Below are 57,671 nucleotides of genomic sequence, written 5' to 3'. Positions count from 1 at the left end.
CTACGCCCACCAGCATCAGCGGAGCCGTTTCCCCCGCCGCTCGCGCCACGGCAAGAATCAGACCGGTCAGCATCGCGGGCACAGCCAGCGGTAACACCACGCGCCACAGCGTTTCCGCCTGGGTGGCACCCAGCGCCAATGAGCCCTGACGCAGATTATCCGGGATGCGTGACAGCCCCTCTTCGGTAGCAACAATCACCACGGGCAATGTCAGCAGTGCCAGCGTCAACGCCGCCCACAGCAGACCGGGCGTGCCAAAAGTGGGATTGGGCAGCGAGCGCGAGAAGAGCAACTGGTCGAGGGTGCCGCCAATGAGCCAGACAAAGAAGCCCAGACCAAACACGCCATACACAATCGACGGCACACCGGCGAGGTTCACCACCGCGATGCGCACCAGCCGCGTTAACGCATGACGTCCGGCATATTCGTGCAGCCACACCGCCGCCACCACCCCCAGCGGCATCACGATGATCGACATCAGCAACACCATCAGCACGGTGCCAAAAATCGCCGGGAACGCCCCGCTCTCGCCGCCGCCTGATGTTGGGGAATCGCTGACAAACTGCCAGATCTGACTGAAGAAGTGCTGCAACTTCTGCCTAAACGACATCGCATTTGGATACCAGGCATCCACCACCTGCGCCAGCGGAATGATATGATCCTGCCCCTGCACATCGCGCAGCACCAACGTGTCGCGTTCGCTCTCATGTTGCAGATGGGTCAGTTGTTGCGCTAGTGCGCTAAAGCGCCGTTGCAGCGCCACGCTGTTGGCATCGAATTCTGATTGATCCTGCAGGGTGAACGTGCCGCGCTGACGTTGCTCATCAGCTTGCTGCTGCAGGCTTTCCAGCTGTGCATTGAGGCGCGCCATTTGCACACGACGAATGTGGCTGGCCTGACGTAGCTGCTCATGGACTTGCGCCAACCGCTGATGCAGCAGCGCATCACGATCGCGCGCGGTCAGCACTTCATTGTCTTCCCGCAGTTCAATCAGCCAACCGTAAGCGTTGCCGCCGCTGCGGCGCTGTAAAACCACCGCATCTGCCGGGCGACGCGTTTTCGCCGCGCCCTGGCTATACAGCACACGGAAATCCGGTGCGGCAAAATCGCGATTGCCCGTTTTCACCACATAGCGCCACTGCTCGCCCTGCGGCTGTTTGTGCAGCGTTTCGCCCAGCACCATCACCGCCGAGCCTTCCGGCGGCTGAAACAGATATTGATCCACCGGTTGTGGCCAGAAGGCGCGCATGCCCTGCCATCCCAGCAGGCCAATCAGCAAGGTAAACGCCAGTAAACACACGGCCACCGCACCAGCAGTCAGCCAGCGCCAGCGATCGTTTTGACGCATCGCTTTCATCCCTGTCCCTCATGCTGGCTGTAGCGCTGGCGCAGACGCTGACGAATCAATTCCGCGACGGTGTTGATCACTAAAGTGAATATCAGTAACAACAGCGCACTCAGGAACAGAATTCGGTAATGCGCACTACCCGCTGCCGCTTCAGGCATCTCAATGGCGATGTTAGCCGAAAGTGCACGTAATCCGGCAAACAAGCCGCCTTCGCTGACCGGCGTGTTGCCGGTGGCCATCAGCACAATCATGGTTTCCCCTACCGCGCGGCCAAAACCGATCATCAGGGCAGCAAAAATGCCTGCTGATGCGCCAGGCAGAACCACACGCGTCAGGGTTTGCCACGGCGTGGCACCCAGCGCCAGTGAACCTTGCCCCAGCGCGCCGGGCACGCTGAATAAAGCATCTTCTGACAAGGTGAAAATCAACGGCACCAATGCAAAGCCCATCGCCAGCGCCGCGACCAATAAGTTGCGTTGTTCATAATGCGCCAACCGCTCGCCGATATCCGGCCACAACTGCGTGGGCAGCCAAAGCGTCAGGAGTGTGACGGCCAGCAATACCGGCAGCAGCAGAATCACCTCGAAACCTGGGCGTCGCCAACGCGCTGGCAAATGCGGACTGAGCACGCCGCACAGCAATAAAGTCACCGCCAGCACCAGCGGTAGCAGCAACACGCCGACCAGCGCAGTACTCACGTGCGGTGCCAGCCAGACGCCGGCAATCAAGCCAATCACCACGCTTGGCAACGCACCCATCATTTCAATGCCCGGCTTCACCCAGCGGCGTAATCCCGGCGACATAAACCATGCGGTGTACATTGCCGCCGCCAGAGCCAGCGGCGTGGCAAACAGCAGCGCCAGCGAGGCGGCTTTGAGTGTACCCTGCACCATCGGTATCAGACTGAATTTGGCCTGATAGCTGTCGCCAGCCGCAGTGGATTGCCATACCCAATCCGGCTGCGGATAGTTTTCGTACCAGATTTTTTGCCACAGATTGCGCCAGGTGAAATCGGGCCACGGATTATCCAGCGCAAACTGTTGCCACTGCCCTTCCCGTTCGATAATCAGCGCATCGCCGCGGGGTGAAAAGGCAAGCGCCTGGATGCCCGGTGCCAGCTGACGCGTCAAAATCGGTCCCTGCTGCTTGCTGGCGAACAGTTTGACCTCACCCGCTGCATTAAAGGTGGCAAACACACGACGCTGCGCCTCAGGCACAACCTTCAGCGCATCCTGGCTGTGATCAAAGGTATGAATTTCCTGCAACCGCGGCCCTTTATCGCCTGCGGTGGCAAACCATTGCTTGACCCCCTGGGTATCCTGAATCAGCAGCGTGCGCCCCCCGGTGAGGATATGCAGGCTTTGCGGACGCTGGTTAAGGGTCTGCGTTTCGCGCAGCTGAGCGCCTTCTGGCGTGATTTGCCATACACGCAGCAAACGCCCTTCGCTGGCGTACAGCAATGTGCCATCGGGGGATAACAGCAAATGCTCGGCTTGCTGCTGTGGCAGCAAAATCTGATTAACGGTTTGCTGGTTCTCCAGCGTCATTACGCTGATGCCTGCCGGCGTTTGTGCGGCAATGCGCCACTGGTGATCGCTTAGCGAGGTGAGCGCCATGGTGGTGACAGCACCCTGCGCCAGACGCAGCGGACGATCGCCAAACGGGAAGAACCATTGACCGTGATTTTCGTGGATCAGCGGTTGCATCAGCAGCAGTGCGCCCTGCATATTGAGCAACACGCTATTGCTATTGCTGCTGTTGACCGCCGCATCAGGGTGCTGTTGCAGCACCAGCGCCTGAGCGGCGGGCTGTCCATCAAGCGGAATAAAACGCGCCTCGTTGCGGCTGATGCGCCAGCCGAGATGCCCATCGCTGCCCATCGCCAGTACCTGGGCTTTATCCCAAAGTTGGATATTGGTGGTGGCTTGCATGCCCGGCGCGCTGAAAAGGGGTAACACCACCCAGATCAGCCAGAAGAAAAGCAGCAGCATCAGCAGCAAAATGCCCACGCCGCAGCCTGTCACCACGCGACGAACAAACTGATCGACAGCGCGGCGACGGCGGTCGCTGAAATGGACAGGGATACGATTTATGCTCATGCAGGCCAGGTTACAGGTGAAAACACGTCGCTATGTTGCCCGTAGCTGATTGATAAGACAACCTTTGGCGTTGGACAAGCTTGCCATACTCTCGCCATAATGGTGACGGACACTGAGCGGAGGCGCATTTTTGCGATTTTCCCGCCGGACAATCCGTCCAGCAACAGCATCACGGAGTCAGAATGGGTCAGGAAAAGCTGTATATAGAAAAAGAAATAAGCTGGTTAAGCTTCAACGAACGTGTATTACAGGAAGCAGCGGACAAGACTAACCCGCTGATTGAGCGCATGCGCTTCCTGGGTATCTATTCCAACAATCTCGAAGAGTTCTATAAAGTGCGCTTCGCCGATCTGAAACGTCGCATTCTGATTGGTGAAGAACAGGGCACCCCGACGACCCTTCGTCATATCTTGAAAAAAATTCAGCTGCGGGTGCAGAAATCGGATCAGGAATTCGATGCGCTGTACAATGACCTGCTGCTGGAGATGGCACGTAATCAGATCTTCCTGATTAACGAACGCCAGCTGTCGCCGAATCAGCAAGAGTGGCTGCGCTATTACTTCAAACATCAATTACGCCAGCACGTCACGCCGATTCTGATCAATCACGACACCGATCTGATTGAGTTCCTCAAAGACGATTACACCTATCTGGCGGTCGAGATCATTCGCGGCGACGATATTCGTTACGCGCTGCTGGAAATCCCGTCCGACAAAGTTCCCCGTTTCGTCAACTTACCGGCTGAATCACCGCGTCGTCGCAAGCCGATGATTCTGCTGGATAACATCTTGCGCTATTGCCTGGATGAAATCTTCAAAGGCTTCTTCGATTACGATGCGCTGAATGCCTATTCGATGAAGATGACGCGCGATGCCGAGTATGACCTCGTTACCGAGATGGAATCGAGCCTGCTGGAACTGATGTCCTCCAGCCTGAAGCAGCGTCTCAACGCAGAACCGGTGCGCTTTGTGTATCAGCGTGATATGCCGGATGCGATGGTGGAAATGCTGCGTCATAAGCTGTCGATTTCGAACTACGATTCGATTGTGCCGGGCGGCCGTTACCACAACTTTAAAGACTTTATTGGCTTCCCGAACGTCGGCAAAGCCAATCTGGAAAACCGTCCGCTGCCGCAAATCCGTCACATCGGCTTTGATGGCTTCCGTAACGGTTTCGATGCCATCCGTAATCGCGATGTGCTGCTCTACTATCCGTATCACACCTTTGAGCACGTGCTGGAGCTGTTGCGTCAGGCATCGTTCGACCCAAGCGTGCTGGCGATTAAGATCAACATTTATCGTGTCGCTAAAAACTCACGCATCATGGATGCGATGATCCACGCGGCGTACAACGGTAAAAAAGTGACTGTGGTGGTTGAGCTGCAGGCGCGTTTTGATGAAGAAGCCAACATTCGTTGGGCAAAACGCCTGACCGAAGCCGGTGTGCACGTGATCTTCTCCGCGCCGGGTCTGAAAATTCACGCCAAACTGTTCCTGATTTCACGTCGTGAAGGCGATGAGATTGTGCGTTATGCGCATATCGGCACCGGTAACTTCAACGAAAAAACCGCACGCATTTATACTGACTATTCATTGCTGACCGCCGATGCGCGCATCACCAATGAAGTGCGCCGCGTGTTCAACTTTATTGAGAACCCGTATCGTCCGGTGACGTTCGAACACTTACTGGTGTCGCCGCAGAACTCGCGCGACATGCTGTATAAGTTGATCGATGCCGAGATCGCCAATGCCCAGCAGAAAAAACCGGCGGGCATTACGCTGAAAATCAACAACCTCGTCGATAATGGCCTGGTGGATCGCCTCTATGCCGCGTCATCTGCGGGCGTGAAGATCAATTTACTGGTGCGCGGCATGTGTTCTCTGATCCCTGATTTACCGGGCATCAGTGAAAATATTCGCATTACCAGCATCGTTGACCGTTATCTTGAGCACGACCGCGTCTATATTTTTGAGAGCGGCGGCGAGAAAAAGGTTTATCTCTCTTCCGCAGACTGGATGACGCGTAATATCGATCACCGTATTGAGGTGGCCGTGGCGATCCTTGATCCCCGCGTGAAGCAGCGCATTCTGGATATCATTGCCATTCTGTTGAGTGATACCGTGAAAGCGCGCATCGTGGACAAAGAACTGAGTAACCGTTATGTTCCGCGCGGCAATCGCAAGAAGGTGCGCTCGCAGCTGGCGATTTACGATTACATCAAGAAACTGGAACAACCCGAATAACGCCTATGCCAATTTCCCATAAAAGTACGCCGAAACCGCAGGAATTTGCTGCCATCGATCTGGGCTCAAACAGTTTCCACATGGTCATTGCCCGTGTGGTCGATGGCGCCATGCAAGTGTTGGGGCGTTTGAAACAGCGCGTGCATCTGGCCGATGGGTTAGATGCGCAAAATCGCCTGAGCGATGAGGCGATGGAGCGTGGCCTGAGCTGCCTGGCGCTGTTTGCGGAGCGTTTACAGGGGTTCAGCCCGGCAAACGTCACTATCGTCGGTACGCACACGCTGCGTATCGCCACCAATGCCGAAGAGTTCCTGCAGCGCGCCGCAGAGGTGATCCCCTATCCGATCGAGATCATCTCTGGCAATGAAGAAGCCCGTTTGATTTTCATGGGCGTGGAGCATACGCAGCCGGAAAAAGGCCGCAAGCTGGTGATCGATATCGGCGGCGGTTCAACCGAACTGGTGATCGGTGAGGATTTTGAACCGCAGCTGGTGGAAAGCCGCCGCATGGGTTGCGTCAGCTTTGCCAATCTCTATTTCCCGAAAGGGGAAATTTCGCCTGAACACTTCCGTCGCGCGCGTTTGTCCGCAGCGCAGAAGCTGGAAACCATGGCCTGGCAGTATCGTCTGCACGGCTGGCAGTATGCGCTCGGCGCTTCAGGCTCGATCAAAGCGGCCTGCGAAGTGTTGATGGCAATGGGTGAGAAAGAGAAGCTGATCACGCCGGAAACGCTGGAAATGCTGGTCTCTGAGGTGCTGAAGCACAAGTCGTTTAATGCGTTGAGCCTGCCGGGCTTATCGGAAGAGCGTAAAGCGGTGTTTGTGCCAGGGTTAGCGATTCTGTGTGGCGTATTTGATGCGCTGGCAATTCGCGAACTGCGCCTGTCTGACGGCGCGCTGCGTGAAGGTGTGCTGTATGAGATGGAAGGTCGCTTCCGCCATCAGGATATCCGCAGCCGCACCGCGCAAAGTCTGGCTAACCACTACGCTATCGATAGCGATCAGGCACGCCGCGTGCTGGAAACAACCGAGCAGCTTTATCTGCAGTGGCTGGACCAAAATCCCAAACTGGCGAATCCACAGCTCTCGGCGTTACTGAAATGGGCTGCGCTGCTGCATGAAGTCGGATTGACCATCAATCACAGCGGCATGCAGCGCCATTCAGCTTACATCCTGCAGAACTCCAACATGCCTGGTTTTAATCAGGATCAACAGATGCTGTTGGCCATGCTGGTACGCTACCACCGTAAAGCGGTGAAGCAGGATGAGATGCCGCGTTTCACCTTGTTCAAAAAGAAACAGTTCCTGCCGATGGTGTTCCTGTTGCGTCTGGGTACGCTGCTGAATAATCAGCGCCAGGCCACCACCAAGCCGGACTCGCTCAAACTCAACGCAGATGACAGCAACTGGACGTTGACTTTCCCGCGTGGCTATCTGAGCCAGAATACGCTGGTACAGTTGGATCTGGAGCGTGAGCAAGCCTACTGGAATGATGTCACCGGCTGGAAACTGACGCTGGAAGAGGAGTAATGCGGGCTGCTGGCCCGCTGTATCACTATGACAACACGTCCCGATAACTATTTCGCGGAAAAATACGGTCTGACGCCGCCCCACTCCGAAGTGCTGGCTGCACTGCCAAAACTGGAAGTGGGCAAAGCGTTAGATCTCGGCTGCGGCCAGGGCCGTAACAGTCTGTTCCTGAATCAGCACGGTTTTGACGTGACGGCCTGGGACAGCAATCCGGTCAGCCTTGAGCGCCTGAATAGCATTATTCAGGAAGAGAATCTGGAGAACATTCGCACGGAATTGTGCGATCTCAACCAGGTGCGTTTCAACGGCGGCTATCAGTTCGTGCTCTCCACAGTGGTGATGATGTTCCTGCAACCGGAATCCATCCCACAGCTGATTGCCGATATGCAGGCCAGTACGCTGAAATATGGCTATAACCTGATTGTGGCGGCGATGAGCACGGATGATTATCCCAACTCGCAGAACTTCCCGTTCACCTTCAAATCCGGTGAGCTGAGCCATTACTATCGCAACTGGCACATCGTGAAGTACAACGAGGATATCGGTGAACTGCATCGTCGCGATGAAAACGGCGATCGCATCAAATACCGTTTCGCCACGCTACTGGCGCAAAAAGCCAGCTATTGATGACGAGGCCGCGGAGTGCGGCCTCATCTGATTTTGATTAACGCACCCTTAACCGTTACTGCTCATTTTTCACACAGCGATTGACCTGACAATCTAACTGTGACTAAATGTTGCCATCGCCCAGCCGGGCATTTACAGGAACCACCCTGCGTGAACAGCGCCATCCCTGCACGAAGACGTCCCAAAACCGGTACCATGACTCGCATTATTTTGCTGATCAGTTTCTTCATTTTGGTTGGCCGTCTGATTTTCATTATCCCCGGTGCGATTGAGCATCATCAGCAAAAAAAAGCCGCACCTGAGCCGGTCACCACACTGAGCACCAGCGATTCGCGCTAAGGAACTTGCGGGTCATCGTTGCTTGCCGCTTCACATTGCCCGATTGTGACAATGCTGCTTAATGCGCCCTGATTACCCGCAACGCGCTACACTTTGACCTGACTTTACAGACACAAGGGACGCGTTATGTCTGCTCCGTATGCACAACAATTAACTGAAATCCGCCAGCGCATCTTGCATCTGCTCCTCAGCGAGGACGATCTCGTTGATGTGCTGCTGGATAAATCTATCGATCTCAATGCCGCCGAGTTGCGGGAGATCACCGACTGGCGCCATCAGCTGGAAGAAGAGCTGCATCAACTGCACGCAGCTGACTTAGCGGATATCCTCGAAGCGCTACCTGAACAAGAGCGTCTGGCATTATGGCGCCTTGTGCCCTCCGAACAGCGCGGTCGCGTGCTGGTCGAAGCCTCTGAAACCGTCTGGGCCAGCCTGACGGAAGGTATGACTGATCGCGAGATTCTGCACGCTATTGAGCCGCTGGACATCGACGATCAGGTATATCTGGCACGCTATCTGCCGCGCGATTTAACCGGACGTTTACTCACCACGCTGGAGCCAAACCTGCGTGCACGCCTGCTGGAAGTGATCGAGCTTGATCGCGACCGCGTGGGCCAGGTGATGGATTTCAATATTCTGACCGTCCGATCTGACGTGACCCTCGCCACCGTGCAGCGCTTTCTGCGCAAGCGCAAAAGCATGCCGGATGGTACCGATAAAATCTTTATTACTGACGAACAGAATCAGTTGCTGGGTGAGTTAACACTCACCGACATTTTACTCAACAAGCCAAAGACGCTGGTTTCTGACGTGATGAATGCGCGCCCGACCACCTTTCAGCTCGACGACAAAGCCGAAGATGCAGCCAGTGCCTTTGAGCGTTATAACCTGATCTCTGCCGCCGTTATTGATGCGAAAGGCAAGTTGATTGGCCGTATCACCGTGGAAGACGTGATCGATCTGGTTAACGAAGAGAACGAAAGTAACATTCGTAAGATGGGCGGTATTAGCCAGGGTGAGGACGTGTTCGCGCCGGTGCGCAAAGCGGTGGGTAAACGCTGGGCGTGGCTCGCCATCAATCTGTGTACCGCATTTATCGCTTCTCGCGTAATTGGCTTTTTTGAAGAGACCATTTCTCAACTGGTGGCGCTGGCGGCGCTGATGCCTATCGTCGCCGGGATTGGCGGTAACACCGGTAACCAAACCATCACCATGATTGTGCGTGCGCTGGCGCTGCATCAGGTGGAACCCGGTAACTTCTCCTTCCTGGTGGTACGTGAACTCGGCGTTGCCCTGATTAACGGGCTGTTCTGGGGCGGAATCATGGGCAGCATCACCTGGTTGATGTACGACAATATGCAACTCGGTGGCGTGATGATGCTGGCGATGGTGCTTAACCTGCTGCTGGCGGCGCTCATGGGTGTACTGATTCCGTTGATCATGACCAAGATGAAACGCGACCCGGCAGTAGGCTCCAGCGTGCTGATCACCGCTATCACCGACACCGGCGGTTTCTTTATTTTCCTCGGTCTGGCAACGGTGTTTTTGCTGCACCATTAAATCAAAGACAGTGCGCGTAACGTTGCAGCGCTTGCTGCAAATTGAGTTGCAACGTTGCGTGCGCCAGTTCGCTGATGCCTGGTGTTACGCGCGATGAGCCGCGTTGATTTAACCACTCGACCACATCGATAAGGTGCCACAGCGCGGTTTTACCATCATGAATTGGACGTGGAAACTGCGGGCTGTGAGTGAGCATTAACTTCCGCATATTTTGGCGCGATACGCCGATCAACTCGGCGATATCCGTAAGGCCGACCAGATCGGGGGCCGCTTCAATCAGTTCGGCATCGGGTAAAGCCTGAATGACTTCGGCTAAAGCATCGCGAATCGCTTGCTGCGCACTCTCCGCTTCCCGGCAGTACATCAGACTCAATTTACCGGCTACGCCAGTACCCACCAGCGCATCAGTGCAACCGGCAGCACCGAGTCGCTCCAGGGCTTCGTCATCAGAAACAGCGTCACTCAACTGAAAACGTAACGTGAATTCAAATTCCATTTTTACATCCTTATCGTTTCACTCTTGAGCAGTTATCCACCACTCGCTTTAACATCCTGGCATGATTTTCAGGGCTCTTAGGCGTGCTCCAAATGCAGGTAATACAGAAATCACCGCATCGACACTCTGCTGAATTCTCCGGGCAATACATTTTTCCCCACGCATGATGCCCACCCTGCACAATTTTCCATCCCTGAACTTCTGCATAACGTAAAACGCTTTCAATCTCTTTGTGTGGGTGTCGCTTCCTTTCTGACATTGCATGCCACCTTATACTTTGAATATCAGGTTGTCAACTGACAACCACCTTCAGTTTTCAGATGCTATGTCATCAGCATTTAAGGCGTGAGAGAACAAGAAGTGTCCTGTGATCCCGGATTTAATTTGAGGTTGGATACCAGCGCACAAAATCGAGCGCGCATGAGTTCAAGCGCATATACACTTAGCGCTATCACTGACCTGAGGGAGAAACAGCATGTTTAAAGTTGATGATTTTGTGCAGTCGAAGACCGGTGGCCCAAAGATGCAGGTCACACGGGTTGAAGGTGAGTTGTTATGGTGCGCGCGTATTGACGATCCCATCAAACGTGAGATCGAAGTCAGGGCAGATAGCGTGAATTTGTATCACGAAGAAGGCGATTTCGGCGTGTGCTGATTCTTCCGTTGCGCGATAAATAGCGCCGCTACAAATCGTGCGATTTGGATTAGACAATCTCAGAGCGCACAGAGCCGTAGCGGCGCAATTTATTGCTCGAAAGGGTCAATCACGGATTGTCCTTCTGCAAATTGTCTCGTCCAATCCCGCCAATAAATGGCAAACGCAACTTGAGTGGCGTGAAATCTAGCCCAAGATTCAGCCCAAGCACATTCACTTCCAGGCCCTCTTCTGCGCCAACCGTCACGCCCAGTACACCTAAAATAGACACCTGTACACCGCGCCCCGACGGCGGTAAACCAATCGGATGCAGCAGAGAGCGATAATCTTTGCCTAACGCATTGGCAGGCAAATCCAGCTTCAACGCAGGCACTTCACGGCCAATGTGCGCCATAAAGGTGTTGCTGTTCGGCCCCGGCCACGCGTGATAGGTCGTTGGCCACGGGTAGGATTTTATCGCCGCTTCGATCTGCGGAATCATTGCTTCTGCTTCCTTGCCGCGATGCTCCACCAGTAAACGCGGTTTCGCGCCGTACCAGTATCCGTCCGGCAGGTTTGCGTTGCGACGCACCTTATCGCCGCTGCCCCAGCTGATCACTTCGTAGCGGTTGTACTGCGTCTCCCCTGCACGCTTAAAAATGATCCACGGATGCACCGCGACAGCGCCCTTCCAGCCATATGTGGGCGCAGCATAAACCTGCACGATGGCCAGATTGGCATATTGGTGTGGGTCCGGCGCTATACCGGCCGAATCCCGTCGCGCCGTCGCCCAGCCACCGCGCTCACTGGTTAACTCACCGGTGCGCGTGGCCTGCGCCAGACTGGCTGCCAGCGAGAGCAGCACAATACAGAGGAAAGAGATGAGAAAGGCTTTCAGTGGCAGCATCGACGGCATCCTGATGATTAACAATTCACCAGCCATCATGCATTGGGAGAGGTGAGTTTGTATTCACTAACTATGCGATAGGGCAAATCGTTCTGAAAACCGATGTTGGTTGGCCACAAAAGAATGGAGTGTATCTCGCAGATGCACACTCTTCGCTGGCCCTTGCGTTGCATCAATGTCGCTTATAAAAGACAATTTTTGCTGGATTGAATGCTTGCGAGGACGCTATGCAACACACTGAGGTAACAACATGACTATCATCACTCAATCTGTATCAAAGAAAAAAGCAGTCAGTCACGACGATGCGATGGTAGCAGAGCTGCGAGAAAACCCCGATTACGCTGAAATCTACCTGCAAACGGCATTGGAAGATATCTACGAAGAAGGCGGGATAGCTGCCTTTCTGATCGCCCTTCGCCGGGTAGTTGAAGCCCGGGGTGGCATTAGCGAAATCTCTCGCAAATCAGGGTTGTCGCGCCAGCAGTTGTACAAAACGCTCTCCGAAAAAGGAAATCCAACGCTCACTACCCTTACAGAGATTACTCGTGCGGCGGGCGTTAGACTGATTCCACAGCCCTAAGAAAAAGCCCGCATTTAAGCGGGCTTGATAGGCGATTCAATCAGCGGAAATTATTCCCACTCAATCGTGGCCGGTGGCTTACCTGAGATATCGTAAACCACGCGAGAAATGCCGTTCACTTCGTTGATGATGCGGTTGGAGACGCGGCCGAGGAAATCGTACGGCAGGTGCGCCCAGTGCGCGGTCATGAAGTCGATGGTCTCTACTGCGCGCAGTGACACAACCCAATCATATTTACGACCGTCGCCCATTACGCCGACAGAGCGTACTGGCAGGAACACGGTGAAGGCCTGGCTGACTTTGTTGTACAGGTCAGCTTTATGCAGTTCTTCGATGAAGATTGCATCGGCACGACGCAGCAGGTCGCAATACTCTTTCTTCACTTCGCCCAGTACACGCACGCCCAAACCTGGGCCTGGGAACGGATGGCGATACAGCATGGCGTATGGCAGGCCCAGTTCCAGACCGATCTTACGCACTTCATCTTTGAACAGCTCTTTCAGCGGCTCAACCAGGCCCATCTTCATCTCTTTCGGCAGACCGCCCACGTTGTGGTGCGATTTGATCACGTGTGCCTTGCCGGTAGCAGAAGCAGCAGACTCGATCACGTCTGGATAGATGGTGCCCTGCGCCAGCCATTTCACGTCAGTCAACTTCAGCGCTTCTTCGTCGAACACTTCAACGAATACGCGGCCGATGATCTTACGTTTGGCTTCTGGATCGTTCTCGCCCGCCAGTGCGTCAAGGAAACGATTCTCAGCGGCAACGTGAACGATGTTCAGACCAAAGTGGTCGCCAAACATTTCCATCACCTGCTCGGCTTCGTTCAGACGCAGCAGGCCGTTGTCCACGAACACACAGGTCAGACGATCGCCGATAGCGCGGTGCAGCAGCATCGCGGTGACAGAGGAATCCACACCACCTGACAGGCCGAGGATCACTTTATCTTCGCCGACCTGCTCACGAATACGCTCTACCGCATCTTCGATGATCTTGGCTGGCGTCCACAGTGCTTCACAGCCGCAGATATCACGGATGAAACGCTCCAGCATGCGCAGGCCCTGACGGGTGTGCGTCACTTCTGGATGGAACTGTACGCCGTAGAATTTCTTCTCTTCGTTAGCCATGATGGCAAACGGACAGGTTTCGGTGCTGGCAACGGTTTCAAAGCCAGCCGGGATGGCGGTCACTTTGTCACCGTGGCTCATCCACACGTCCAGCAGCGGTTTGCCGGCAGCGCTAATGGCATCTTCGATGTCACGCACCAGCGCGCTCTGGGTCAGCACTTCAACCTGCGCATAACCAAATTCACGCTCGTTGGAACCTTCAACCTTGCCGCCCAACTGCATCGCCATGGTCTGCATGCCGTAGCACACGCCCAGCACCGGCACGCCAGCGTTGAACACGTATTCTGGTGCACGTGGGCTGTTCAGCTCAGTGGTGCTTTCCGGGCCACCTGACAGGATGATGCCGTTTGGATTGAAGCTACGAATCTGCTCTTCGGTGACATCCCACGCCCAGAGTTCGCAGTAGACGCCCAGCTCACGCACGCGGCGCGCGACCAGCTGCGTATACTGAGAACCAAAATCGAGGATCAAAATGCGATGTTTATGAATATTTTCAGTCGTCATTGAGGCGTTTCCATTGGGATGGACTTAATAATAAAAGCGCCCGGCAGGTGCCGGGCGTTGAATCTTACGGGATTATGAACCCATGCGGTAGTTCGGTGACTCTTTGGTGATGGTCACATCATGCACGTGGCTTTCGTTGATACCTGCGCCACTGATGCGCACGAACTCGGCTTTAGTACGCAGATCGTTGATGGTTGGGCAACCGGTCAGGCCCATGCAAGAGCGCAGACCGCCCATTTGCTGGTGCACGATCTCTTTCAGACGGCCTTTGTAAGCGACGCGGCCTTCGATACCTTCTGGCACCAGTTTGTCAGCCGCGTTATCGGTCTGGAAGTAACGGTCAGATGAGCCTTTAGACATCGCGCCCAGTGAACCCATACCACGGTAAGATTTGAACGAACGGCCCTGATACAGCTCGATTTCGCCTGGAGATTCTTCAGTACCCGCCAGCATAGAACCGACCATCACAGCGGCCGCGCCTGCGGCGATCGCTTTGGCGATGTCACCGGAGAAACGGATACCACCATCAGCCACAACCGGGATACCGGTGCCTTCCAGCGCAGCAACCGCATCAGAAACAGCGGTGATCTGTGGTACACCTACGCCGGTTACGATACGCGTGGTGCAGATTGAACCAGGACCGATACCCACTTTCACCGCGCTCACGCCCGCTTCGGCCAGTGCCAATGCACCTGCACCGGTCGCCACGTTGCCACCGATGATGTCCAGGTCTGGGTACTTCGCACGGGTTTCACGGATACGTTGCAGAACGCCTTCAGAGTGACCGTGAGAAGAGTCGATCAGCAGAACGTCAACGCCCGCAGCAACCAGCGCGTCAACACGCTCTTCGTTACCGGCGCCCGCACCAACCGCAGCACCCACACGCAGACGGCCTTCCGCATCTTTACAGGCGTTAGGTTTACGCTCTGCTTTCTGGAAATCTTTAACAGTAATCATGCCCAGCAGGTGGAAGCTGTCATCCACAACCAGCGCTTTCTCAACACGTTTTTCGTGCATTTTCTGCAGTACGATGTCGCGCGCTTCACCCTCTTTAACGGTGACCAGACGCTCTTTCGGCGTCATCACAGCGGAAACTGGCAGGCTCAGGTCCGTCACAAAACGCACGTCACGACCGGTGATGATGCCGACCAGTTCGTTGTCTGTGTTCACAACCGGATAACCCGCAAAGCCGTTGCGCTCGGTCAGCTCTTGCACTGCCGCCAGCGTGGTGGTTGGCAGAACAGTTTGCGGATCGGTCACTACGCCACTTTCGTGTTTTTTCACTTTGCGAACTTCATCCGCCTGGCGCTCAATCGACATGTTTTTGTGGATAAAGCCCAGACCGCCTTCCTGCGCCAGTGCAATTGCCAGACCGGCTTCGGTCACGGTGTCCATAGCAGCAGACAGCATAGGGATGTTCAGACGGATGTTTTTCGTCAGTTGGGTGCTGAGATCAGCGGTGTTCGGTAAGACAGTGGAGTGAGCTGGAACGAGCAGAACGTCGTCAAAAGTGAGGGCTTCTTTAGTGATTCTTAGCATTGCAATATCTCCACCTGGGGGCGATTAAAACAGATAAAATATTGCCGCGGCATTATACAGGCCGAAATCGATTGCCTCCAGTGTTTTTTAGGAAAAAGTCTTGATCCTTCGGGTGAGCAATGTAGTATCGGTTGATTAACCCTCTGATTTAAAATTTGATCTACATCACATGTCGCTACCGCCAACCGCCAATATTTTTACTGTCAGCCGCCTGAATACCACGGTGCGCCAACTGCTGGAAAATGAGATGGGCCTGGTGTGGCTCAGCGCTGAGATCTCAAATTTTAGCCAGCCCTCTTCCGGTCACTGGTACTTCACCTTAAAGGATGATGGCGCACAAGTCCGCTGCGCGATGTTCCGTAATAGCAACCGCCGCGTCACATTCCGCCCTCAGCATGGTCAGCAGGTTTTGGTGCGCGCCAGCATTACGCTGTATGAACCGCGTGGCGACTATCAGCTGATTATCGAAAGCATGCATCCAGCGGGTGAAGGTCTGCTGCAGCAGCAGTTTGAGCAATTGAAAGCGAGACTGGCGGCCGAAGGGCTGTTCGATCAGCAGTTCAAACAGCCGCTGCCCGATCCGGCGCGCCAGGTCGGTGTGATCACCTCTGCCACCGGTGCCGCGTTGCATGATGTGCTGCGCGTACTGCATCGCCGCGATCCCTCGCTGCCGGTAATTATCTATCCCACGCCGGTGCAAGGTGTGGATGCACCGGCTGCGATTGTGCGTGCCATTGAACTGGCGAACCAGCGTGATGAGTGTGACGTGCTGATTGTCGGCCGTGGCGGCGGCTCGCTGGAGGATTTGTGGAGCTTTAACGATGAGCGCGTGGCGCGTGCTATTTTTGCCAGTCGCCTGCCCATCGTCAGTGCCGTCGGCCACGAGACAGACGTCACCATCGCCGACTTTGTCGCCGATCTGCGCGCCCCTACCCCATCTGCGGCGGCAGAAATCGTGAGCCGCAATCAGATCGAACTGCTGCGCCGTTTGCAGTCACAGCAGCAGCGTATGGAAATGGCGATGGATTTCTACATTGCAGAGCAGCAACGCCGTTTTACCCGCATACAACATCGTTTGCAGCAGCAACATCCACAGCTGCGTCTGGCACGCCAGCAAACCACACTGTTCCAGTTGCAGCGTCGCCTCGGCGAGGCAATGGATCAACGTCTGCGCGTGGCTAATCGCCAGCAGGATCGCGTGTTACAGCGCCTCAATCAGCAGCAGCCTCAGGGGCGCATTCTGCGTGCGCAGCAGCAGATGCAGCAGTGGCAGTATCGCCTGCAACAGGGTATGGAGAAGCAGCTGAATCACAATCGTCAGCGCTTTGGTAATCTGGCTGCGCAACTGGAGGGCGTCAGTCCGCTCGCCACACTGGCGCGTGGTTTTAGTGTGACAACGGATACGCAAGGCCAGCTGGTGAAGAAAACCCAGCAATTACATAAAGGCGACTTACTGCGCACCCGTCTGGATGACGGCTGGGTGGAAAGCCAGGTGACCGCCCTTGAACCGCAGAAATCGCGGAGCCGTAAAGCACGCTCCTAGCTGAAAAACTATACTTCTGGCATGTTCACTCACGGCCAGGAGTTACTATGACCCACAGCGTTATTCCTCCGTATATTCTTCGCAACATCATTGATCACTGCTCGGGTGCGCCGCAGGCGTCTGCTCGCCGCACCCTCACCCATGTTCAGCAACTGATGACTGAACACAATCATAAAGCGGCCAGCGCGGCCACCGCCCAGCCTGGCAGCGTGCTGCGTGCCATCTATGATGCGGAGAACACACAGAATCTACCCGGCACCTTAATCCGCGATGAAGGCCAGCCAGGTAATGGTGATGTAGCGGCCGAAGAGGCCTGGAATTATCTCGGCATCACCTACGATTTCTACTGGCAAATCTTCAAGCGCAATTCATTGGATAACAAAGGCCTAAAGCTCGACGGTACGGTTCATTATGGCAAAGAGTATCAGAACGCCTTCTGGAACGGTCAGCAGATGGTGTTTGGTGACGGCGATGGCGAGATTTTTAACCGCTTTACCATTGCGCTGGATGTGGTGGCACATGAACTCACCCACGGCGTGACCGAGAACGAGGCCGGGCTGGTTTATTTCCAGCAGTCTGGTGCATTGAATGAATCGATGTCTGATGTGTTCGGCTCGCTGGTGAAACAGTTCCATCTGCAGCAAACGGCCGATCAGGCTGACTGGTTGATTGGTGAGGGCTTGTTAGCATCCGGGATTAAAGGCCGTGGACTGCGCTCCATGTCCGCACCTGGCACCGCCTACGACGATCCGAAACTCGGCAAGGATCCGCAACCGGCGGATATGGATCATTACATCGAAACCCGCGATGACAACGGCGGTGTCCATCTCAATTCTGGCATTCCTAACCGTGCGTTTTACCTCGCCGCTAAAGCGTTAGGCGGCTTTGCCTGGGAGTTAGCGGGCCACGCCTGGTACGACACTCTCTGCGACAAGACGCTGCCGCAGGATGCCGATTTCAGCACCTTTGCCCGCTTTACTGTCGAACATGGTGGTAAGCGATTTAACCGTTCGGTGGCGGAGGCGATTCAATCCGCCTGGCAGCAGGTAGGCGTAAAATGAACATCCAACTCACTGATGACGCCATCATTGAACTGGCGCGTGAAGGCGGCATCGCCTTTATCCCCAATCTGCGTGGCGAACGCCGCTTTGCCCTGGCTCAACTTCCGGAGCCACAAAAGCAACGGGTGTGTAACGTTCTTGAGCAAGCGCTGCCATTGGGCGAACCGGAAGATCAGGCGGCGAATCTTGGCAGCGGCGATCAACGCTATTTTCGTATTCAAATCACCTATGCCACCCATCAAGAGGCGGGTTCCATCGTGATTTTGATTCCTGAAACAGCGGCATCGCCTGAATTAGAGGCCTTATGGCGTGACGGCCAGTAAGATTCTCAGAGATCTCCCAAAGCAGACTGTAACTTACTGACTATACTCATTAAGTGGCTAGCTAGTCCACATCGAAGAAAACACCCTTAGATGAGGTCTCTGCTATGACACAAAAGAAGCAACGAGGCGGTGCTGGGAACTTTGCAGAGGACCCAGAGCGTGCCAGGGAAGCCGGCAGTGCTGGCGGCAAAGTCAGTGGGGGCAATTTCAGAAACGATCCTGAAAGAGCCAGGGAAGCTGGAAGAAAAGGAGGTCAAAAAAGCCGTCGCCCCTCCAAGCAGCAGTAAATAAGGTACCTTAAGGGATGTCATATTCCACGGATGGTTAATAAAAAAAGGCCGACATCATGATGTCGGCCTTTCTTCTTTTTTACAGCAAATTACTTGCTGTCTGGCAGCGCGTAAGCAATCACGTAATCACCACGGTCTGGTGACTGACGTGCACCACCTGCAGAGATCAGGATGTACTGTTTGCCATTTTTTGGCGAAACATAGCTGATTGGGCCGCCCTGGCTACCGACTGGCAGACGAGCTTTCCATACTTCTTTACCGGTTGAGCTATCGAAGGCGCGCAGATAGTAATCCTGCGTACCGGCGATGAACACCAGGCCACCCTGAGTTGCCAAGGTGCCGCCCAGCGTTGGCATACCGATTGGCATTTGTGCATGCATCTTGATACCGAATGGACCGGTATCCTGCACGGTACCGACTGGCACCTGCCATACGATCTGACGGGTTTTCATGTCGATAGCTGACAGCGTACCGAATGGTGGTGCCTGGCACGGAATGCCCAGCGGAGACATGAAACGGTTTTTGTTAACAGCGTAAGGGGTGCCTTTCAGCGGAACGGCGCCCATGCCGGTGTTGATCGCTTCACCGCCGTTGCTGGCAGCAGACTTAGTGGTGTCCTGAGGAATCATCTGTACCCACAGGCCCAGACGCATGTCATTAACAAACATGTACTGGTTGTTCGGGTCAAACGAGATGCTGCCCCAGTTCATACCACCCAGTGAACCTGGGAAGCTGAGTGATTTGTCAGTGTCCGGAACAGTGAACAGTCCATCGTAACGCATACCTTTAAAGGCGATACGGCACACTAACTGGTCAAACGGCGTAGCACCCCACATGTCAGACTCGGTCAGCTTCTGGTTGCCGATGTTAGGCATTTCCACTGAGTGCGGCTGTGTTTTGGTGTACTGCTCGTTCGGGATATGGCCCTGCGGCATTGGCTGCTCTTCAACTTTCGTCAAAGGCTTGCCGGTCAGGCGATCCAACACCCAAATCATACCGGTTTTTGCACCGATAACGACGGCTGGCTTAGTGGTGCCATCCTTCATCGGGAAGTCGACCAGGCTCGGCTGCATCGGCAGGTCGAAATCCCACAGATCGTTATGTACGGTCTGATAAACCCATTTTTGCTTACCGGTAGTCGCATCCAGCGCCAGAATTGATGCGCCGTAGGTGTGATCCAGTTTGGTACGATTCGCACCCCACAGATCCACAGACGAGCTACCCATTGGCAGGAACACAGTGTTCATCGCCGGGTCGTATGACATCGGTGCCCATGAGTTCGGGGTACTACGGGTGTAGTCTTTGCCCGGCATCAGGATGGCATTCGGGTCATCGTTACCTGGGTCAAACGCCCAACGCATCTGACCGGTGATAACGTCAAAGCCGCGCAGTACGCCGCCAGGCATATCGGTCTGGACGTTATCCGCCACACGACCACCCACCACTACGGTGGTGCCGGCCAGCTGTGGTGCAGACGTCAGCTGATACTGTGGATCGGGCGCTTTACCCAGACCTTTTTTCAGGTCAACCACACCGTGGTCACCGAAGTCTTCACAGAATTCACCGTTGTCAGCATTGATGGCGATCAGACGCGCATCGATGGTGTTCATCAGAATGCGACGCTGACAGGTATCACCTGCCGCCAGCACTGGCGCAGGAACCGGTGTTGAGCCCGGCTGACTTGGCTGCTGCACAGGTTTGGTCGCATCGAAGTACGCCAGACCACGGCAGCGGTTCCACACTTCAGCCTGGGCGTTGATTTCACGCTTCCAGATCTGCTTGCCGGTATCCGCTGCAACCGCAATCACGTTGTTGTGCGGGGTGCAAAGGTACAGGGTGTTGCCAACCTGCAGTGGCGTTTCCTGATCTTCCGCACCGTTACCGGTTGGGCTGATTGGGGTATCGCCAGTGTGGAAGGTCCAGGCAACCTGCAGGTCTTTGACGTTATCACGGGTGATCTGGTCGATCGCCGCGAAACGGTCACCTTCAGGCGTGCGGCCGTAGCTGCTCCAGTCCTGCTGTGGCTTAGACTTGTCGACAGGAATCAGCGGCAGCTGTTTGCCGTCGAACGCGACGGTTGGGTGCGGCTGGAACATCTGCACGAAAGTTGCCACCATGCCAACAGCGATAATCGCTGAAAGGACATAGGAAACTTTCGCCAGAGAGCTTTTGCCTTCACGCTTACGCAGCGCTGGCCAGGTCAGGAACGCCAGCAGCATCAGGCCTGCAGGCACCATCAGGCGTGAAACCAGCTGCCAGAAGTGGAAGCCCGCATCAAACAGCGCCCAAATCAGGGTGCCAACGAAGACCAGAATGAATAAGGTCACGGCGGATGATTTGCGACGGAAGAACTGAACCGCCGACAGCAACATCACAATACCGGAAATGAGGAAGTACCAGCTGCCGCCCAGAGCGACCAACTTGCCACCGCCGATCGCGAAGAACAGACCGACAGCCAGCAGGACCAGCCCGAACAATACAGACCAGATACTCAACCCTTTGCAGGGACGAGCGGAATTTTCTGCCATAACAAAAACTCTCCTGAAAAAATAACGCGCTGGTGCCGGCTAACAAGCTGTAGCCAGTAGCAATGCTCCTGCCAACGATGGGGGACAGGAACCAAACCGTTACGCTTTATTTTATATCTATTGGTACGGGTGCAATGCCCGTAATTCGGCGCTTGTGAGCAAGGACACATCGCAGGTGAGAGTGATTCTCGCTACAAGGCGGCAGGATTGTACCACCTGGTTCATTAGAAAGTGAACATCCATAACGAAGGAGTTACTGGGCAATAGCATTTTTGCTACAAAACCAGTCATAAGTTATTAATAAATATGAGGCTGAATCAAAGTGTAATTTTTGATGTTAAGGCGATATGTCAGGGATGATGAGCTTATCGCGCGGCATCAGGGCGAAAAAAAAGGGCCCGTTTGGGCCCTCTTCACTTTAACGCTTATTCTTTTTCAGATGCGACATCAGTCGCTGGCGTTTGCGCTGCTGCGTCGGTGTCAGCAGGTTACGTTTGCCCGCGTACGGGTTGTCGCCTTCTTTAAACTGAATGCGAATCGGTGTGCCCATCACGTTGAGTGAGCGACGGAAGTAGTTCATCAGGTAACGTTTGTAGGAATCTGGCAGATCCTTCACCTGATTACCGTGAATCACCACGATCGGCGGGTTATAACCACCAGCATGGGCATACTTCAGCTTCACGCGGCGACCACGCACCAGCGGCGGCTGATGGTCGTCAGAAGCCATGGTCATGATGCGCGTCAGCATCGCGGTGCCGACACGTTTGGTTGAGCAGTCGTAAGCTTCGGTCACGGATTCGAACAGGTTACCTACGCCACTGCCGTGCAGCGCCGAAATAAAGTGAATGCGCGCGAAATCGATAAAGCCCAGACGGAAGTCCAGCATCTCTTTCACTTCGTCACGCGCTTCCTGCGTCATGCCATCCCACTTGTTGACCACGATCACCAATGAGCGACCGCTGTTCAGGATAAAGCCGAGCAGTGACAGATCCTGATCGGAAATGCCTTCACGTGCATCAATCACCAGCATCACCACGTTGGCATCTTCAATGGCCTGCAGCGTTTTGATGACAGAGAATTTTTCTACGGTTTCGGTGATTTTTCCGCGTTTACGCACACCGGCGGTATCAATCAACACATACTCGCGCTCATCACGTTCCATTGGAATGTAGATGCTGTCACGCGTGGTGCCGGGCATGTCGAAGACCACGACGCGGTCTTCACCCAGGATGCGGTTAGTCAGCGTTGACTTGCCGACGTTAGGACGGCCAACGATAGCCAGCTTGATCGGCAAGGTGGTAGGGTCGAAGTTTTCTTCTTCCTCTTCCGCCAACGCCTTCTCGTCCTCTTCTTCTTCTAACGCGGCCCAGTAAGCGGCGTTTTCTTCTTCTTCCGTCAACTCCACTTCTGGAACGGCTTCTTCCATCCATGGCAGCAACGCAGCTTCAAGCAGGTTGTTCACACCGCGACCGTGCGAGGCCGCAATCGGGTGAATGTCACCCAAGCCCAGCGCATAGAAATCCAGCACGGCAGCATCAGGATCGAGACCGTCAGTTTTGTTCGCGACCAGGAAGGTGGCTTTTTCGCGCGAACGTAGGTGATTGGCGATCTGTTGATCGGCCGGCATCACACCCGCACGCGCATCCACCAGGAACAGCACCACATCCGCTTCTTCAATCGCCAGCAGCGATTGTTCTGCCATGCGGTTTTCGACGCCTTCCTCGGTGCCATCAATACCGCCGGTATCAATAACAATGAATTCGCGCCCTTCCACTTCGGCGCGACCATATTTGCGATCGCGAGTCAGTCCAGGAAAATCCGCTACCAGCGCATCACGAGTGCGCGTTAAGCGGTTAAATAGCGTAGATTTTCCCACATTGGGACGCCCAACCAGCGCGACCACAGGTACCATAACACTTGCCTCAGTTTTAAAAATAAATCGCCCGAATGGCGTGATTATAACGACATTTGCCAGAAGGCGTCAGGCTGAAGGCGCTAAGAATACCATGCCTGACTAAAAACGAAACGGCCCCTGACGAATCAGGAGCCGTATTAGCGAGCAGGAAGCCAGTTCCTGCAAAGCCCAATCTTAACGAGTGATGGCGTAAACTTCGCCGCCCTTCGCCTGGATCAGCAGCTTGTCACCGGCAACCACCGGGTCAGTCTGGAAGCCATCGCTGTCCAGTTTCTGCTGCGCAACAAAGCGCCCGTCAAGGGTGTTAATCCAGTGCACATAACCTTCGCTATCGCCAACCACCAGATAACCGTTAAACAGCACTGGTGAAGTCAGGTTGCGATGCAGCAGATCGCTCTGGCGCCAGATGGCCACGCCACCGTCGGCATTAAGCGCAATCACGCGGTCATCCTGATCGACCAGGTAAATACGACCCGCATCAACCACCATGTCTTTCACGCCGCCGATTTCGCGTTTCCACAGAATCTGGCCTGAACGCAGTTCCAGCGCGGTCAGATTACCGTTGTAAGCCAGCGCATAGATCACACCGTTAACCACAACCGGCGTTGTATCCACATCGCTCAGACGATCAATCTCTGTGGCGCCACTTGGCTGCGAAATACGCTGCTGCCAAATCAACTGCCCCTGGTTCATGATCACTGCACTCACGCGGCCATTGTCACCACCGACAATCGCACCACCGAATGCCACAGTCGGCGCAGATTCACCGCGCAGTGACAGCGCAGGCATATCGAGGTTGACGCTCCACTTGATCGCGCCAGTACTCTGGTCCAGCCCCTGCAACATACCGTTGCTGGTGTGGATCAGTACCAGGCCATCACTCACAACTGGACGCGACATCGCTTCACCGGCGACTTTCGTCTGCCAGGCGATGCTGCCATCGCTATTGTTCAGTGCAAAGACCTGGCCGCGCTCGCTGCCGATATAAATGCGATCGCTGGTAGCGGTAATGCCGCCAGAGAGAAGAGCTGAGATGTTTTTCGAGAAGAAACCGGTTTTCTCAGAGAGATCGACTTTCCATTTCTCTTTACCGTTGCTGGCATCCAGGGCTTTCACTACGCCAAAGCGGTCGGCCGCATAGACGGTACCGTCCTGCCAGGCTGGATGCAGATTGGAATAGAAATCGCCAACGCCATCACCCACCGAGGTGCTCCAGGCCGTCTGTGGCGTAAACTGGTTTTCCACTTTCGGCAGCGGAGCCATTTTTACTACATCTTCTTCGCCGCTGAACAGCGAGCAACCGCTGAGCAGAGTGACTGAAATCAGCCCTGGCAGCAGGTATTTACGTAATTCCATGTGCGCTCTCTTGACTGGCTTAACTTAAGTTATTCATCTTCATCTGCAGCATTTGCTTCAACGCAGGAGAGGCCTGCGATTCAGCACCTTTGCTCCAGGCATCACGTGCGCCCTGCTTGTCGCCTTTGCTCAGCAGTGCTTCGCCACGAATGTCCGCAATAATGGCTGTCCAGCCATCACCCTTAACATTGTTAAGAGTTGAAAGTGCGGCATCGGCCTGATTTTGCTGCAGTTGAATGCGCGCCAGACGCAGGTTAATCACCGCCTGCAGGTTGGCATCTTTGGTATCTTTCAGCCCGCTCTGAAGCAGCGTAATGGCTTTATCTAACTGATTTGCTTCAACGTACTGTTTCGCTAAATCGAGCGAAGCCAGTGCGCCATAAGTGTTGTTATTTTCATTGGCAAAGGCGGCAACCGCTTCCAGCGTTTGCGGCTTATCCGCCTGCATCGCAGTGGTCAGTTGTTGATACTGTGCCGACGCAGCTTTATCCGCACCATCCTGATGACTGGTCCAGAAACGCCAGCCACCCAGTGCAGCAATGCCGATGATCACACCCACAGCCAGCGCTTTGCCGTTGTTCGCAAAGAACTGACGCAGTGCGTCAACCTGTTCGTTTTCGTTGCTGTAAACTTCCACGCAATCCCTCTCCTTTAAATGGCTGTTGCAGTGCTGCGTTTACTGCAGCAGCGTGCGCAATGTCGCAGCGGCTTCGCTTTGGGCAACGGTTTGTTGATCGCCTGTGCTCAGGTTTTTAATCACGACCTGGCCCGCTTTCACTTCGTCTTCACCCAGCACCAGCGCAATGCGTGCGCCCCACTTGTCTGCACGGCCAAACTGCTTCTTGAAGTTACCACCACCGAAGTTGGTCATCAGCTTCAGCGCCGGATCTGCATCACGCAGTTTTTCCGCCAATTGCATCGCAGCGGACTGAACGCCCTGCCCCGAAGCGATAACATAGACATCAACAATGCGCGTCGGTTCAAATTCTGGATTAACCGCCTGAACCAGCAATACCAAACGCTCAAGACCCATGGCAAAACCGACCGCTGGCGTAGCGCGACCACCCAACTGTTCAACCAGACCATCGTAGCGTCCACCGGCACACACGGTGCCCTGTGAACCTAAGCTGTTGGTCACCCACTCAAACACGGTGCGGTTGTAATAATCGAGGCCACGCACCAAACGCTGGTTCACGGTGTAAGCGATACCCGCGTCATCCAGCAGGCTGCACAGCCCGTCGAAGTGCGCGCGTGAGTCTTCATCGAGATATTCATTCAGCGTCGGCGCATCGTTCAGCAACAACTGGATGTCCGCGTTTTTGCTGTCGAGTACGCGCAGCGGATTGCTGTACATACGACGTTTGCAATCTTCATCCAGTTTGTCTTTGTGCTGCTCAAGGAAGGCCACCAGTGCGTCGCGGTAGTTCGCGCGCGCTTCCAGTGAGCCGATAGAGTTGAGTTCGAGACTCACGTGTTCAGCGATACCTAACGCTTTCCACCAGCGTGCGGTCATCATAATCAGTTCAGCATCGATGTCCGGGCCTTGCAGACCAAACACTTCCGCACCAATCTGATGGAACTGGCGGTAACGGCCTTTCTGCGGACGCTCATAGCGGAACATCGGACCGATGTACCACAGACGCTGTTCCTGATTGTACAGCAGACCATGCTCAATACCGGCGCGCACGCAGCCCGCGGTGCCTTCCGGACGCAGGGTCAGGCTTTCACCGTTGCGGTCGTCAAAGGTATACATCTCCTTTTCAACCACATCGGTGACTTCACCGATAGCGCGTTTAAATAGCGGGGTCTGCTCTACAATCGGCAAACGGATTTCGCTAAAGCCATAACTGGCCAGCACCTGCTTCAGGGTGCCCTCAATACGCTGCCAAATCGCAGTATCCGCCGGCAGGTAGTCGTTCATCCCACGGATCGCTTGAATATTCTTCGCCACGTTAGAATCTCTTAATACAAAAAAACCTGTCCGGCATCATACCTTATGAGGATGAAACCGCACAGGTTCAATCACAAACCGGCACGCGGCGGGCGCGCACCGTCCCTTATTTTTCCAGCTGCTGCACGTTAATGCGGCGGCTTTCATCCAGCATGCTGGCCTTGGCACGAATACGTGCTTCCAGCTGGTCGATCATGTTGTCGTTATCGAGGCGATCGCGCTGACGCACACCGTCCTCGTAGAAACCACTTTTACGGCTACCGCCCGTCACGCCCATGGTCGAAACCGTGGCTTCGCCAGGACCGTTCACCACACAACCGATAATCGAGATATCCATTGGCGTGATGATGTCTTCGAGACGTTCTTCTAACGCATTCACCGTCCCAATCACATCAAATTCCTGACGGGAACAGGTTGGGCAGGCAATAAAGTTGATGCCGCGTGAGCGGATGCGCAGCGATTTCAGGATGTCGTAACCGACTTTTACTTCTTCCACCGGGTCCGCCGCCAGCGAGATACGCAGCGTATCGCCGATCCCTTCCGCCAGCAGCAAGCCCAGACCAATCGCTGATTTTACTGAACCGGCACGTGCGCCACCCGCTTCGGTAATACCGAGGTGCAGTGGCTGATCGATGGCTTTTGCCAGCAGGCGATAGGATTCAACAGCCAGGAATACGTCAGAAGCTTTTACGCTCACTTTGAACTGATCAAAGTTGAGGCGATCGAGGTGATCAACATGGCGCATCGCCGATTCGAGCAGCGCCTGTGGCGTTGGCTCGCCGTATTTTTCCTGCAGATCTTTTTCCAGTGAACCGGCATTTACGCCGATACGGATAGGAATATTGTAATGACGGGCACAATCCACCACCTGGCGGATACGCTCGTTGTTGCCGATATTGCCGGGGTTGATACGCAGGCAGTCGACGCCATATTCGGCGACTTTCAGTGCGATACGGTAGTCAAAATGAATGTCCGCCACCAGCGGCACATTGACCTGTTGCTTAATCAGTTTGAACGCTTCCGCCGCATCCATGGTCGGAACAGAGACGCGCACGATATCGACACCGACACGCTCAAGCTGGCGAATCTGGTTAACCGTGGCGTCCACATCCGTGGTGCGGGTGTTGGTCATTGACTGAACGGCAATGGGCGCACCATCACCAACCGGCACCTTGCCGACGTAAATCCGTGTTGATTTGCGACGGATAATGGGTGCTTCGTTATGCATATTCTCTCTCCACAATTACCCGGAAAGCGCGCTGCGCGTTATTGCGCACCCAGCGTCAGACGGGCAACCTGGTTATTACGGATAAAACGACTTAAATCAACGGGCTGATTCTGATATTGCACATCAACCGCACTCGGAGCGCCAATTTTCAGACGATACGGAGCCGTTCCGGACAAGCTGAGCTTACCGCCGCTACGTTGCAATCCGCTGAACAGCTTCTTGCCAGTAGCGTCGGTGACTTCCAGCCAGCAGTCGGCTTTGAAATTCATCACCACCGCATTTGGGTCACCCGCTGTCTGGCTCACCGCCGCGTCGCTGGTCGGCATTTGACCTGCTGGTACACTGTTGGCAGGTGCCGGAGAGGTGGCTGCTGGCGGTGCGTTATCGATCGGTGCCTGGCTCGGTGAAACCACGGTGTTATCGCTGCTGGTCGCAGGCGCAGTGGTGTTGGCAGCCGAAGCCGCGTTGTTGCTGGTACTCGGTGTCGCAACCGCACCTGCACCGTTATCCACCGGCGTACCGGCGGCATTGGTATCACTGTCAGTCGCGCTGTCAGTGCTGTTTTCACCCAGCGGAATAGACTGACTGTTATCGCTGCTGCTGCCATTCTGGTCAGCCATTGAGACCAGATCGGCTTGCGAGGCTTTATGGTTTTGCCACCACCACGCGCCGGTCAGACCGATGACGACAAAAATCACCAACCAGGTGAAAATCATCAGCCAGCCATCACGCTTTTTACGGCGCTTACCTAACGAGAAGCTCTGCATTGGCTCAATTTTGGCCGCACGCACGGGAGCCTGCTTCGCCATCATCGGCAACAGGTCATCTTCCGGCACATGCACCAGACGAGCATAAGAACGAATGTAACCGCGCAAGAACGTCGAAGCTAAATCAGCTGGCGACTTATCCTCTTCAATGTCTCGTACGGTAGAAAGTTTCAGGCACAGGCGTTCAGCGACATTTTGCTGAGTCAGCCCCATCTGCTCACGGGCCAGACGCAGGCGTTCACCTGTGGAATGTACTGCAGAATTCTCTTGAGTGGCTTCAGTATTCATTAGCTAAATAACGCTGGTACTGTATCGATTGTGGAAAACTTCGCGCCAACCGGTCGCCATAACGTGTAACGTCAGCAGCGTTTCCCTGTTGCGCGGCGAAACGTATTTGTAACCACTGGCTCTCTGCCGTTGCGGGCAAACGCTGGTGGTACACTTCTAATAGCAGCGGAACCGCCATGCGATCCTGCTGTTCAAGCCGCCTTTCCACTTCCAAAAGCAGTTGACTGCCCTGCTCCGGTGCGGCAATCAGCGCGTTGCTCAAAGACTCGCGCGCTGAGGCACTCTCTCCAGCCTGCAGGTAACAATAGCCCGAAAACAGAAATGCATCCTGACGAGCTTCGATTTCCTGTGCAGCCATCGCCAGCTTAAACTGTTGATGCGCTTCGCCATACTGCCTTAAACCGCAAAGAAACGCACCGTAATTGTTAGCGATGTAGCCATTCGCTGGCGCTAACTGCTGGGCGCGTTGGTAGTGCCAATGGGTCTGCGCGCTATTCTGCTGCGCCTGTGCCAGCCGCGCAAGCGCCAAAGGCACACGATAATCTCGCGGTGCGGCCCGCTCAGCGCGTAATAAATTACGCTGTGCTGCAGCAAAATCTTTCACCGCCAGGTAGTGCAACCCTAGCTGTAGCCTGATATCCGCAGCGCCTTGTTGAACCGGTGGATTGACACAACCGGTTACAACAAAGCCCGCCAACAACACTGCCGATAATCCTTTGTGCATTTCAGTCTCTCCCTCTGACATCGAGAGAAGAGACTGGCACGGCTTACGCCCGGTGGGTATCACCGGGCGCCGTGTTTCAGAGCGCCTTCACAGAGATGGTTTCACCGGCCATTTTCTTACGTAAGGTGCGTTTGGTACGGTCGATAACGTCACCCGCTAACTGACCACAAGCCGCATCAATATCGTCGCCACGCGTTTTACGCACGATAGTGGTGAATCCGTAATCCATCAGTACTTTGGAGAAACGATCGATACGGCTGTTTGAGCTACGACCATATGGCGCGCCCGGGAACGGGTTCCATGGAATCAGGTTAATCTTGCACGGCGTCTCTTTCAGCAGTGCAGCCAGCTCGTGCGCATTGTCGGTGCTGTCATTGATGTGATCCAGCATCACATACTCAATGGTCACGCGGCCCTGATTGGCGTTCGATTTACCAATGTAGCGTTTAACCGCCGCGAGGAAGGTTTCGATGTTGTACTTTTTGTTGATCGGCACAATTTCGTCACGAATCGCATCGTTCGGTGCGTGCAGCGAAATCGCCAGTGCCACGTCGATCATATCGCCCAGCTTATCCAGTGCCGGCACGACACCCGAAGTTGACAGTGTCACGCGACGTTTTGACAGACCAAAACCGAAATCATCCAGCATGATGTCCATTGCTGGCACCACGTTGTTCAGGTTGAGCAAAGGCTCGCCCATGCCCATCATCACCACGTTGGTGATCGGACGCTGGCCGGTAATTTTCGCCGCGCCGATAATTTTCGCCGCGCGCCATACCTGACCAATGATTTCGGAAACGCGCAGGTTACGGTTGAAGCCCTGCTGCGCAGTCGAACAGAATTTGCACTCCAGTGCACAGCCTACCTGCGAGGAGACACACAGCGTTGCACGGTCAGCTTCCGGGATATACACGGTTTCGACCAGCTGATCGCCCACGCGAATCGCCCACTTGATGGTGCCATCGCTGGAACGCATCTCTTCCGCTACTTCCGGCGCACGGATTTCAGCGCGTTGCATCAATTTGCCACGCAACACTTTGTTGATGTCAGTCATCTGCTCGAAATCATCGCAGCAGTAGTGGTACATCCACTTCATGACCTGATCGGCGCGGAACGGCTTTTCACCCATCTCTAAAAAGAATTCGCGCATCTGCTGACGGTTAAGATCCAGCAGGTTAATTTTTTCGTTTTTTGGGGAAACAACCACGGGGGAAGCGGACGACGGCGTCACAATCTGTTCGGACATAATGTTCTCTGGCCTCGTTGTTACACGTTACGGCTCTGGTTAAGAATAGGAAAAAAATAACGCCCTCGCTGAGCCAGGCTCAACAAGGGCGCATTATTGTACTACATCTGCTGCATGATGCCAGGGGAACGACTTTACCGATAATGAAAAGGTGTAAAGTCGTTTATCCGCATTGGCAGCAACGCACTTAGCGAGTGCGTGGGCAGACTTCGTTCTCTGCGAAGAAGTAGGCGATTTCGCGTGCAGCAGATTCAGCTGAGTCAGAACCGTGGGTTGCGTTCTCAGTGAAGCTGTCAGCGTAGTCAGCACGCAGAGTACCGGCCAGTGCGTTGTCTGGGTTGGTTGCACCCATCAGATCACGGTGACGCTGAACGGCATTTTCGCCTTCCAGAACAGAAACAACCACTGGACCAGAAGTCATGAACTCAACCAGACCATCGAAGAATGGACGGCCTTTGTGCTCAGCGTAGAAGCCTTCAGCCTGCTCTTTGGTCAGGTGCAGCATTTTTGCGCCAACGATTTTGAAGCCTGCGCTTTCGAAACGGTTGTAGATAGCACCAATCACGTTCTTAGCGACGGCGTTTGGTTTAACGATAGAGAAAGTACGTTCGATTGCCATGATGACCTCTAGTTAGCATCCTGAAGAAACCGGGAATTCGCTCCCGGTAAGAAAACGCGCCGATTATAGGGACATCATCGGGCGTTGCCTATTGCCGATTGGTGGAATTATCGAAAATAATTGATTTTTGTCGGGGCGAACACGCGCAGAATCTGGCATACGCGACTATTTAACCCCGAATAAATGAGACGGATGCCAGTTGGCCCGATTCATCCATTACCACCAGTTGATACTGGCCCGGTTCACTTAGGACCAGCGCCGCACTGTTTTGCCCCGCTTGCTGTTCGACCGGCTGCCCGTTCAAAAACCACCAGCGCTGCGATCCCCTTCCGCCCTGTACGGCAACCGGCAGCACCAATACCACTTTGCCTGGCAGCGGCTGCACACGCTGCCCCTCAATCACGCCGGTGATCAAGAGCGGTGGCGCACTGCCCTGATTTAAGGGTGGGCAGCGAGGATCAACGGGCGGCAGGCGCTGCTGGCGGCGTTCCGCCACTGGCAACCAGGGTTCCAGCGGCAGTGGCCACATCAAACGTTCGTGACTCTGCGCCTCAGGGCAATCGGCAGCCACGCGTAAGCCCTGCGGGTTTATCCAATAACGCTGACGTAAACCATTCACCCCTTCCTGGCCGGGTGCCAACAGTGTCGGCGGCACGGTTTGATTCAGTATCCAGCTCTGGCGACGCTGGCGGCAGTTATCGTCACCCACTGGCAAGGGTTGGCCTCCAGGCCAGCAAATGCTCATGGCGCTGACTGAATCCGGCCGCGGATCGCGCGGTACGCCGTGCAGCGGCATATGCCCCGCCAGCAGGTTGTTAACCTGATTCATCACCGGTACCGCAGAGGCAAAACCAAACTGCCCGGCAACCGGTGTGGCATCCGGTCTGCCAACCCACACGCCGATTAAATAGCGGGGCGTGATGCCAATCGTCCAGGCATCGCGATATCCGTAGCTGGTACCCGTTTTCCAGGCCAGTGGCGCAATTTCAGGAATGGCAGCGGATGGCAGCGCTTCTCCGGCCAGAATACGTCGCACAATCCAGGCAGCACCGGGTGAAAGCAGCGGCCTCTCCTGCAAAGGCTGATTCGGGAGCCAGCGCAGTTGTGCCGCCTTGCCATGACGGGCAAAGGCACTGTATGCCGCGACAATATCATCCAGCCTTGCGCCCGTGCCGCCCAACACTAACGACAAATTGGGTTCCGCCCCTGCTGGGAAGCGCAGATTCAAGCCGACATTGCGTAACCGCGCCGCCACCGTTTTGGGTCCAAGCGCATCCAATAACTGCACCGCAGGCAGATTGAGCGACCGCTCCAGCGCCTCGCTAGCACTGACCGGGCCATGAAAACCAGAATCAAAGTTACCTGGTCGATAATCCCCAAAGCGGCGCGGCACATCCTGTAATAGAGATTCACCGTGGATCAGTCCATCATCCAACGCCATGCCATAAACAAAGGGTTTTAACACCGATCCCGGCGATCGCACGCTGGAGATCATATCGACATGACCAAAGCGACTGTCGTCAGTGAATGACACCGAGCCAACATAGCCACGCACTTTCATATCCTGATGATCCACTACCAGCAGCGCCAGCGAGGTGCGTGGCGGCAACTGGGTTTTCATCGCTGACGCCAGACTCTCCAGCTCGCGCTGCAGCGACACATCAATGGTCGAGGTAATTTTGTTGTCGGGAGAGAGCGACAGCAGGCGGCGTGCCAGCAGCGGGGCCATTTGCGGCGTTTTTCGCGGCGGCAACCACACCGCTTCCTGTTTAATATCCGCCACATCCTGCGCCGACCACACCTGATATTCTGCCAGTCGATCCAGCACTTTATTGCGCGCCGCTTCCGCACGTTGCGGCCAGCGGTCCGGGCGCAGACGGCTCGGGGCCTGTGGCAGCACGGCGAGCAACGCTGCCTCACCTTTGGTGAGCTGAGATGGCGGCTTACCCAGCCACATCCAGCTTGCTGCGCCAATGCCTTCCACCGTGCCGCCAAACGGCGCACGATTAAGATAGAGTGTGAGAATATCACGCTTGGATAAATGCCACTCCAGCTGTAGCGCTCGCCAGGCCTGAACCACCTTGCCACGCAGCGTACGCGGTTGTGGGTCGATCAATCGCGCTACCTGCATCGTTAGCGTGCTGCCGCCTGACACAATGCCGTGATGCAGCAGGTTTTGACCGATGGCGCGCACGATCGCCATCGGATTGATGCCGGGATGATGCCAGAACCAGCGATCTTCGTAAGTGAGCAGCGCCTGAATATAGTCGGGCGAGACCTCCTCCAGCGTCACCGGATAGCGCCAGACGCCTTGCTTGTCGGCAAAGCGCCACAGCGGCGTGCCATCTTCGGCCACCACCACACGTGCAGGTTGCACTTCCTGCAGCGGCAAAGGATCCAGTCGATCCAGCAGCCACAGGCTCGCTAACAGCAGCAGTAAAAAAAGCGGCAGCCAGCGCCACCGCTTTAATGCATGACCTTTTTTCATTACCGCTTAGCGCACATTCAGTTTTTCCGGCGTGGTGCCAATCGCGCGCCACTCCGGCACATACATTGATTCGACCTGCGGAGGCGGCAGACGATAGCTACCCGGCGTCACCGCGCGTGCCAGATACAGCAGCGTGGCTGGTGTGTAGCCATCCAGCGCCAGTGCCGCAACGAAGCGGTCATCGCGGAACTCAATGTGTTTGATGTTGGCTTGCTGCATATCCATCATGCTCTCTTTCAGCGCATCGGCACTGTCGCCCAGACTGGCGCTGCTATCGCTCAGGTTCTGGTTTTCCAGTTCCAGCCCTGCTGGCAGCAAATCCACCACCAGCGCATCGCTCACCCGCTCGCTGGCCGCCACTTTCAACCGCACCACCAGCAATTCACCACTTTTCAGGTTGGTGAGGTCAGCCGGCTTACCGTCGAGGGTGAAATACTCGCGGGTGATCTTCAGCACGTTGCTGATCGGCGACGGTGCTGTTTGCGGATAACCCACCACATTGAGCGTGCCGTAAAGCGGCGAAGTATTGTCGCTTTTCACCGACAAGCCCTGGCGTAGCTGATCTTCGCTGATCCCCATGTTCAGCGTCTGATTGCTGCTCAGCGGTTCGCTTCTGCCCTGCAATGTGGCTTGCCACTGTTCACCTTTGTGCTGCTGCAAGGTGCGAGCGGCGAGGAACAGCGCATTGTTTTCCTGGGTGGAGAACCAGCGCTGACCATGTACCGCTTTCGCCAGATCAATCAGTAATGGCCCCTGCATATCGGGCAGCAGTTGGTTTTCTGTGATGAGCGCAAGAATCAGCGCGCGGTCACGCACCGGGCTGCCGTAATCACCCAACCAACTGTTTGGTTTGCGCTCCAGCCCGATGCCCTGTACCAGCGCCAACTGCGCGCGCTGTTGATCACCCATCAGTTTCAGCGCCACACCCAGTTGCACCAGCGCCAGGCCTGATTTTGCCTGCTCACGCTTGTCGTACAGTGCACGCAATGCACCGAGCGGCGCCTGTTGCTGTCTTGCTAATACCAGCCCGGCGTAAGCTTGCACACTGAAACGCAATCCATCGGCATCGCTGCTCCAGCTGGTTTCTATCTGTGCAGGGTCCTGCAGATAGCGCAGCAAGCGTTCATCGGCGCGGCTGATCACCCCTTCCGGCACGCTGTAGCCCGCTTCACTGGCGCGCAGCAGGAAATCGGTGACGTAAGCCGTCAGCCAGAACTCCTCCTGACTCTCTTTGCTCCACAAACCAAAGCTGCCATTACCGCGCTGCATACCTGCCAGGCGTGCAATACCGGTGGCGACCGACGCCCGGCGTGCCTCATCGGTGCTGGTTTTAATACCCAGCGCATCCAGCTGTGCTTTGTTGGTGAACACCGATGGCCAGATGCCACTGGCGGTCTGCTCAAGGCAGCCGTAGGGATAGGCATACAGCTGGCTGATAAAGCTGGCGATATTCAGCGGCGGACGATTACTCAGCGACAGCTGCCCGGTCAGCGTATCCTTTTGCAGGCCGCTAAAGGCACTCGCCACCACCTGCCAGCTTTGGCCCGTTTGCATCACGTTGTCGAAACTCAGGGTTTGGGCAGGATAAGCCGGACGCACGCCGATGGTCCATTTACGCTCGCTGGGCTCCAGCGTCTCACCCGGCAGAGTCATGCCAGAGACTTTGAGCTGCACCGCCCCCTCACCAAAGGCGCCCTGGGCTTTAACCGGGATTTGCAAGGTCGTGCGCGCACCTTTCGCCAGTTGCACGCTAGAAGTGACAGTGCCGTTCAGGGCGATCAGGCCCTGCGTTGTTACGTCGACTTTTAACGTCTGCGGCTGATCGGTCAGATTGGTGAGATCGAGCGCCAGCGTCGACTGGTCACCGCTGGCCATAAAGCGCGGCGTCGCCAGTTCACTGATGAGCGGCGCGGCCACCACCATTTTGCGCTCCGCTGAGCCGAAGCTGTCTGCGCTCCATACCTGCGCCATCAAGCGTAACTCGCCATTAAAGGCCGGAATCGGGAGATCGATGGTGCCTTCGCCGTTGGCATCCAGCGTGACTGGCTGCAGCTGTTGTGCGACGATCTGCACATCGGTGACCGGCTTTTTACCGCCTCGCGACAGCGCATCGGCATCATCGCCGTCACCACCAAAGCGCAGTGCCGCCAGCTTACCACCGCCTTCGATGAGCTGACCGTAGACATCATATTGATCGGCGTTGTAACGCTTACGGCCAAAGAACGCGTCCCATGGATTTGGCGTTTTGTAATCAGTGATGCTCAACACGCCGCTGTCCACCGCTGACAGCAAGACCTGAACCTGCTTAGGCAACTCGCCGCCTTCACGGCTGGCTTTCACCTTCACTTTGACTGCCTGCTCAGGGCGGATTTTTTCAGGCGCATCCATCGCCAGATTGAGACGTCGCGCTTCGGTCGCCATCGGCAAATGCAGCAGCCCCACTGCCCTTTTCGGCGTGGTGCCGTTGGCTTTATCGCCGTCACGCACCACGATGGCGCTGAGATAGAGATCGTGACGCTTCCAGCTCTCATTTATCGGTACATCAATGGTCGTGCCACCGGCAGGAACGTCGAGCGGCTGCCACCACAGCGTTCCGCTGCTGGATTCCACCATCAGATAGCCTTTACCGGCAGCCGGTGATTCCACCTGCACTTTTGCGGTATCACCCGGTTGGTAGGCGCTTTTATCAATTTTCAGTTTGACCTGATCGGGACGTAACGCGCCGGTGCCGTCGGTGTTGTCCTGCCACCAGTAGCCCGCATTAAAGCGCACGCTGCTGACAATGTTCTCTCCCGCATGCACCTCCAGGCGATAGGTGCCCCACTCCACCGGGAAGCTGATTTTCTGGCTGCCGCCCGCGGTAATAGTGATGCGCTGCTCGTCTTCCTGCAGATCTTTCTGGTCATAACGCGACTGCCAGCCTTCGCTGTCTGAGAAGCTCCAGAAGTAGTCACGGCGTTCGTGGATCAGGCGCACATCCAGATCCTGCGCCGCCAGTTTCTCGCCTTGCGGATTGGCATAAACAACATCAAATTCCGCCAGGCCGTTTTCAGGTACAGTCGGCTCATCGCGGTAACGATCGGTGCGATAGTCATAAACTGACTCACTGTTAAACAGTGGACGGATACCCGGCAGTGCAGGCGCGGGCCAGATCGATTGAGTCGCGCGACGTGTCACCGGACGCCCACCGGTTTCCAGCAGGCTGGCTTGCAGTATCAGGTTTAGCGGCGAATGACTTTCTGCCCAGCTGCTTTCCACGTTGAGCTGCAGTTTGCCGCTCTCATCCAGCTTTTCATCAACGTCATCGAGACTGCGTTTCAGATCTTCAGTGATATCGCCAAATTGATAGCCTGGCAGCGCTGCCACGGCTTCACGCGCCGGGCGCAGGAACAGTTGCCCCTGCAACTCATTACCCGCCGCTGGTGCGCCATACAGATAACGGCCCTCAACATCAAAGGTCACTGTTGCATCAGGTTTCACGGGTTGTACGCTGTTGCTTAGCACCAGCGCCATGCGTTCAGGCAGAAAATCTTCTACGTGGAACGGCCAGCTGCGCGGCTGGTTATCACCGCTGTTAATGCGCAGCGTCCATTCGCCGGTCATGGCTGAAGCCGGCAGTGCAAAGCGCTGCTGGTACACACCGTTTTCCGGCTGCCAGACAAAGGTTTGAGTGACTTCACCATTGGGCTGCACCACTTCGGCTTTGACCGGTTGTGGCGGCAACGGCTTGCCATCGGCATCACGCAGCAGCGCATTAACGATCACCGTTTCACCGGGGCGATAGAGATCGCGCGGGCCGAACAGGAAGAACTGTTTATCGTAACCCTGCGGACCATCAATCGGGAATTCGGCGAGATCCAACGCCGGACGATTGAGATCGATCAGAGAGGTTTGCCCTTTCTGCGTTGCCAGCAGCAACTTGCCTTTGGCGTTGGCGGGCAGGCGCAGATGTCCATTGCTGTCACTGGTGCCACTCGCCAGCTGTTGGCCTTTCTCGTCCAGCAGTTGCACATTGACGTCATCTAGCGGTGCGCCATTGGCGAGGCTTTGCGTAAAGAGTTCCAGTTGATCCGGGAAGCTATGCAGCGATAAACCAATGTCACTGAGCGTAAACAGGGTTGCTGGCTGTGTGTAATTGTAGGTTCCGGCCTGTTTCATCACCGCCAGATAAACACCGGGCTGCTTGAGCGCATCCACATCGCTGAGCGGCAGCTGCATCTTCTCACGCGTGTTGCGGGCCGGATTGAGATCAAAACGTCCACTGTAGACCAGATCGGCATTTTTAAGCAGGTCGCGTGATTCCCAGTACGACAGGTTGTTACCGTAATTCCACTGGGCGAGAAAATCGGCAAGGGCGGCACTTTTTACCCGGAAAAAATCGACATCAATGTTGTTCACATTGAGTGCCAACACCGGTAATCCCTGCGTCAGGCGCAGCGGTAGCAGCGATCCGCGGCTGGCGAAGCCCACCATCGGCTGGATATCGCGGGTGGTCAGTGTCTGGCTGAAAGGGCTGGATAAGGTACTGCCATCGGCGGCCTTGAGGCCGGCATCGACGGTCACCGTTAATTTGCGCGACGGTTCAGGATGGCGGAAGCGTAGCGCCTTGCCATTCTGCGCCAGTTCCCAGCCGCCATCGACTTTACCGCTTTTCTCATCGCTGATATGGACCCGCGCGTTCAAGTCCTGTTTGCTATCGATGGCGATATTGAAGCTCAGCACCAGTGCTGATGCGCCATCCAGTTGCAGCTCGGAAAGGTCGATCACCGAGATCGTTTTCGCCGCATTTTGCACCACAGGCGTATCCTCAGCCTGCGCAGGCAGCAAAGCGCCGCCCAATAGTGTTCCGCCGATCAGCACGCTGAGCAGCAGTCGATTAACGCGTTTTGCCATGGTAAGTCCCTCACCAGCCCCAAAGGTTAAAATAGTGTGCTGCGCAATTTCACATCAACCTACTCACTTTAGCAACGATACCCTTGAGATAGCGTTCACATTCCCGGACACTGGCTCTTTCCATTTTCCGATGATTGAGAAGAGGTTGTTGCGATGACAGCTCCCCTGTTTGTCTCTGCCGATTGGTTAAAAGAGCATTACACCGATAAAACGTTGCAGGTATTAGATGCGCGCATGTTGCCGCCAGGTCAGGAAGCGGTGCGTGATATCCAGGCGGAATATCTGGCAGGGCATTTGCCCGATGCGCCTTATTTCAATATCGAAGCTTTGTCCGATCACACCAGCGCTTACCCGCATATGATGCCGCGCCCGGAAGCTTTTGCCGTGGCGATGCGCGAACTGGGTGTTAATCAAGATAAACATCTGGTGGTTTACGACGAAGGTAACCTGTTCTCTGCACCCCGCGCATGGTGGATGTTGCGCGCCTTTGGCTGCGTCAATGTGTCGATTCTGGCGGGCGGTTTGCAGGGCTGGAAAGCGGCAGGCTTTGATGTCGCTTCAGGCCCGGTTAACCTGCCGGAAGGCGAGTTCGAAGCTCATTACGATCAGGGTCTGGTGAAACGCCTGACCGATGTGTTATTGATCAGCCATGAGGGCGGCGCGCAGATCGTTGATGCCCGAGCGGCTAACCGCTTCAATGCTGAAGTCGATGAGCCTCGCCCCGGGCTGCTGCGCGGACACATCCCAAATAGCCTGAATATGCCGTGGAACAATCTGGTGGTGAACGGCGAACTGAAACCAGCGGCTGAACTGCGCGATTTGTTTGAAAAAGCAGGTATTCAACTGGATCAACCCATTATCGCCAGCTGCGGTTCGGGTGTGACGGCGGTGGTGGTGATTCTGGCGCTGACGTCGCTGGGCGTCCGTGACGTCACGCTGTATGACGGCTCATGGGGTGAATGGGGCAGCCGCGACGATTTACCGATAGAGAAGTAATTTAGCCAACCGATTGGGCTGCTGAGCATAGCAAGGAAGGGGAACTAGCAGGACAAACTTCTGAGTATGACAGTTAAGGTTAGCGGCGCGATTTTCGCGTGTTTCTGCAGCTGCATTTTGGCTGACAGATTCGCAAGATATCGCACCGCTACAAGCGAAGTTTAAATAATCCGCTGACTGCCTTTGAAGTCGCGCAGGAAACTCCCCCAGCGACGCTCATAAAAAGGCGTGATATGGGCGGTGAAGAAGTGGCTGACGCCTTTCTCGTCGACCACCACTTCGCAGATATCAATCGGTGCATCATCCGCCAGCGTATCGGTTGCCACGCTGCCTGCCGCCTGAATAATCTCATCGATATTGCTATCCGCTTCGATACCGATCAGCAAATTGGGTTCTTCCGTGGCGCTCTCACGAATGCTGGCGATATAAGCACGACGCACCTGCTTATACTTGGCAAACAGCTGCGTCAGTGAATCAATCATCTGCGCGGGCGGTTCAGCCACTTCCGACAGAAGCAGCGCATGACCGCCTTCCAACACCGTTTGCTGACTCAGCGCACTACCCTCTTCACCGATCAAATGGGCAATCTCACCCGGTGAAAACTCTTTACCGGCGGGCAGCTTGGGATTGAGGAACAAGCTCTCACCCAGGGTCATTTCAAACAGCGTGCGCGCGGGTAGGCGCAGATAAGGCTGCTCCTCTTTGATTGCTTCCTCCATCGCCTCTTCTGAGGTGAAGAACGGGATAACGCTGCCTCCGCCCTCTTTTTCCCAATGCAGCAACTCCACAGGCGAGGTGGCATCAAACTGCTCTGCAGGACTTTCACCTGGCACCCAAATATCAGATTCCAGCAGTAGTTGAAAGAATTCCGGACGGTGCGCAGGCTCAGTGGCGGCCAGCTTTAGCACCTCTTCAAGACGATTGCTCATTTATCAAGTTCCAAAAAAACGGCAAGCTCATGCATGAGGTTTGCCGCTTAAGCGCTGTTCGGTCGCCATCAATGACGACCCTACACAATACTGATGACGGAAGCACACCACTGGCGGCCTGACGTAGGTTACACATCTCTCTGCGACCCAACGTAAGGTGCGCACTCATGCACACCGATTTTATTTCAGTAACAGATTGGCAATAGTGCGCACACCCAGACCTGTGGCACCCGCTGACCACTGATCCACCGCGCTTTTACGGTAAGTGGCAGAACAGTCAATGTGCAGCCAACCCTGCTGATACTTGCTAACGAAGTAAGAGAGGAACGCCGCCGCGCTGCTGGCACCGGCTGCATGTGCCGGACTCGCGATGTTGTTCAGATCGGCAAAGTTTGACGGCAGATGGCTGCGATGGAACTCCGCCAGCGGCAGACGCCAGAAGGCTTCGTTTTCACCGGTTGCACTGCCCAGCAGAGATTCCGCCAGGACATCGTCAAAGGTAAACAGGGCGTGATAATCGTTGCCCAGCGCCGTTTTCGCTGCACCGGTCAGAGTTGCTGCATCAATCAGTAACTCAGGATTTTGCTCGCTGGCATCAATCAGACCATCAGCCAGCACCAGGCGCCCTTCCGCATCGGTGTTCATCACTTCCACGGTTTTACCGTTACGATAGCGAATGATGTCGCCGAGACGGAACGCGTTACCGCTCACCATGTTGTCAGCACAGCACAGGAACAGCTTCACACGTTTCTTCAGGCCACGCGCAATCGCCAGCGCCAGCGCGCCAGTCACCGTTGCTGCGCCGCCCATATCGGATTTCATCGAATCCATAAACGCGCTCTGCTTCAGGCTGTAACCACCGGTATCAAAGGTGATGCCTTTTCCGACCAGACAAGCATATACCGGTGCATTTTCATCGCCAGTGGGGTTGAAGTCGAGCGCCAGCAGCACAGGTGCGCGGGTTGAACCACGGCCCACGGTGTGAATACCGGCATAACCCTGCTCGCGCAGATCTTCGCCTTTGGTGATGCGATAGCTCACTGCGTCACCGCCCACTTCGCTAATCAGATCGATCGCGCTGTGCGCCAGTTGTTCCGGGCTCAGATCTTCCGCTGGTAAGTTGATGGTGTCGCGCACCCAGTCAACAATCTTCAGACGACGATCAAATTCAGTTTGATCGTTTTCGCTTAATGCTGGCCACTCTACCTGGCGCTTGCCTTTCGGGCTGCGATAGCCTTGCCAGAATGCCCAGCACTTCTCTAAATCCCACTCTTCGCCGCTCAGGGCTACGTGGCGAATCCCCTGACCGTCCAACTTCCGCCCCGCGCGCTGGATGCTCATCAGCGCATCGGCGCCAGTCAGGTGAAGGGTCATGCCACTTTCAGTGCTGCTCAGCAGTGCTTTTTCACCCCAGCGCGCATCGGCGGCCTGGGAGCTGAGCGTAATTGTCATCGGTTGTGTTGTCATCGCGTGGCTCCGTTTGCGTTAGGTGTCACCTTACGCCAGAACCGGCGCAAGGGGTGCATGAATTAGCGGGACGTGGCGGGCGTTAATGCCCGTAAACGACTTACCGCTTTATTGACCAGGTCAATGGCGTAGTCAATTTCCTCTTCGGTAGTGAAGCGTCCCAGCGAGAAGCGCAGCGAGCTGTGTGCCAGCTCCTGCTCAACGCCCATGGCGCGCAGTACATAAGAGGGTTCGAGACTGGCCGAGGTACAGGCAGAACCGGACGACAACGCCAGATCTTTCAGCGCCATAATCAGCGATTCGCCATCAACCTGAGCAAAACTGAGGTTGAGGATATTCGGTGCGCCCTGCTCAAGCGAACCGTTAATATTCACATTCTCTAACTGGCTGATGCCGTGCCACAGACGTTGGCGCATGGCCGCCAGACGCGCCATTTCACTGCTCATCTCTTCACGTGCAACGCGGTACGCTTCGCCCATGCCCACGATTTGATGCACCGGCAAGGTTCCGGATCGCATACCGCGTTCATGACCGCCGCCGTGCATCTGCGCATCGATCTGTAATTTAGGTTTACGACGCACCCACAGCGCACCAATGCCTTTCGGACCGTAGATTTTATGCGCTGAAAACGACATCAGATCCACCGGCAGTGCCGCAACATCAATCGGCAATTTGCCGACGCTTTGGGTGGCATCAACATGAAACAGGATGTCACGCGCGCGGCACAAGTCTCCGAGCGCGGCGATATCCTGAATCACGCCGGTTTCGTTGTTCACATGCATCAGGGAAACCAGCACCGTGTCATCGCGCAGTGCGGCTTCCAGCATCGCAGGCGTGACAATGCCATCGCTGCCGGGTTGCAGATAGGTGACGTCGAAGCCTTCACGCTCCAGTTGCTGGCAGCTATCCAGCACTGCTTTGTGCTCAGTTTGACTGGTAATGACGTGTTTGCCGCGCGCCTGATGGAATTGAGCCGCGCCTTTAATGGCGAGGTTATCAGCTTCGGTGGCACCGGAAGTAAAAACGATTTCACGCGGATCGGCATTGACCAGCTCTGCAATCTGATTGCGCGCCACATCAACGGCTTCTTCTGCCTGCCAGCCAAAACGGTGAGAACGGGAAGCGGGGTTACCGAAGGTGCCATCCAAAGTAAGAAACTGCATCATTTTGGTGGCGACACGCGGATCGGCAGGCGTTGTCGCTGCGTAATCCAGGTAAATCGGTAATTTCATTGCGCTAAAACTCCGTATAAAAAATCATACGTCTTTATAGCACGATTCAGCCCCGGCTGTGTGAACAGCAAGGGCTGAAGGGGAGCGGATTAAGCACGCAGATTAACGTTGATGGTTTCCTGCATACGATGCTGCTGGAAGCGGCGAGTGTCGTTCATGTTCTGACGATCTGCCACATCCAGGATTTCCTGGTTGTTTACCAGTTCAGCCAGCGTGATGTTGTTGAGGAATTCGCTGATGCGTTCGCTCAGGTCACGCCACAAGACGTGAGTCAGGCAGCGCTCGCCGCCCTGGCAGCCTTCTTTGCCCTGGCACTTGGTGGCATCAACAGATTCGTCAACCGCCGTGATCACCGCGCCAACGGCAATCGCGCCAGCATCTTTACCTAACAGATAACCACCACCTGGACCACGAACGCTGGCCACTAAACCGTGCTTACGCAGACGTGAGAATAACTGCTCCAGATAGGAGAGCGAAATGCCCTGACGCTCAGAAATGTCAGCCAGCGGCACCGGGCCCTCGTTTGAGTGCAGTGCAACGTCCAGCATGGCGGTTACGGCATAACGTCCTTTGGATGTCAGTCTCATAGCATACAACCTCGTAAGCGTCCGTCCGGGTATCGGCGGGCTATCTGATGAATTGACGCCAGTCTGCCATTCCTGAGTAAAACGGTCAACTATTTAACCAAGTAATTTACTCAACTATTTAACCAACTGTTTTACTCAACTATTACCCTTATCACCTTTAGGCTTTTGGAACGAAGCCAGCATACCCCGCAGGATATTGAGTTCATCACGTTCCGGGCGCGCGCGGGTGTAGAGACGGCGCAGTTTGCTCATCACCTGGCTCGGGGTGCCTTCGCGGATAAAGCCGCTCTCCAGCATCATCTTCTCAATGTGTTGATAGAAGCGCTCCAGATCGTCCACCAAAGGATAAGGGGATTCTTCTTCTTGCGGTTGTGGGCTGGCTTTCTCCTGCGCATCCAGCCATGCCATACGCACTTCGTAAGCAATGATCTGCACTGCCATCGCCAGGTTCAGCGAGCTGTATTCCGGATTTGCCTGAATGGCGACGTGATAGTGGCACTTCTGCAACTCTTCGTTGGTCAGGCCCACACGTTCACGACCAAACACCAGTGCAACCGGTGCCTGCTGGCCCTCTTCCACGCTTTTGATACCGCATTCACGTGAATCCAGCATCGGCCAGGGCAGCGAACGGGAACGCGCGCTGGTGCCGACAACCAGGCTACAGCCTGCAATCGCTTCGTCCAGCGTATCCACGATTTTTGCATCGCCAATCACATCGCTGGCGCCGGCGGCAAGAGAGATGGCCTGCGAGTCAGGTTTGACCAGCGGGTTGACCAGATAAAGATTGGTTAAGCCCATGGTTTTCATGGCGCGAGCAACAGAGCCCATGTTGCCAGTGTGCGAGGTTTCAACCAGTACGATTCGGATATTTTGCAGCATAATAGTGAGCGGTGAGAAAATGATGGCGCGTAGCCTAGCATAAAAGCAGGACATTTGCTGAACACCCTGATATACTCCGCGCCGTTTTCACCCGTTCTTTAACATCCAGCGAGAGATACCGATGCATCCGATGCTCAACATCGCCGTGCGCGCAGCGCGCAAGGCCGGAAATTTAATTGCCAAGAATTATGAAACCCCGGACGCTGTCGAAGCCAGCCAGAAAGGCAGCAACGACTTCGTTACCAATGTTGACCGCGACGCAGAACGTCTGATTGTCGAAGTGATTCGCAAATCCTACCCGCAGCACTCCATCATCACCGAAGAAAGCGGTGAACTGGCGGGTGACGATCAGGACATTCAATGGGTAATCGATCCGCTGGATGGCACCACCAACTTCATCAAACGTTTACCACACTTCTCTGTATCTATCGCTGTGCGCATCAAAGGCCGCACCGAAGTGGCTGTGGTTTACGATCCAATGCGTAACGAACTGTTCACCGCTGTTCGCGGTCAGGGCGCACAGCTGAATGGCTACCGTCTGCGTGGCAGCACCGCGCGTGACCTGGATGGCACCATCCTGGCAACCGGCTTCCCGTTCAAGCTGAAACAGCACGCAACCCCTTACATCAACATCGTCGGCAAACTGTTCACTCAATGTGCTGACTTCCGTCGCACCGGTTCTGCTGCGCTGGATCTGGCTTACGTGGCCGCTGGCCGCGTGGACGGTTTCTTTGAGATCGGTCTGAAGCCATGGGATTTCGCTGCGGGTGAACTGCTGGTGCGTGAAGCGGGCGGCCTGGTGACAGACTTCACCGGCAACCATGGCTACATGATGTCAGGTAACATCGTTGCAGGTAACCCACGCGTTGTGAAAGCTATGCTGGCGACCATGCGTGAAGAACTGAGCGAAGCGCTGAAGCGCTAAGCACAAAAAAGGCGGATATCATATCCGCCTTTTTTTACGCCGTTAAAACGGTCGTAACCCGCTACTCATCATCGGCTGTGCGCTTTGCCACAGTAACCACCCTGCCAGTACCAGCAGAATCCCACCTGCTAATCCTAATGCCGGCATAATGATTTTCGCCCCGTGCGACATTGCACTGTTTGCCCCTAGCTTTTCAGCTAATCGCCGCGATCGTTGAACTAATAAGCCCATTGCGGAGACCGTGACCGCCGTACCGATGGCCATGGCCACCGCCGAGGCCACACCCCACGCATAAACACCAATCACCTTAGAAAACAGCAGCATCATGATGGCGCCAGAACAGGGACGCATGCCCATGGAGAACACTACCAGCGCCTGGGTTTTACCGCTCACCGCGCGATCCATCTGTTCAGCACTCGGCAGATGCGCATGACCGCATCCGCAGTGTTCATCATGCTGGTGATGTGGGCGAATGGCGTGAATCTGAATCTTCGCCGACGCGGGACGTAATAGCGGAAGTAATGTACGCAGCGCACGCCAGCCGACCCACACGCCCAACGCCATCACCAGCAGATAACTGCCCTTCTCCAGCCAGTAACTGCCGAGATGCATTTGCCGCGATGAGGTTTGCAATACCACCAGCATCACTGTGACCAAACCAATCGCCACACCGCCTTGTAACAGTGCGGCCAGTAGCGTCAGTTTCATGCTGGTTTTCAGCTTCGCGGGATGCGTCGCCAGGAAGGTGCTGATCACCACTTTACCGTGCCCTGGGCCCAGCGCGTGCAGCACACCATAAGCCAGGCTAAAAAGCATTAAAGTCACGCCCGCCTGCTGAGGCTGGTCAGCGACTTGTTGCAGGAGTTGGGTCATTTCGCGATTGAGGACTTTCTGCCATAACACGCTTTGCAGCAATATTTGCGACCAGTGCTGCCACAGGGTATATCCGGCAGCAAGCATCACTATGGCCAGCAACCAAAGCGGCCACAGTCTGCGTGAACGAGAAGGCAGAGAAATCAATGACATGTCAGGGTCACCGTCTGCGCGAATTGCTGGCCGAGATCCATGTCTTCCGGCGGCGCATCGGCTTTATCCAGCGACAGCGCATATTGCTTGAGCGAGTCATCCGGTTTGGGGGTGTGTAAGTCTATCTGGCAGTGTGCTTTTACGCCGTCGTCCATGGTTAATGCCTGTGGGTTATCGTAATACATATCAACAAAGTAGCTCGGATCGAAGGTCTGAATACGATACTGTTTCGCACTCAGCGACTGGGGTTCGCCAAACGGCACAATAAACTCCAGCACTGCTTTGTTGCCGTTGCGCGACAAATTGTACTCTTTGGGCAAATTCAGGAACTTCACCCGCGTTTTGTCCTGCCATACCTCTGAGAAGTAATGTTGCCCCAACACGTTCGCCATCACCTGCGCCGCCAGCTTTTTCCATACCACGTCACCGGGTTTCGCTTTGCCGGCATCGTAAAGCAGATCGGCTGAAGTAATTTCATCCATGGTCCACACCATTTTCATGCCTGTCAGGTGATCGTTTTCGCTGACAAACTCGTTTTTCATATCGATAAAGCTGTGCGGATGAGACCAGGCTGCAGCGCTGAACAACAGCGTAAAAGGAATGAGTGCAATTTTCATGTGTTATAAAGTAACAATTCTCAAGTGAAGATTATACTGGTCCAGAAAAACTGTGACCCGCCTAAAAGCTCTGAGCAAAAGTCACGACAAAGTGCAGGGTTACCGCGTGGAGTTAGCTATTCTTAGCTCAAAAATGACCCGCGGATAATACTATTGATGAGTTCTGCACCTTCATCTGCACCACTCTTCAGCCGTGCCCAGCGTCGTTGTCATCTGCTATTGCTACTGTTTCTGCCTGCTCCCGCGCTAACGCTTGAAAAGCTCTGCCAGTTAAATGGTGTTGATCCTGCCGTTGCCCGACAGGATATCGCGGATGTCGGTGATGAGATACAGCGCTTCCATCAACTGGAGTTACACCAGATGGTGGATGGCAGCTTCCGCATACATGGGACGGAACTGGACAGGCGGCTCTGCCTGATCCATTGGCTGCGACGCGCGCTGCGCCTGTCGCAGGATTTCGTCTGCGAACATTTTGCTCCCGTGCTGCGTCAGCGCCTAAAAGTCCTCAATATCGAAAAAGCGCTGTGGGATGAAACCAATCTGCAGGCGTTAATTCAACATTGTAGTCTGCGACTAAACCGCGATTTCACGCCGCGCGACCGCCTGTTCCTGCAAATCTTTATGAAGTACGCGCTGTGCCAACGGCAAAATGCACTGTTTAATGAAAAACAGCGGGCATGGCTGGCAGCAAAAACCGAGCGTGCTGCCGCAGATGATGTGATCCACCACTGGCAGAAACGCTGCCATTTAGCGCCGGACGTTAGCGAAACCGACTTCTGGACGCTGCTGTTCAGTTTGATTCATGCGCCGGATGGGAATCAGCTTGAAGACCACCAGGCGCAGCAGCTCATGCTGGCCGTAGAAGCGTTAATCGCCCGTTTTGAACAGCTGGCGCAGACACGCGTCAAAAATCAGCACGAGCTGAAATTGCAATTATTCACGCATCTGGCGCAAGCGCTGGATCGCAGTCACTTTGCCATTGGGATTGATAACAGTGTGGCATTGGACGTGGCGCGTCTTTATCCACGTTTACTGCGCACCACCGAACGCGCGCTCTACCACTTTAGCAGTGATTTCGGCACGGAATTCAGCGCGGAGGAAGTGAGTCTGGTGGCAGTGTTGTTCGGTGCCTGGCTGATGCAGGATAGCGCACTGCAGGAGAAGCAGGTGCTGCTGTTGACCGGCGCGGATGCGGCAATGGAACAATTACTGGAGCAGCAAATCCGTGAGATAACGCTGCTGCCAATCAACATCACTTATCAGGATATGCTGCACTTTCAACGAGAAGGTGCACCGCGTGACGTGGCGCTGGTGATCACACCCTACGCCACATCGTTACCGTTGTTTTCACCGCCGCTGATCCACGCCGAGCTGCCGCTAAGCTATCATCAGCAGCAACGCATTCGTCAACTGCTGGAAGCTTAAGCGGCGCGCGGACGAAGGAACAATGCAGGAAGCGCCACCAGTGCCATCACCCAGAACAGATGTCCCTGTAAATGGGTAAACAGCACACCGCTGAGCATCGTCATCACGGCAATCCCGCCGCCCATCGCCAGTGCAGAGTAAAGCGACTGCAATCGAATCACCTCGGCCCCTTTGCGCGCGGCAATAAAGCGCATCGCTGCCAAATGGCATACGGTGAAGCTGCCACAATGCAAAATCTGAGCAGCAATGAGCAGCGGCAGCGCGGTGCTGGATCCCAGCATCACCCAGCGCACTAACGCACAGCAGCAAGAAAGCAGCAGCAAGTCGCGGGCACTCCAGCGACGGAACAGACGATTACTCAGCGCGAAGATGACGATTTCCGCCACTACGCCCAACGACCATAGATAGCCAATCACCGATGCGGAATAGCCTGCTTCCTGCCACCAGATAGCACTGAAGCTGTAATAAGCTGCATGTGCCCCCTGCATTAGCGTCACGCATAACATAAAGCGCCAGACCGCGTTCTCCCGTAGCATATCGCGCCACGCCGTCCAACCGCCGCTTGCCCCCTGCCGCACATCACCTTGTGGCCGGTTTTTGGGTACTAACATCATGCCGCTAAGCATGGCCAGCAAGCCCACACTCAGCAGTGCCAGAATCGCCTGTGATGACCAGGCACTCACCAGCATCCCCGTCAGCGCAGAGCTAATCACAAACGCCAGCGAACCCCATAGCCGCACCGGGCCATAAGCCAGACCAATTTGCTGCGTCCAGGTCGCTGCCAGCGCATCGCTGAGCGGCACCAACGGCGAGAAAAACAGGTTGAAGCCCACCATGACCAGTAACAGCCATAACCATTGGCCGCCAAACCAGAAACCTAACGCAAACAGGCACGTCATCAATGCCAGCAGCCGCAACGCCAGAATCAGCTGAGAAGGGTTTTTAACCTGCGAGGCGATCAGCAGGCTACCGACAAATCGCGCCACCATGCCGCAACCGAGCAGTAAGCCGATTTTTTCAGCGTCCAGGCCTATGCCTTTGAGCCAGACGCTCCAGAAAGGTAAGTAGATGCCATAACAGAAGAAGTAGGTGAAGTAGCTGAGTCCCAGCCATCTGGCCGATCCGATGGTCATTTTGCCTCCCACAGGCATGTCAGCTGCGCCCGCAGCCCATTGGGCCGCTACTTTGTCAGAGGCTTGAACAAAAGTGAAATGAAAGGTCGGGGAATCGCTTTTTCTGCGACAGGCTTCGTATCGGAAATCGTACCTCAGACGCCTTAATAACAAGGTCTGCGTGAACGCTTCATGTGCGGTGTGTGCGGTGTGTGCGGTGTGTGTTGACTCTATACAGCATGGGTCGCGTGCATAAAAAAAGGATGGCAAGCGCCATCCTTTTTAATCACATCAGCATGGTGCCAAATCAGGCATATACAGGCAGACGCGCACAGATATCGAGTACCTTCTGCCTGGTGCGCTCGATGGTCGCTTCGTCGTTGATGTTGTCCAGCACGTCAGCGATCCAGCCAGCCAGCTCACGCACGTCTGCTTCCTTGAAGCCACGACGTGTCACTGCAGGCGTGCCGATACGCACACCGGAGGTCACGAATGGGCTCTTCGGATCGTTAGGTACACTGTTTTTGTTCACAGTGATGTTAGCACGGCCCAGCGCGGCATCCGCTTCTTTACCGGTCAGGTTTTTGCTCACCAGATCGATCAGGAACAGGTGGTTATAAGTACCGCCTGAAACGATGTTGTAGCCACGCTCCAACAGAACTTCAACCATTGCTTTGGCGTTTTTAGCCACTTGCTGCTGGTAAGATTTGAACTCTGGCTCCATTGCTTCTTTGAACGCCACCGCTTTACCCGCGATCACGTGCATCAATGGACCACCCTGACCACCCGGGAACACCGCGGAGTTCAGTTTTTTGTACAGATCTTCGTCGCCGTTTTTCGCCAGAATCAGGCCACCACGTGGACCCGCGAGGGTTTTGTGGGTGGTTGAGGTCACGATGTGAGCATGCGGAACCGGGTTCGGGTAGACATCAGCGGCGATCAGACCGGCAACGTGTGCCATGTCAACGAACAGGTAAGCGCCCACGCTATCAGCGATTTCGCGCATTTTTGCCCAGTCGCACACGCCAGAGTATGCAGAGAAACCACCGACGATCATTTTTGGCTTATGGGTTTTTGCCAGCTCAGCCAGTTCGTCGTAGTTGATTTTGCCGGTTTCGTCGATGCCGTAAGGGATGACGTTATACAGCTTGCCTGACAGGTTCACTGGTGAACCGTGCGTCAGGTGACCACCGTGCGCCAGGTTCATACCGAGGATGGTGTCGCCCGGCTGCAAGAGCGCAGTGTAAACCGCGAAGTTAGCCTGTGAGCCAGAGTGCGGCTGTACGTTGGCAAAGTCTGCGCCAAACAGCGCTTTCGCGCGATCGATTGCCAGCTGCTCAACGATATCAACGTATTCACATCCGCCGTAGTAGCGTTTGCCCGGATATCCTTCGGCATATTTGTTGGTGAGCTGTGAACCTTGCGCCTGCATAACGCGTGGGCTGGTGTAGTTTTCAGAAGCAATCAGTTCGATGTGCTCTTCCTGACGCACCTTCTCTTGCTCCATAGCCTGCCACAACTCGGCATCATAATCGGCAATGTTCATATCACGCTTTAACATCCGGCATCTCCTGACTAGCTAACTTTTTTAACGGCAGTTTAGGCCCCGGCAAGGGGCGAAGGCGAACAGTGTAAACGGTTTTGACAGGTGACGGTAGCGCCAATCCCCTCTTTTTACGCAAACGATTGGCACGGCGCTGGAACGGGTTTTTTACGCCTTTTTGCAATCCTGTAAATCACGATATTTGCTCACGCTGGAGAGGAATATTTTTCAGGTTTGTGGGCCAGCTTCCAGCTTCAGCACTTAACCCGCAATCAAAACAGGGGATTTACAGGCTGGATGAACGATCATAAGATGCATTTTAAATACATGTTTAAATTCACTGTGAGGCATTCACCATGCTTGATGCGCAAACTATCGCTACCGTAAAGTCTTCCCTGCCCGCTATTGCTCAGCTTGGCCCGCAACTCACTGGCCACTTCTACCAACGTTTGTTAACGGCACATCCGGAACTGAAAAACGTCTTCAACATGAATAATCAGCGCAGTGGCAATCAGCGTGAGGCGCTGTTTAATGCCATTGTCGCGTACGGCAGCAACCTGGAGAACCTGGCGGTGCTGCTGCCGGCGGTAGAGAAAATTGCACAGAAGCACACCAGCCTGAATATTCAGCCCGCGCAATATGCGGTAGTCGGTGAAACGTTGCTGGCCACCATCGAAGAGTTACTCAATCCCGGCGATGACGTCTTACAGGCGTGGGGCAAAGCTTACGGGGTGCTGGCGGATGTGTTTATCCAGCGTGAAGAGGCGATTTATTGCGCCTCAGAAGAGAAAGTCGGCGGCTGGCGTGGCGCGCGTGACTTCCGTATTCGCACCATCAACACTGAAAGCTCAGTAATTAAAAGTTTTGAGCTGGTACCTAACGATGGTCAGCCCGTCGCCGATTTCCTGCCCGGACAATATCTGGCTGTTAGTCTGCGACCTGAAGGAAGCGAAAATATCCAGCATCGCCAGTATTCACTCACCCATCTACCTAACGGTAAATCCTATCGTATCGCAGTGAAGCGCGAGGAACACGGCAGCGTTACCGGTTGGCTGCACACCCATGCGAAGGTCGGTGATATTGTGCAATGTGCTGCACCGGCGGGGGATTTCTATTTGCAAACAAAGGGAACCGCGCCGATCACGCTGATTTCTGCCGGTGTGGGTCAAACTCCGATGCTGGCAATGTTAGCCAGCCTGGCTGAGCAGCAGTATGCGGGCGCGGTTAACTGGCTACATGCGGCCGAATGTGGTGCACAGCATGCTTTCGCGGATGAAGTGCAAGCCACAGGTGCTCGCCTGCCACATTTCACCAGCCATATCTGGTATCGCGAGCCGGAAAGCGTGGACAGTGGCCGTTTTGATGCGCAGGGATTCATGGACCTCGCAGGCATCTCCAGCCAATTGAATCAGGCCGACCGCCAGTTCTGGCTCTGCGGCCCTCTGCCATTTATGCAGTTTGTCGCGCGGCAGCTGGTCGATGCCGGTATCAGTGCCGATCGTATCCATTATGAAGTTTTTGGCCCGCACAAAGTGCTGTAAACAAAAAAGCCTGCATCATGCAGGCTTTTTAACAGGCTAACGAAGGGGCTTAGATCGCCTCTTCGTCCTCTTCACCGGTACGGATTCGCACCACGCGCGCCACGTCGAACACAAAGATTTTGCCGTCGCCGATTTTGCCGGTCTGCGCGGTATTCATAATGGCTTCAACGCAGGTGTCGACGATGTCATCACCGACCACCATTTCGATTTTCACTTTTGGCAGAAAATCGACCATGTACTCCGCGCCACGATACAGCTCAGTGTGGCCTTTCTGGCGACCAAAGCCCTTCACTTCACTGACCGTCATCCCGGTGATGCCCACTTCAGCCAACGCTTCGCGCACATCATCGAGTTTGAATGGTTTAATAATTGCATCGATCTTTTTCATGACAGATCCTTTTTTCACTCCCTCCATGATGGACGGATAACAAGTAGTATATACCCGTCCTGCTTCAAGTTGCAGAGGGGTTGGCGGCTCTCTTTTCCCCAAATCGCTTGAAGAAGTAAGCTCATCGGGATGCTTTCGTTTGCCGTCTGACTGCAACTCAAATTATTTGGGGTAGTCAATGGATGAATCAATATGCCGCAGCAAGCTACTCTTTAAATTCACTGGCGTCCAGCTCATGGCGTGACAGCAGCTTATAGAATTCTGTACGGTTACGTCCAGCCAGACGCGCAGCGTTGGTGACATTTCCTTTGGTCATTTGCAGCAATTTGCGCAGATAGTTGAGCTCAAATTGATTACGTGCCTCAACAAAGGTCGGCAGCGCGGTGTTTTCACCCGCTAACGCCTGTTCAACCAGCGCATCCCCGATCACGGGTGACGTGCTCAGCGCGACACACTGCTCAATCACGTTGACCAGCTGCCGCACGTTGCCAGGCCAACTGGCCCCCACTAAACGTTTCATCGCATCCACAGAGAAGCTGCGCACGAAGGGTTTATGGCGTTCGGCCGATTGGCGCAAGAGATGGTTCGCCAACAGCGGAATATCCTCTGCACGTTCATGTAGTGCGGGAATCTTCAGATTCACCACATTGAGGCGATAGTAGAGATCCTCGCGGAAACTCTTTTTCTCCATCGCTTTGGGCAGATCGCGATGCGTGGCCGAGATGATGCGCACGTTGATATCGACATCCCGATTACTGCCCAGTGGACGCACTTTTCGCTCCTGCAAGACGCGCAGTAGTTTGACCTGCAACGCCTGTGGCATATCACCAATTTCATCAAGAAACAGCGTGCCACCCTCCGCCGCCTGAAACAGCCCTTCACGCGCACTCACGGCACCGGTGAAAGCCCCTTTGGCGTGACCAAACAGCTCAGACTCCAGCAGTTGCTCCGGTAGCGCACCACAGTTAATGGCAATAAACGGCTTGTTTGCACGCGGGCTGGCGGCGTGAATCGCCTGCGCCAGCACCTCTTTACCGGTACCGCTCTGGCCGTTAATCAACACGCTAACATCGGATTGCGCCACCATGTGCGCCTGATCCAGCAAACGCAGCATCAATGGATTGCGTGTTACCACGGCCTCACGCCAGGTGTCATCGCTGACCGGCGCGCGCTGTGCCAGCGCTTCATCAATGGCTTTATACAGCGCGTCACGATCCACGGGCTTCGTCAGAAAACTGAACACCCCCTGCTGCGTAGCGGAAACCGCTTCGGGGATCGAGCCGTGCGCCGTAAGAATGATCACCGGCAAACCCGCATGGCGTTTCTGTATTTCGCCAAATAACGCCAGTCCGTCCATTTCATCCATACGCAGATCGCTGATCACCAGATCAACTTTCTCTTTCTGCAACTGGCGCAGCGCATCCGGGCCACTTGCGGCGGTGGTCACCTGATAGCCTTCACTGCTTAAGCGCATGCCAAGCAGTTTAAGCAGGCCGGGATCATCATCCACCAGCAGTAAACGTGCAGACTGTTTCATGGTCACTGATCCTCACTTTGTGCATCACTGGCGCCGTGCGATGTATCGCTGCTGTCCGCCGGTTTACGGGACGACAGCTGGCGTTCGATGTCAGTTAAGCGCTCAAGCTTACGCTGAGTCTCCTCCAGTGATTGACGCAGTTTGGTTTGCTGCTGGCGCAGGCTATCCAGCTCAGTATCGTGGCTTTGCTGGAGTGCAGCATAGCGGCTGCGTTCACCGCTTAACGCCAGCTGCGCCGCCTGATTGCTACGCCACAACATTAATAACGGACGCACGGAGGTTGGATAGGAAGCGCTGTAACCGTCTAGCGTATCGACGAACTGACGGCGCTCAAAGGGCGTCACATTGCCATTTGCCAGCAGAATGCCTTGTTTAAAAGCACGCGACCAGCCTTGTACTGGCCAGCGTCGTGCCTCAGCCCGCGCTTCCGCTGGGGATAAACGCTCACCACAGTCGATAGCACGCTGCCAGTAAAGAGGGTTGCTCATGGCTGTTGGCGTTTCAATCTTCCACACGTTTTGACAATCGGTCGCCAGATAATCAGGCAGCCGCACTTCTGGCTCAGGAAGATTGGTGCCATCGTGTAACGCGCTGCCCGTGGACGGTGTCTGGCAGGCACTCAAGCCAAATGCCACCAACGCGCAGCTAAAAAGTTTAATCAGGGTGTGTTTCATTAATCAGGCATTCCCGGCGCTGGTCGTCAAAATGATTCGAAAACAGACATCCGCATCCTTGCGCGTTACCAATTGCAAATCGCCCTGCATCCTGCGCAGGCAATCTTTGGCGATGCTTAACCCCAGCCCGCTGCCTTTAACTGGCCCTTTGCGCTGCTGGCTGCCCTGAAAAAAGGGCTCAAAAATCATCGCCTGCTCTTCGGCCGGAATCGGTGTGCCGGTGTTCGCCACCTCAATCCACACCTGGTTGCCTTTCTGTTGGCTCTGCAGCCAGATGTTACCGGATTCGCTGCCGTAGTTCACGGCGTTCGAATAGAGGTTGTCGATGACCCTTTGCAGCAATGTTGCCTCTGCCAGACAGTGCGCCACCTGAAGATCAACATGGGTGGTGATCTGACGTGCACCGGCGGGCAATGAATGGATTTTAACGACCGCATCAACGATGTCATGGATTGCTACCGGCTCCAGCGCCATGGGGCCATCCGCCAGTTTGCGGTTGTAATCCAAAAGTTGTTCGATGAGACGCTGCAAATGGCGGCTGCTGGTATCAAGAATCGCGACCACTTCTTGCTGTTCCGCATTGAGCGGCCCAGCCACCTGATCGGCCAATAATTCCGTGCCCTCTCGTAAGCTGGCAAGCGGGGTTTTCAGTTCGTGTGAGAGATGACGCAAAAATTCATGACGCTGCTCTTCCAGCCAGCTCAAACGCTCGCTCAGCCACACGATGCGCTGGCCAAGAGAGCGGATTTCACGCGGACCGCGAAAACTGACGCTATCGCCAAGCGCTTTGCCTTGCCCCAGTCGGTTAATCATCCGTTCTACGCGTTTAACCGGGCCGATGATCATGCCGGTAAACAGCAGCACCAGTGCCAGACTGATCAGAAACAGAATCAGCGCCTGCCAGCCGAAAAACTGGCCGCGATCGGCGATTTCGCGCTGAAGCTGCAAGCCACGCGAAAATACCACTTCACGCGTCGCCTGCACCATTTGCGCATTGGCATCAGAAAAATGTTCGAGGGCCGTTGCGGCTTTTGCCACTGGGTTACCGTTGTCGCACTGCACGCTGGCGAGCTGCGGCAAGGTTTCCTGCAGCGCTTTGAAGGAAGGAAGATCCGGCAGGCTATCTGCATGGCTGGTGAGCATCTGACCGTATCGCGTCCACTGCGTCTGATAAAGCTTTTGCAAGGTGGCATCCCCTAACACGCAATATTGACGATAACTGCGCTCCAGCTCGAGCGCCGTGCGCGCCATCGCTTCGCTGCGGCGTACGTCGGTAAAGGTATTGCGATTGGTATCTGCGGCCTGATTACTCAGCGCAGACAAACTTTCCCAGGCTTGCCACGCCAGCACCAGCAATGGCAACAGGACCAGCAAAAAAGCCATCAAGACTAACTGCCGCAGGGATCGGGGAAACAGACGCCATCTCTTCACTACCGCGCATCCTTTAATGTGAGCTGCTGGCATGCTAACGAAGTATCAATAGGGAAGAAAGTACCGAAAGGAAAACGGCAGCCCTTTTGGGCTGCCGTGAGAGCGACGCCGCAGCATCGCTTGCAAAATAGGTGGAGCCTAACTCAACGTTGCGTCCGATGCTTGATAACGTTGCAAAGCAAGCGATTATCGGTTGGGTGGACGGCAGGCTCCGTTTGGTGCGTCATTCGAATTTTATGAGCTCAACCGCAATGCGGGGCAATCATAGACAGGAGAATGAGCAACGCTGTAAGTATAGCAACTATCGTGCCAAAAATGAAATAGCATTGATTATCAGAGTAATGCGAGGTGTGACGCATTTTTTTATGAAAAAGCGGACCGGCTGGTCTGACGAAAGTGTCGCTGATCAGCAACGAGTTAGAGGATGAAAAATTGATCCAATATAAATCAATAATTTAAATGTCACCATTTAGCGACACATCAATATCGTGTTTGTCGCTAATTTCCGACAATTTTGCGAGCCAGCCAAAGTAGGTCATGGCGTAATGGATTGAGTGAGTAGTGAGTAGTGAGTAGTGAGTAGTGAGTAGTGAGTGAGTGAGTGAGTGAG

47 protein-coding genes (1 of these 47 running past the window's edge) are annotated in these 57,671 nt (G+C 55.0%); 15 read left to right on the top strand and 32 right to left on the bottom strand.

The genetic code is table 11. The annotated features are described in order from the left end of the window. Positions 1-1,357, bottom strand: partial view of a phosphate ABC transporter permease PstA gene (gene pstA / locus H7A81_RS02025; protein ID WP_182056587.1) — the 5' portion only. Its footprint begins 242 nt before the window's first position; the window shows 1,357 of its 1,599 coding nt (coding positions 1-1,357); the start codon lies at positions 1,355-1,357; its stop codon lies off the left edge, out of view. Continuing rightward, entirely contained in the window at positions 1,354-3,447 is a 2,094-nt protein-coding gene (locus H7A81_RS02020) for an ABC transporter permease subunit (RefSeq protein WP_182056586.1), read from the bottom strand. Before H7A81_RS02020 ends, pstA begins: the two co-directional genes overlap by 4 nt. A 182-nt stretch (positions 3,448-3,629) precedes the next feature. Between H7A81_RS02020 and ppk1 the strand changes: the two genes are divergently transcribed. From ppk1 to mgtE, 5 genes are all read left to right on the top strand, one after another. After that, positions 3,630-5,690 (top strand): polyphosphate kinase 1, encoded by a 2,061-nt coding sequence (gene ppk1 / locus H7A81_RS02015; RefSeq protein ID WP_034825724.1) that lies wholly within the window; start codon positions 3,630-3,632, stop codon positions 5,688-5,690. A 5-nt stretch (positions 5,691-5,695) separates the two neighbouring features. After that, positions 5,696-7,219, top strand: coding sequence for an exopolyphosphatase (ppx, locus tag H7A81_RS02010; protein WP_034825721.1), 1,524 nt, complete (start codon positions 5,696-5,698; stop codon positions 7,217-7,219). A gap of 27 nt (positions 7,220-7,246) precedes the next feature. Continuing rightward, positions 7,247-7,846 (top strand): tellurite resistance methyltransferase TehB, encoded by a 600-nt coding sequence (gene tehB / locus H7A81_RS02005; RefSeq protein ID WP_182056585.1) that lies wholly within the window; start codon positions 7,247-7,249, stop codon positions 7,844-7,846. Positions 7,847-7,996: 150 nt separating this feature from the next. Then, positions 7,997-8,185, top strand: coding sequence for a YfgG family protein (locus tag H7A81_RS02000; RefSeq protein ID WP_034825717.1), 189 nt, complete (start codon positions 7,997-7,999; stop codon positions 8,183-8,185). A gap of 126 nt (positions 8,186-8,311) precedes the next feature. After that, positions 8,312-9,745: a magnesium transporter gene (gene mgtE / locus H7A81_RS01995; RefSeq protein ID WP_182056584.1), complete on the top strand. Its 1,434-nt coding sequence runs from the start codon at positions 8,312-8,314 to the stop codon at positions 9,743-9,745. A gap of 1 nt (position 9,746) precedes the next feature. Here mgtE and H7A81_RS01990 read toward each other — a convergent pair whose 3' ends face one another. Together H7A81_RS01990 and H7A81_RS27615 are read right to left on the bottom strand one after the other, a co-directional pair. Next, the gene (locus tag H7A81_RS01990; RefSeq protein ID WP_160834295.1) at positions 9,747-10,241 is read right to left on the bottom strand and encodes an AlpA family transcriptional regulator; all 495 of its coding nucleotides are present in this window, start codon (positions 10,239-10,241) and stop codon (positions 9,747-9,749) included. Between the two features lie 10 nt (positions 10,242-10,251). Further along, positions 10,252-10,500: a hypothetical protein gene (locus tag H7A81_RS27615; RefSeq protein WP_071845604.1), complete on the bottom strand. Its 249-nt coding sequence runs from the start codon at positions 10,498-10,500 to the stop codon at positions 10,252-10,254. A 216-nt stretch (positions 10,501-10,716) separates the two neighbouring features. On the opposite strand from H7A81_RS27615, the gene H7A81_RS01985 reads away from it, so the two are divergent. Beyond that, complete coding sequence (locus H7A81_RS01985; protein WP_034825711.1) at positions 10,717-10,896, top strand: hypothetical protein; 180 nt, start codon at positions 10,717-10,719, stop codon at positions 10,894-10,896. 109 nt (positions 10,897-11,005) lie between these two features. On the opposite strand, the gene H7A81_RS01980 is transcribed toward H7A81_RS01985, so the two are convergent. Continuing rightward, on the bottom strand, positions 11,006-11,782 hold the full coding sequence (locus H7A81_RS01980) for a DUF3750 domain-containing protein (RefSeq protein WP_166936337.1): 777 nt from the start codon (positions 11,780-11,782) through the stop codon (positions 11,006-11,008). A 250-nt stretch (positions 11,783-12,032) separates the two neighbouring features. Here H7A81_RS01980 and H7A81_RS01975 point away from each other — a divergent pair, with 250 nt between their 5' ends. After that, positions 12,033-12,362 (top strand): addiction module antidote protein, encoded by a 330-nt coding sequence (locus H7A81_RS01975; RefSeq protein WP_182056583.1) that lies wholly within the window; start codon positions 12,033-12,035, stop codon positions 12,360-12,362. Positions 12,363-12,412: 50 nt separating this feature from the next. Here H7A81_RS01975 and guaA read toward each other — a convergent pair whose 3' ends face one another. Then, a complete protein-coding gene (guaA, locus tag H7A81_RS01970) occupies positions 12,413-13,993 on the bottom strand; it encodes a glutamine-hydrolyzing GMP synthase (RefSeq protein WP_166936335.1) in 1,581 nt (526 codons plus the stop codon). 72 nt (positions 13,994-14,065) lie between these two features. Beyond that, positions 14,066-15,532 carry an IMP dehydrogenase gene (gene guaB / locus H7A81_RS01965; protein ID WP_034825688.1) on the bottom strand — a complete coding sequence of 489 codons (1,467 nt, stop codon included), beginning with the start codon at positions 15,530-15,532 and terminating at the stop codon, positions 14,066-14,068. A 169-nt stretch (positions 15,533-15,701) separates the two neighbouring features. On the opposite strand from guaB, the gene xseA reads away from it, so the two are divergent. The 4 genes from xseA (at position 15,702) to H7A81_RS01945 (ending at position 18,746) form a co-directional block, all read left to right on the top strand. Continuing rightward, positions 15,702-17,075: an exodeoxyribonuclease VII large subunit gene (gene xseA, locus H7A81_RS01960; protein WP_160869339.1), complete on the top strand. Its 1,374-nt coding sequence runs from the start codon at positions 15,702-15,704 to the stop codon at positions 17,073-17,075. 47 nt (positions 17,076-17,122) lie between these two features. Beyond that, a complete protein-coding gene (locus H7A81_RS01955) occupies positions 17,123-18,136 on the top strand; it encodes a M4 family metallopeptidase (protein WP_182056582.1) in 1,014 nt (337 codons plus the stop codon). Then, entirely contained in the window at positions 18,133-18,459 is a 327-nt protein-coding gene (locus H7A81_RS01950) for a protealysin inhibitor emfourin (RefSeq protein ID WP_182056581.1), read from the top strand. Before H7A81_RS01955 ends, H7A81_RS01950 begins: the two co-directional genes overlap by 4 nt. Before the next feature lie 104 nt (positions 18,460-18,563). After that, positions 18,564-18,746: a general stress protein gene (locus tag H7A81_RS01945; RefSeq protein ID WP_045814915.1), complete on the top strand. Its 183-nt coding sequence runs from the start codon at positions 18,564-18,566 to the stop codon at positions 18,744-18,746. A 92-nt stretch (positions 18,747-18,838) separates the two neighbouring features. Here the strand turns inward: H7A81_RS01945 and H7A81_RS01940 are convergent, their stop codons facing one another. From H7A81_RS01940 to H7A81_RS01885, 12 genes are all read right to left on the bottom strand, one after another. After that, a complete protein-coding gene (locus H7A81_RS01940) occupies positions 18,839-21,277 on the bottom strand; it encodes a glucose/quinate/shikimate family membrane-bound PQQ-dependent dehydrogenase (protein WP_182056580.1) in 2,439 nt (812 codons plus the stop codon). A gap of 418 nt (positions 21,278-21,695) precedes the next feature. After that, positions 21,696-23,189, bottom strand: coding sequence for a ribosome biogenesis GTPase Der (der, locus tag H7A81_RS01935; protein ID WP_034825679.1), 1,494 nt, complete (start codon positions 23,187-23,189; stop codon positions 21,696-21,698). Positions 23,190-23,366: 177 nt separating this feature from the next. After that, positions 23,367-24,548, bottom strand: coding sequence for an outer membrane protein assembly factor BamB (gene bamB / locus H7A81_RS01930; protein ID WP_034825677.1), 1,182 nt, complete (start codon positions 24,546-24,548; stop codon positions 23,367-23,369). Positions 24,549-24,567: 19 nt separating this feature from the next. Beyond that, complete coding sequence (locus tag H7A81_RS01925; protein WP_045814917.1) at positions 24,568-25,185, bottom strand: YfgM family protein; 618 nt, start codon at positions 25,183-25,185, stop codon at positions 24,568-24,570. Positions 25,186-25,224: 39 nt separating this feature from the next. Then, on the bottom strand, positions 25,225-26,499 hold the full coding sequence (gene hisS, locus H7A81_RS01920; RefSeq protein ID WP_058959137.1) for a histidine--tRNA ligase: 1,275 nt from the start codon (positions 26,497-26,499) through the stop codon (positions 25,225-25,227). 106 nt (positions 26,500-26,605) lie between these two features. Continuing rightward, on the bottom strand, positions 26,606-27,727 hold the full coding sequence (gene ispG / locus H7A81_RS01915; protein WP_034825671.1) for a flavodoxin-dependent (E)-4-hydroxy-3-methylbut-2-enyl-diphosphate synthase: 1,122 nt from the start codon (positions 27,725-27,727) through the stop codon (positions 26,606-26,608). A 38-nt stretch (positions 27,728-27,765) separates the two neighbouring features. Beyond that, on the bottom strand, positions 27,766-28,782 hold the full coding sequence (rodZ, locus tag H7A81_RS01910; RefSeq protein ID WP_182056579.1) for a cytoskeleton protein RodZ: 1,017 nt from the start codon (positions 28,780-28,782) through the stop codon (positions 27,766-27,768). Then, positions 28,772-29,506 carry a type IV pilus biogenesis/stability protein PilW gene (gene pilW, locus H7A81_RS01905; protein ID WP_160869794.1) on the bottom strand — a complete coding sequence of 245 codons (735 nt, stop codon included), beginning with the start codon at positions 29,504-29,506 and terminating at the stop codon, positions 28,772-28,774. Before pilW ends, rodZ begins: the two co-directional genes overlap by 11 nt. A 76-nt stretch (positions 29,507-29,582) precedes the next feature. Continuing rightward, positions 29,583-30,752: a bifunctional tRNA (adenosine(37)-C2)-methyltransferase TrmG/ribosomal RNA large subunit methyltransferase RlmN gene (locus tag H7A81_RS01900; protein WP_034825665.1), complete on the bottom strand. Its 1,170-nt coding sequence runs from the start codon at positions 30,750-30,752 to the stop codon at positions 29,583-29,585. A 187-nt stretch (positions 30,753-30,939) separates the two neighbouring features. Continuing rightward, positions 30,940-31,371, bottom strand: coding sequence for a nucleoside-diphosphate kinase (gene ndk, locus H7A81_RS01895; protein ID WP_007884899.1), 432 nt, complete (start codon positions 31,369-31,371; stop codon positions 30,940-30,942). A gap of 169 nt (positions 31,372-31,540) precedes the next feature. Next, the gene (gene pbpC, locus H7A81_RS01890; protein ID WP_182056578.1) at positions 31,541-33,859 is read right to left on the bottom strand and encodes a peptidoglycan glycosyltransferase PbpC; all 2,319 of its coding nucleotides are present in this window, start codon (positions 33,857-33,859) and stop codon (positions 31,541-31,543) included. Between the two features lie 6 nt (positions 33,860-33,865). Then, positions 33,866-38,752, bottom strand: a complete 4,887-nt coding sequence (locus tag H7A81_RS01885; RefSeq protein WP_182056577.1) for an alpha-2-macroglobulin — start codon at positions 38,750-38,752, stop codon at positions 33,866-33,868. 153 nt (positions 38,753-38,905) lie between these two features. On the opposite strand from H7A81_RS01885, the gene sseA reads away from it, so the two are divergent. Then, positions 38,906-39,748 (top strand): 3-mercaptopyruvate sulfurtransferase, encoded by an 843-nt coding sequence (gene sseA / locus H7A81_RS01880; RefSeq protein ID WP_182056576.1) that lies wholly within the window; start codon positions 38,906-38,908, stop codon positions 39,746-39,748. Positions 39,749-39,909: 161 nt separating this feature from the next. Here the strand turns inward: sseA and sseB are convergent, their stop codons facing one another. The 5 genes from sseB to trmJ all read right to left on the bottom strand — a co-directional run bounded on the left by sseB (position 39,910) and on the right by trmJ (position 44,842). Beyond that, on the bottom strand, positions 39,910-40,677 hold the full coding sequence (gene sseB, locus H7A81_RS01875; RefSeq protein WP_166936315.1) for an enhanced serine sensitivity protein SseB: 768 nt from the start codon (positions 40,675-40,677) through the stop codon (positions 39,910-39,912). Positions 40,678-40,857: 180 nt separating this feature from the next. Continuing rightward, positions 40,858-42,144: an aminopeptidase PepB gene (gene pepB / locus H7A81_RS01870; RefSeq protein WP_166936313.1), complete on the bottom strand. Its 1,287-nt coding sequence runs from the start codon at positions 42,142-42,144 to the stop codon at positions 40,858-40,860. A gap of 62 nt (positions 42,145-42,206) precedes the next feature. Next, the gene (locus H7A81_RS01865; protein WP_182056575.1) at positions 42,207-43,376 is read right to left on the bottom strand and encodes an IscS subfamily cysteine desulfurase; all 1,170 of its coding nucleotides are present in this window, start codon (positions 43,374-43,376) and stop codon (positions 42,207-42,209) included. Between the two features lie 89 nt (positions 43,377-43,465). Then, a complete protein-coding gene (iscR, locus tag H7A81_RS01860) occupies positions 43,466-43,963 on the bottom strand; it encodes a Fe-S cluster assembly transcriptional regulator IscR (protein WP_034825654.1) in 498 nt (165 codons plus the stop codon). Between the two features lie 135 nt (positions 43,964-44,098). Then, positions 44,099-44,842, bottom strand: a complete 744-nt coding sequence (gene trmJ / locus H7A81_RS01855; RefSeq protein ID WP_034825966.1) for a tRNA (cytosine(32)/uridine(32)-2'-O)-methyltransferase TrmJ — start codon at positions 44,840-44,842, stop codon at positions 44,099-44,101. A gap of 121 nt (positions 44,843-44,963) precedes the next feature. On the opposite strand from trmJ, the gene suhB reads away from it, so the two are divergent. Next, positions 44,964-45,767: an inositol-1-monophosphatase gene (suhB, locus tag H7A81_RS01850; RefSeq protein ID WP_034825653.1), complete on the top strand. Its 804-nt coding sequence runs from the start codon at positions 44,964-44,966 to the stop codon at positions 45,765-45,767. Between the two features lie 42 nt (positions 45,768-45,809). Here the strand turns inward: suhB and H7A81_RS01845 are convergent, their stop codons facing one another. Continuing rightward, positions 45,810-46,793 carry a nickel/cobalt transporter gene (locus H7A81_RS01845; RefSeq protein ID WP_058959150.1) on the bottom strand — a complete coding sequence of 328 codons (984 nt, stop codon included), beginning with the start codon at positions 46,791-46,793 and terminating at the stop codon, positions 45,810-45,812. Continuing rightward, complete coding sequence (locus H7A81_RS01840) at positions 46,784-47,410, bottom strand: DUF1007 family protein (RefSeq protein ID WP_058959151.1); 627 nt, start codon at positions 47,408-47,410, stop codon at positions 46,784-46,786. The genes H7A81_RS01845 and H7A81_RS01840 overlap by 10 nt, the downstream gene beginning before the upstream one ends. Before the next feature lie 156 nt (positions 47,411-47,566). On the opposite strand from H7A81_RS01840, the gene csiE reads away from it, so the two are divergent. Next, complete coding sequence (csiE, locus tag H7A81_RS01835; protein WP_182056574.1) at positions 47,567-48,835, top strand: stationary phase inducible protein CsiE; 1,269 nt, start codon at positions 47,567-47,569, stop codon at positions 48,833-48,835. Here csiE and H7A81_RS01830 read toward each other — a convergent pair. Then, positions 48,832-49,968 carry a 3-phenylpropionate MFS transporter gene (locus H7A81_RS01830; protein ID WP_182056573.1) on the bottom strand — a complete coding sequence of 379 codons (1,137 nt, stop codon included), beginning with the start codon at positions 49,966-49,968 and terminating at the stop codon, positions 48,832-48,834. The two genes, csiE and H7A81_RS01830, sit on opposite strands and share 4 nt — an antisense overlap. Positions 49,969-50,254: 286 nt before the next feature. After that, positions 50,255-51,508, bottom strand: a complete 1,254-nt coding sequence (glyA, locus tag H7A81_RS01825) for a serine hydroxymethyltransferase (protein WP_182056572.1) — start codon at positions 51,506-51,508, stop codon at positions 50,255-50,257. A 338-nt stretch (positions 51,509-51,846) separates the two neighbouring features. Between glyA and hmpA the strand changes: the two genes are divergently transcribed. Further along, entirely contained in the window at positions 51,847-53,031 is a 1,185-nt protein-coding gene (hmpA, locus tag H7A81_RS01820) for an NO-inducible flavohemoprotein (RefSeq protein ID WP_182056571.1), read from the top strand. A 49-nt stretch (positions 53,032-53,080) separates the two neighbouring features. Here the strand turns inward: hmpA and glnB are convergent, their stop codons facing one another. The 4 genes from glnB to H7A81_RS01800 all read right to left on the bottom strand — a co-directional run bounded on the left by glnB (position 53,081) and on the right by H7A81_RS01800 (position 57,061). Then, positions 53,081-53,419 (bottom strand): nitrogen regulatory protein P-II, encoded by a 339-nt coding sequence (gene glnB, locus H7A81_RS01815; protein WP_034825643.1) that lies wholly within the window; start codon positions 53,417-53,419, stop codon positions 53,081-53,083. 205 nt (positions 53,420-53,624) lie between these two features. Next, complete coding sequence (glrR, locus tag H7A81_RS01810; RefSeq protein ID WP_058959153.1) at positions 53,625-54,956, bottom strand: two-component system response regulator GlrR; 1,332 nt, start codon at positions 54,954-54,956, stop codon at positions 53,625-53,627. A 2-nt stretch (positions 54,957-54,958) separates the two neighbouring features. Further along, positions 54,959-55,630 (bottom strand): two-component system QseEF-associated lipoprotein QseG, encoded by a 672-nt coding sequence (gene qseG, locus H7A81_RS01805; RefSeq protein ID WP_058959154.1) that lies wholly within the window; start codon positions 55,628-55,630, stop codon positions 54,959-54,961. Positions 55,631-55,633: 3 nt separating this feature from the next. Next, positions 55,634-57,061, bottom strand: coding sequence for a HAMP domain-containing sensor histidine kinase (locus H7A81_RS01800; protein WP_166936237.1), 1,428 nt, complete (start codon positions 57,059-57,061; stop codon positions 55,634-55,636). Positions 57,062-57,671: the final 610 nt, after the last annotated feature.

Source organism: Pantoea sp. ME81, assembly GCF_903970985.1.
GTDB classification, from domain to species: domain Bacteria; phylum Pseudomonadota; class Gammaproteobacteria; order Enterobacterales; family Enterobacteriaceae; genus Pantoea; species Pantoea communis.
This window is presented reverse-complemented; position numbering and strand designations above follow the sequence as displayed.

Coding starts and splice junctions, on each gene's coding strand:
- H7A81_RS01955 (WP_182056582.1), top strand. CDS start 17,123: ATGACCCACAGCGTTATTCCTCCGTATATTCTTCGCAACATCATTGAT.
- H7A81_RS02020 (WP_182056586.1), bottom strand. CDS start 3,447: ATGAGCATAAATCGTATCCCTGTCCATTTCAGCGACCGCCGTCGCCGC.
- H7A81_RS01980 (WP_166936337.1), bottom strand. CDS start 11,782: ATGCTGCCACTGAAAGCCTTTCTCATCTCTTTCCTCTGTATTGTGCTG.
- H7A81_RS01990 (WP_160834295.1), bottom strand. CDS start 10,241: ATGGAATTTGAATTCACGTTACGTTTTCAGTTGAGTGACGCTGTTTCT.
- suhB (WP_034825653.1), top strand. CDS start 44,964: ATGCATCCGATGCTCAACATCGCCGTGCGCGCAGCGCGCAAGGCCGGA.
- H7A81_RS01985 (WP_034825711.1), top strand. CDS start 10,717: ATGTTTAAAGTTGATGATTTTGTGCAGTCGAAGACCGGTGGCCCAAAG.
- pilW (WP_160869794.1), bottom strand. CDS start 29,506: ATGCACAAAGGATTATCGGCAGTGTTGTTGGCGGGCTTTGTTGTAACC.
- H7A81_RS01975 (WP_182056583.1), top strand. CDS start 12,033: ATGACTATCATCACTCAATCTGTATCAAAGAAAAAAGCAGTCAGTCAC.
- qseG (WP_058959154.1), bottom strand. CDS start 55,630: ATGAAACACACCCTGATTAAACTTTTTAGCTGCGCGTTGGTGGCATTT.
- H7A81_RS01845 (WP_058959150.1), bottom strand. CDS start 46,793: ATGTCATTGATTTCTCTGCCTTCTCGTTCACGCAGACTGTGGCCGCTT.
- ppx (WP_034825721.1), top strand. CDS start 5,696: ATGCCAATTTCCCATAAAAGTACGCCGAAACCGCAGGAATTTGCTGCC.
- glnB (WP_034825643.1), bottom strand. CDS start 53,419: ATGAAAAAGATCGATGCAATTATTAAACCATTCAAACTCGATGATGTG.
- trmJ (WP_034825966.1), bottom strand. CDS start 44,842: ATGCTGCAAAATATCCGAATCGTACTGGTTGAAACCTCGCACACTGGC.
- glrR (WP_058959153.1), bottom strand. CDS start 54,956: ATGAAACAGTCTGCACGTTTACTGCTGGTGGATGATGATCCCGGCCTG.
- H7A81_RS27615 (WP_071845604.1), bottom strand. CDS start 10,500: ATGTCAGAAAGGAAGCGACACCCACACAAAGAGATTGAAAGCGTTTTA.
- H7A81_RS01940 (WP_182056580.1), bottom strand. CDS start 21,277: ATGGCAGAAAATTCCGCTCGTCCCTGCAAAGGGTTGAGTATCTGGTCT.
- mgtE (WP_182056584.1), top strand. CDS start 8,312: ATGTCTGCTCCGTATGCACAACAATTAACTGAAATCCGCCAGCGCATC.
- glyA (WP_182056572.1), bottom strand. CDS start 51,508: ATGTTAAAGCGTGATATGAACATTGCCGATTATGATGCCGAGTTGTGG.
- ispG (WP_034825671.1), bottom strand. CDS start 27,727: ATGCATAACGAAGCACCCATTATCCGTCGCAAATCAACACGGATTTAC.
- pbpC (WP_182056578.1), bottom strand. CDS start 33,859: ATGAAAAAAGGTCATGCATTAAAGCGGTGGCGCTGGCTGCCGCTTTTT.
- H7A81_RS01840 (WP_058959151.1), bottom strand. CDS start 47,410: ATGAAAATTGCACTCATTCCTTTTACGCTGTTGTTCAGCGCTGCAGCC.
- xseA (WP_160869339.1), top strand. CDS start 15,702: ATGTCGCTACCGCCAACCGCCAATATTTTTACTGTCAGCCGCCTGAAT.
- rodZ (WP_182056579.1), bottom strand. CDS start 28,782: ATGAATACTGAAGCCACTCAAGAGAATTCTGCAGTACATTCCACAGGT.
- bamB (WP_034825677.1), bottom strand. CDS start 24,548: ATGGAATTACGTAAATACCTGCTGCCAGGGCTGATTTCAGTCACTCTG.
- H7A81_RS01865 (WP_182056575.1), bottom strand. CDS start 43,376: ATGAAATTACCGATTTACCTGGATTACGCAGCGACAACGCCTGCCGAT.
- iscR (WP_034825654.1), bottom strand. CDS start 43,963: ATGAGACTGACATCCAAAGGACGTTATGCCGTAACCGCCATGCTGGAC.
- sseB (WP_166936315.1), bottom strand. CDS start 40,677: ATGAGCAATCGTCTTGAAGAGGTGCTAAAGCTGGCCGCCACTGAGCCT.
- H7A81_RS01830 (WP_182056573.1), bottom strand. CDS start 49,968: ATGACCATCGGATCGGCCAGATGGCTGGGACTCAGCTACTTCACCTAC.
- H7A81_RS01885 (WP_182056577.1), bottom strand. CDS start 38,752: ATGGCAAAACGCGTTAATCGACTGCTGCTCAGCGTGCTGATCGGCGGA.
- H7A81_RS01900 (WP_034825665.1), bottom strand. CDS start 30,752: ATGTCCGAACAGATTGTGACGCCGTCGTCCGCTTCCCCCGTGGTTGTT.
- ndk (WP_007884899.1), bottom strand. CDS start 31,371: ATGGCAATCGAACGTACTTTCTCTATCGTTAAACCAAACGCCGTCGCT.
- csiE (WP_182056574.1), top strand. CDS start 47,567: ATGAGTTCTGCACCTTCATCTGCACCACTCTTCAGCCGTGCCCAGCGT.
- H7A81_RS01945 (WP_045814915.1), top strand. CDS start 18,564: ATGACACAAAAGAAGCAACGAGGCGGTGCTGGGAACTTTGCAGAGGAC.
- sseA (WP_182056576.1), top strand. CDS start 38,906: ATGACAGCTCCCCTGTTTGTCTCTGCCGATTGGTTAAAAGAGCATTAC.
- guaA (WP_166936335.1), bottom strand. CDS start 13,993: ATGACGACTGAAAATATTCATAAACATCGCATTTTGATCCTCGATTTT.
- der (WP_034825679.1), bottom strand. CDS start 23,189: ATGGTACCTGTGGTCGCGCTGGTTGGGCGTCCCAATGTGGGAAAATCT.
- ppk1 (WP_034825724.1), top strand. CDS start 3,630: ATGGGTCAGGAAAAGCTGTATATAGAAAAAGAAATAAGCTGGTTAAGC.
- pepB (WP_166936313.1), bottom strand. CDS start 42,144: ATGACAACACAACCGATGACAATTACGCTCAGCTCCCAGGCCGCCGAT.
- tehB (WP_182056585.1), top strand. CDS start 7,247: ATGACAACACGTCCCGATAACTATTTCGCGGAAAAATACGGTCTGACG.
- hmpA (WP_182056571.1), top strand. CDS start 51,847: ATGCTTGATGCGCAAACTATCGCTACCGTAAAGTCTTCCCTGCCCGCT.
- H7A81_RS01950 (WP_182056581.1), top strand. CDS start 18,133: ATGAACATCCAACTCACTGATGACGCCATCATTGAACTGGCGCGTGAA.
- guaB (WP_034825688.1), bottom strand. CDS start 15,532: ATGCTAAGAATCACTAAAGAAGCCCTCACTTTTGACGACGTTCTGCTC.